The sequence below is a fragment of the Streptomyces sp. NPDC007157 genome (assembly GCF_040634235.1).
Taxonomy (GTDB): Bacteria; Actinomycetota; Actinomycetes; order Streptomycetales; family Streptomycetaceae; genus Streptomyces.
Window position 1 is genome coordinate 224,352 of the sequence record NZ_JBEYFE010000003.1, and the last position, 57,671, is coordinate 282,022.

Annotated in this window: 45 protein-coding genes (1 of these 45 only partly in view); 24 read left to right on the top strand and 21 right to left on the bottom strand. The window is 72.0% G+C overall.

Features of this window, described 5'->3' with window-relative positions; genetic code table 11:
- Positions 1–128: 128 nt before the first annotated feature.
- The 3 genes from ABZ642_RS06560 to ABZ642_RS06570 all read right to left on the bottom strand — a co-directional run bounded on the left by ABZ642_RS06560 (position 129) and on the right by ABZ642_RS06570 (position 2,412).
- Positions 129–449 (bottom strand): DUF6479 family protein, encoded by a 321-nt coding sequence (locus ABZ642_RS06560; protein WP_360478121.1) that lies wholly within the window; start codon positions 447–449, stop codon positions 129–131.
- Between the two features lie 157 nt (positions 450–606).
- Positions 607–1,359 (bottom strand): YoaK family protein, encoded by a 753-nt coding sequence (locus tag ABZ642_RS06565; RefSeq protein ID WP_360478124.1) that lies wholly within the window; start codon positions 1,357–1,359, stop codon positions 607–609.
- A gap of 111 nt (positions 1,360–1,470) precedes the next feature.
- The gene (locus ABZ642_RS06570) at positions 1,471–2,412 is read right to left on the bottom strand and encodes a LysR family transcriptional regulator (protein ID WP_360478127.1); all 942 of its coding nucleotides are present in this window, start codon (positions 2,410–2,412) and stop codon (positions 1,471–1,473) included.
- A gap of 223 nt (positions 2,413–2,635) precedes the next feature.
- On the opposite strand from ABZ642_RS06570, the gene ABZ642_RS06575 reads away from it, so the two are divergent.
- The 3 genes from ABZ642_RS06575 (at position 2,636) to ABZ642_RS06585 (ending at position 6,260) form a co-directional block, all read left to right on the top strand.
- Positions 2,636–4,276 (top strand): MFS transporter, encoded by a 1,641-nt coding sequence (locus ABZ642_RS06575; RefSeq protein ID WP_360478130.1) that lies wholly within the window; start codon positions 2,636–2,638, stop codon positions 4,274–4,276.
- 62 nt (positions 4,277–4,338) lie between these two features.
- The gene (locus ABZ642_RS06580) at positions 4,339–5,292 is read left to right on the top strand and encodes an alpha/beta hydrolase (protein WP_360478133.1); all 954 of its coding nucleotides are present in this window, start codon (positions 4,339–4,341) and stop codon (positions 5,290–5,292) included.
- Positions 5,293–5,345: 53 nt separating this feature from the next.
- Positions 5,346–6,260 carry a squalene/phytoene synthase family protein gene (locus ABZ642_RS06585; RefSeq protein WP_360478136.1) on the top strand — a complete coding sequence of 305 codons (915 nt, stop codon included), beginning with the start codon at positions 5,346–5,348 and terminating at the stop codon, positions 6,258–6,260.
- Positions 6,261–6,283: 23 nt separating this feature from the next.
- Here the strand turns inward: ABZ642_RS06585 and ABZ642_RS06590 are convergent, their stop codons facing one another.
- Positions 6,284–7,132, bottom strand: coding sequence for an RICIN domain-containing protein (locus tag ABZ642_RS06590; protein ID WP_360478139.1), 849 nt, complete (start codon positions 7,130–7,132; stop codon positions 6,284–6,286).
- 324 nt (positions 7,133–7,456) lie between these two features.
- Between ABZ642_RS06590 and ABZ642_RS06595 the strand changes: the two genes are divergently transcribed.
- Genes ABZ642_RS06595 through ABZ642_RS06605 form a run of 3 tightly spaced genes read left to right on the top strand, consistent with a single transcriptional unit; the run spans position 7,457 to position 13,857 of the window.
- Positions 7,457–8,092 (top strand): sigma-70 family RNA polymerase sigma factor, encoded by a 636-nt coding sequence (locus ABZ642_RS06595; protein ID WP_360478142.1) that lies wholly within the window; start codon positions 7,457–7,459, stop codon positions 8,090–8,092.
- The gene (locus tag ABZ642_RS06600; RefSeq protein ID WP_360478145.1) at positions 8,089–9,267 is read left to right on the top strand and encodes a hypothetical protein; all 1,179 of its coding nucleotides are present in this window, start codon (positions 8,089–8,091) and stop codon (positions 9,265–9,267) included. Before ABZ642_RS06595 ends, ABZ642_RS06600 begins: the two co-directional genes overlap by 4 nt.
- 51 nt (positions 9,268–9,318) lie before the next feature.
- Entirely contained in the window at positions 9,319–13,857 is a 4,539-nt protein-coding gene (locus ABZ642_RS06605; RefSeq protein WP_360478148.1) for an FtsK/SpoIIIE domain-containing protein, read from the top strand.
- 67 nt (positions 13,858–13,924) lie between these two features.
- On the opposite strand, the gene ABZ642_RS06610 is transcribed toward ABZ642_RS06605, so the two are convergent.
- Together ABZ642_RS06610 and ABZ642_RS06615 are read right to left on the bottom strand one after the other, a co-directional pair.
- The gene (locus ABZ642_RS06610) at positions 13,925–14,236 is read right to left on the bottom strand and encodes a hypothetical protein (protein ID WP_046730425.1); all 312 of its coding nucleotides are present in this window, start codon (positions 14,234–14,236) and stop codon (positions 13,925–13,927) included.
- 54 nt (positions 14,237–14,290) lie between these two features.
- Entirely contained in the window at positions 14,291–15,139 is an 849-nt protein-coding gene (locus tag ABZ642_RS06615) for a hypothetical protein (RefSeq protein WP_360478151.1), read from the bottom strand.
- A gap of 171 nt (positions 15,140–15,310) precedes the next feature.
- Here ABZ642_RS06615 and ABZ642_RS06620 point away from each other — a divergent pair, with 171 nt between their 5' ends.
- Both ABZ642_RS06620 and ABZ642_RS06625 read left to right on the top strand, forming a co-directional pair.
- Positions 15,311–28,690 (top strand): hypothetical protein, encoded by a 13,380-nt coding sequence (locus tag ABZ642_RS06620; RefSeq protein ID WP_360478154.1) that lies wholly within the window; start codon positions 15,311–15,313, stop codon positions 28,688–28,690.
- Positions 28,691–28,728: 38 nt separating this feature from the next.
- Complete coding sequence (locus ABZ642_RS06625) at positions 28,729–31,251, top strand: right-handed parallel beta-helix repeat-containing protein (RefSeq protein ID WP_360478157.1); 2,523 nt, start codon at positions 28,729–28,731, stop codon at positions 31,249–31,251.
- A 27-nt stretch (positions 31,252–31,278) separates the two neighbouring features.
- On the opposite strand, the gene ABZ642_RS06630 is transcribed toward ABZ642_RS06625, so the two are convergent.
- Complete coding sequence (locus ABZ642_RS06630; protein WP_360478160.1) at positions 31,279–31,833, bottom strand: isochorismatase family cysteine hydrolase; 555 nt, start codon at positions 31,831–31,833, stop codon at positions 31,279–31,281.
- A gap of 142 nt (positions 31,834–31,975) precedes the next feature.
- Between ABZ642_RS06630 and ABZ642_RS06635 the strand changes: the two genes are divergently transcribed.
- Positions 31,976–32,614: a helix-turn-helix domain-containing protein gene (locus tag ABZ642_RS06635; RefSeq protein WP_360478163.1), complete on the top strand. Its 639-nt coding sequence runs from the start codon at positions 31,976–31,978 to the stop codon at positions 32,612–32,614.
- 41 nt (positions 32,615–32,655) lie between these two features.
- On the opposite strand, the gene ABZ642_RS06640 is transcribed toward ABZ642_RS06635, so the two are convergent.
- Positions 32,656–33,294 carry an HD domain-containing protein gene (locus ABZ642_RS06640; RefSeq protein WP_360478166.1) on the bottom strand — a complete coding sequence of 213 codons (639 nt, stop codon included), beginning with the start codon at positions 33,292–33,294 and terminating at the stop codon, positions 32,656–32,658.
- A gap of 102 nt (positions 33,295–33,396) precedes the next feature.
- Between ABZ642_RS06640 and ABZ642_RS06645 the strand changes: the two genes are divergently transcribed.
- Positions 33,397–34,383 carry a helix-turn-helix domain-containing protein gene (locus ABZ642_RS06645; protein ID WP_360478169.1) on the top strand — a complete coding sequence of 329 codons (987 nt, stop codon included), beginning with the start codon at positions 33,397–33,399 and terminating at the stop codon, positions 34,381–34,383.
- Here ABZ642_RS06645 and ABZ642_RS06650 read toward each other — a convergent pair whose 3' ends face one another.
- From ABZ642_RS06650 to ABZ642_RS06660, 3 genes are read right to left on the bottom strand one after another with little or no spacing between them, the layout of a single operon-like run.
- Positions 34,384–35,571, bottom strand: a complete 1,188-nt coding sequence (locus tag ABZ642_RS06650) for a cytochrome P450 (protein ID WP_360478172.1) — start codon at positions 35,569–35,571, stop codon at positions 34,384–34,386. It abuts the gene before it with no gap.
- A 38-nt stretch (positions 35,572–35,609) separates the two neighbouring features.
- The gene (locus ABZ642_RS06655) at positions 35,610–36,983 is read right to left on the bottom strand and encodes an FAD-dependent oxidoreductase (protein WP_360478175.1); all 1,374 of its coding nucleotides are present in this window, start codon (positions 36,981–36,983) and stop codon (positions 35,610–35,612) included.
- Positions 36,973–37,182, bottom strand: coding sequence for a ferredoxin (locus tag ABZ642_RS06660; protein ID WP_360478178.1), 210 nt, complete (start codon positions 37,180–37,182; stop codon positions 36,973–36,975). The genes ABZ642_RS06655 and ABZ642_RS06660 overlap by 11 nt, the downstream gene beginning before the upstream one ends.
- A gap of 302 nt (positions 37,183–37,484) precedes the next feature.
- On the opposite strand from ABZ642_RS06660, the gene ABZ642_RS06665 reads away from it, so the two are divergent.
- On the top strand, positions 37,485–37,658 hold the full coding sequence (locus ABZ642_RS06665; protein ID WP_360478181.1) for a CsbD family protein: 174 nt from the start codon (positions 37,485–37,487) through the stop codon (positions 37,656–37,658).
- Positions 37,659–37,857: 199 nt separating this feature from the next.
- Here the strand turns inward: ABZ642_RS06665 and ABZ642_RS06670 are convergent, their stop codons facing one another.
- Positions 37,858–38,190, bottom strand: coding sequence for a helix-turn-helix domain-containing protein (locus ABZ642_RS06670; protein ID WP_360478184.1), 333 nt, complete (start codon positions 38,188–38,190; stop codon positions 37,858–37,860).
- A 126-nt stretch (positions 38,191–38,316) separates the two neighbouring features.
- Between ABZ642_RS06670 and ABZ642_RS06675 the strand changes: the two genes are divergently transcribed.
- Positions 38,317–39,060: an ANTAR domain-containing protein gene (locus ABZ642_RS06675; protein WP_360478187.1), complete on the top strand. Its 744-nt coding sequence runs from the start codon at positions 38,317–38,319 to the stop codon at positions 39,058–39,060.
- Positions 39,061–39,144: 84 nt separating this feature from the next.
- Here the strand turns inward: ABZ642_RS06675 and ABZ642_RS06680 are convergent, their stop codons facing one another.
- From ABZ642_RS06680 to ABZ642_RS06690, 3 genes are all read right to left on the bottom strand, one after another.
- Positions 39,145–39,303, bottom strand: a complete 159-nt coding sequence (locus tag ABZ642_RS06680) for a hypothetical protein (protein WP_360478190.1) — start codon at positions 39,301–39,303, stop codon at positions 39,145–39,147.
- Between the two features lie 92 nt (positions 39,304–39,395).
- Complete coding sequence (locus tag ABZ642_RS06685; RefSeq protein WP_360478193.1) at positions 39,396–39,545, bottom strand: hypothetical protein; 150 nt, start codon at positions 39,543–39,545, stop codon at positions 39,396–39,398.
- A 96-nt stretch (positions 39,546–39,641) separates the two neighbouring features.
- Positions 39,642–40,256 (bottom strand): TetR/AcrR family transcriptional regulator, encoded by a 615-nt coding sequence (locus ABZ642_RS06690; RefSeq protein ID WP_360478196.1) that lies wholly within the window; start codon positions 40,254–40,256, stop codon positions 39,642–39,644.
- 106 nt (positions 40,257–40,362) lie between these two features.
- Between ABZ642_RS06690 and ABZ642_RS06695 the strand changes: the two genes are divergently transcribed.
- The 4 genes from ABZ642_RS06695 to ABZ642_RS06710 all read left to right on the top strand — a co-directional run bounded on the left by ABZ642_RS06695 (position 40,363) and on the right by ABZ642_RS06710 (position 44,183).
- Complete coding sequence (locus ABZ642_RS06695) at positions 40,363–41,160, top strand: acetoacetate decarboxylase family protein (protein WP_360478199.1); 798 nt, start codon at positions 40,363–40,365, stop codon at positions 41,158–41,160.
- A 56-nt stretch (positions 41,161–41,216) separates the two neighbouring features.
- On the top strand, positions 41,217–41,618 hold the full coding sequence (locus ABZ642_RS06700; RefSeq protein ID WP_360478202.1) for a tautomerase family protein: 402 nt from the start codon (positions 41,217–41,219) through the stop codon (positions 41,616–41,618).
- 394 nt (positions 41,619–42,012) lie between these two features.
- Positions 42,013–43,443, top strand: coding sequence for a carboxypeptidase regulatory-like domain-containing protein (locus ABZ642_RS06705; RefSeq protein WP_360478205.1), 1,431 nt, complete (start codon positions 42,013–42,015; stop codon positions 43,441–43,443).
- A 74-nt stretch (positions 43,444–43,517) separates the two neighbouring features.
- On the top strand, positions 43,518–44,183 hold the full coding sequence (locus ABZ642_RS06710; protein WP_360478896.1) for a nitroreductase: 666 nt from the start codon (positions 43,518–43,520) through the stop codon (positions 44,181–44,183).
- 70 nt (positions 44,184–44,253) lie between these two features.
- Here ABZ642_RS06710 and ABZ642_RS06715 read toward each other — a convergent pair whose 3' ends face one another.
- A complete protein-coding gene (locus tag ABZ642_RS06715) occupies positions 44,254–45,555 on the bottom strand; it encodes a multidrug effflux MFS transporter (protein WP_360478208.1) in 1,302 nt (433 codons plus the stop codon).
- Positions 45,556–45,617: 62 nt separating this feature from the next.
- Here ABZ642_RS06715 and ABZ642_RS06720 point away from each other — a divergent pair, with 62 nt between their 5' ends.
- Positions 45,618–46,154, top strand: coding sequence for a MarR family transcriptional regulator (locus ABZ642_RS06720; protein ID WP_360478211.1), 537 nt, complete (start codon positions 45,618–45,620; stop codon positions 46,152–46,154).
- 107 nt (positions 46,155–46,261) lie between these two features.
- Here the strand turns inward: ABZ642_RS06720 and ABZ642_RS06725 are convergent, their stop codons facing one another.
- Together ABZ642_RS06725 and ABZ642_RS06730 are read right to left on the bottom strand one after the other, a co-directional pair.
- Entirely contained in the window at positions 46,262–46,612 is a 351-nt protein-coding gene (locus ABZ642_RS06725; RefSeq protein ID WP_360478214.1) for a helix-turn-helix domain-containing protein, read from the bottom strand.
- Between the two features lie 75 nt (positions 46,613–46,687).
- The gene (locus ABZ642_RS06730) at positions 46,688–47,827 is read right to left on the bottom strand and encodes a DNA alkylation repair protein (protein ID WP_360478217.1); all 1,140 of its coding nucleotides are present in this window, start codon (positions 47,825–47,827) and stop codon (positions 46,688–46,690) included.
- Positions 47,828–48,219: 392 nt separating this feature from the next.
- On the opposite strand from ABZ642_RS06730, the gene ABZ642_RS06735 reads away from it, so the two are divergent.
- Positions 48,220–48,591, top strand: a complete 372-nt coding sequence (locus ABZ642_RS06735) for a VOC family protein (protein WP_360478899.1) — start codon at positions 48,220–48,222, stop codon at positions 48,589–48,591.
- An 80-nt stretch (positions 48,592–48,671) separates the two neighbouring features.
- On the opposite strand, the gene lpdA is transcribed toward ABZ642_RS06735, so the two are convergent.
- The gene (gene lpdA / locus ABZ642_RS06740) at positions 48,672–50,069 is read right to left on the bottom strand and encodes a dihydrolipoyl dehydrogenase (protein ID WP_360478220.1); all 1,398 of its coding nucleotides are present in this window, start codon (positions 50,067–50,069) and stop codon (positions 48,672–48,674) included.
- A 53-nt stretch (positions 50,070–50,122) separates the two neighbouring features.
- Positions 50,123–50,824: an SDR family oxidoreductase gene (locus tag ABZ642_RS06745; protein ID WP_360478223.1), complete on the bottom strand. Its 702-nt coding sequence runs from the start codon at positions 50,822–50,824 to the stop codon at positions 50,123–50,125.
- 168 nt (positions 50,825–50,992) lie between these two features.
- Here ABZ642_RS06745 and ABZ642_RS06750 point away from each other — a divergent pair, with 168 nt between their 5' ends.
- The 4 genes from ABZ642_RS06750 (at position 50,993) to ABZ642_RS06765 (ending at position 55,214) form a co-directional block, all read left to right on the top strand.
- A complete protein-coding gene (locus tag ABZ642_RS06750) occupies positions 50,993–51,493 on the top strand; it encodes a helix-turn-helix domain-containing protein (protein ID WP_360478226.1) in 501 nt (166 codons plus the stop codon).
- Between the two features lie 82 nt (positions 51,494–51,575).
- Positions 51,576–52,082 carry an SRPBCC family protein gene (locus ABZ642_RS06755; protein WP_360478229.1) on the top strand — a complete coding sequence of 169 codons (507 nt, stop codon included), beginning with the start codon at positions 51,576–51,578 and terminating at the stop codon, positions 52,080–52,082.
- Entirely contained in the window at positions 52,082–53,140 is a 1,059-nt protein-coding gene (locus tag ABZ642_RS06760; RefSeq protein WP_360478232.1) for an LLM class flavin-dependent oxidoreductase, read from the top strand. Before ABZ642_RS06755 ends, ABZ642_RS06760 begins: the two co-directional genes overlap by 1 nt.
- A 700-nt stretch (positions 53,141–53,840) precedes the next feature.
- A complete protein-coding gene (locus tag ABZ642_RS06765) occupies positions 53,841–55,214 on the top strand; it encodes an alpha/beta hydrolase-fold protein (protein WP_360478235.1) in 1,374 nt (457 codons plus the stop codon).
- A gap of 97 nt (positions 55,215–55,311) precedes the next feature.
- On the opposite strand, the gene ABZ642_RS06770 is transcribed toward ABZ642_RS06765, so the two are convergent.
- Positions 55,312–56,007: a TetR family transcriptional regulator gene (locus ABZ642_RS06770; RefSeq protein ID WP_360478902.1), complete on the bottom strand. Its 696-nt coding sequence runs from the start codon at positions 56,005–56,007 to the stop codon at positions 55,312–55,314.
- A 206-nt stretch (positions 56,008–56,213) separates the two neighbouring features.
- Here ABZ642_RS06770 and ABZ642_RS06775 point away from each other — a divergent pair, with 206 nt between their 5' ends.
- Together ABZ642_RS06775 and ABZ642_RS06780 are read left to right on the top strand one after the other, a co-directional pair.
- The gene (locus tag ABZ642_RS06775) at positions 56,214–56,996 is read left to right on the top strand and encodes a polysaccharide deacetylase family protein (protein WP_360478238.1); all 783 of its coding nucleotides are present in this window, start codon (positions 56,214–56,216) and stop codon (positions 56,994–56,996) included.
- A 250-nt stretch (positions 56,997–57,246) separates the two neighbouring features.
- Positions 57,247–57,671, top strand: partial view of an FUSC family protein gene (locus tag ABZ642_RS06780; protein ID WP_360478241.1) — the start only. The gene runs 1,873 nt beyond the window's last position; 425 of the gene's 2,298 nt are visible here — the first part of the coding sequence; the start codon lies at positions 57,247–57,249; its stop codon lies off the right edge, out of view.

Consider the following 57,671-nt stretch of genomic DNA (forward strand, 5'->3'; position numbering starts at 1 on the left):
CGGGGCCCCCCCCCCGCCCCCCCGGCGGGTGGGGTGCCCCCCCGGGGGCCCGGGGCCCGCACGGGCCCGGGACCCGGGTCGTCACTGCACGCCGCTGCCGCACTGCGGAAGAAGCCGCCGGAGCCGGGCTACCAGCGGGGGCGGGTCTGGTTCTCGCCGGACCTGCTGGGGGCGTTGCCGAGCTGGTGCGGGGTGAGTCGGTCACCATCGCTCCCGGCCCGCGGCACCTCATTCGGCTCGCGCATCTCGCGCTCTTCGCGCACGGGTCCGGTGCGGGGCAGGGTGGGTTGTTCCGAGCGCCGGGGCGGTGCGGATTCCCGTCGCCGTACCCCGATACCGAGCCGGACGGCCCCCACCAGCGCGGCCACCACGAGCAGACCGCAGACGACGACCACGATCATCCCCACCGCCGAACCGGCGGCGGCCAGTTGTTCATGAGTCCTGTACATCGGCCCCGGGTACCCACCTCGGGGTGGCGGACACCCGGGAGTGGCCCGGCGCCGGAGCCTCGGCAAGGTGACGGCGCGCTGCTTCTTCCTCTTCGCCGGGCTGCTCGCGGCCGGGTATGCGCAGGTGGCGCTGCGCGGACCACGCCCGGGGCTCAAGTCACACCGGGGCGCTCCAGCGAGCGTCCGAGCGGGTCAGGGCGAACGCGTCGAGCGTGCTGCCCGCGAGGAGCACGGTGGCGAGCAGCAGCGGCAGGGCGGGGGTGCCGTGGCGGACGGCGAAGGCGCCGATCAGGGCCCCGGCGAACATCGCCAGCACCGACAGGGCGCGCCGGCCGGTCTTGCCTCCGCCGCCTCCGGCGGCCCTGCTGTCGGAGGCCATGCCGGTGATGGTCAGGGTCAGGACGGTCGTGGTGAGGTCGGGCACGGCGAGCGCGCGGGCGGTCGCGTTCTGGATGCCCATCGCGAGGCCGAGGAGCGCGATCAGCGAATACCGGGTCCCGGCGGTGTCGAGGGGGGCGCCGTACCGGGCGACGGCGTAGGCCCCCAGGAACAGGACCGTCTCCACGACGAGCGCCAGGCGCAGGACGCGGCCGCGGTGCGCGCGGGCCCGGTGCGCGATCCGGCCACCCACCAGGGCGCCCGCGCCGAAGGCGGCCAGCGCGGCCAGCGACGCCGCCAAGGAGAACCCCGCGGCGCCCGCGAGCGCGAAGCCAGAGAAGACCACGTTGCCGGTCATGTTGGCGACGAAGACATGGCCGAGCACCAGGTAGCTGAAGGCGTCCACGAGGCCGGTCACCACGGTGAGGGCGAGCATCAGCGGGGGCAGGGGGCCATGGCGGTCCGCCGGGTCGGGCAGCACGGTCGCCCGTGCCTCACGGAGTACGGGCTGGACGGCATCCTTGATCGACATGGCGGTCCCCTCGGGACTGGAGCGAAGCCGCGGCTCGCGCGGTGCGTCCTCTCCAGCCTCCGGGCACCCCGGTCCCCCTGTCCAACATATGGATCCGGGGGCAGCGATCGGTCATACCGATCGATCGCCGCCGTGGTGTTCGAGGACTTCGAGAAACGCCTCGGCGGCCGGAGCCAGCCGGCTGCCGTCGTACGCCACGCAGATGTGGTGCACGGCCTCGTCGTCCGTCAGACGCAGCATCCGCGCGCCCCGGGGCAGTTCGTCGGCGGCGTCGAGGCCCAGTACGGAGCCGGGGCCGACGACGGTGGACCGGGGTACGACGGTGACGCCCACCCCGCGTGCGGCCAGCCGGATCATGTCGTGGATCTGGCCCACCTCGAAGTGCTGCCCCGCCTCCGCTCCCGCGCGGGCGAAGGCCGCCTCGACCTGGCGGCGCAGGCCGCTGCCCCGCGTGAACTGGATCAGCGGATGGCTGTCCGGCAGTTCGGCCAGGTCGATGGCCTCCCGGTCCGCGAGAGCGTGCTCGCGCGGTACGACGGCGACCAGCGGAGCGCTGCCCAGCGGCCGGTGGTCCAACCCCTCCGGCACCTGCCGGGCGGCGAGTCCGACCACCCCGACATCGAGGGTGCCGGCGAGGACCGCGGCGGCCATCCGGGAGCTGGGATCGTTGGAGACGCGCAGGTCGACGCCGGGATAGCGGGCGCGGTAGTCGGCCAGCACCTCCACCATGTCGAAGGGCACGGCCATCGTCTGCACCAGGCCCAGCCGGAGCCTGCCCCGGCGCAGACCCGCCAGTGCGTCGAGGGCGGCCTGGGCGTTGTCGACGTCGGCGAGGATGCGCCGGGCCCGCGGCTCCAGCAGCTCACCGGCGGCGGTCAGCCGTACCGAGCGGCTCGTGCGGCTGAACAGCGGGGCGCCGACGCCCTTCTCCAGCCGGGCGATCTGCTGACTCAGCGCCGACTGCGCCACATAACAACGCGCGGCGGCCTGGGTGAAGTTGTGGGTCTCGGCGACCGCCAGGAAGTACCTCAGATGCCGCAGCTCCATGGACATCAATCTCTCCCACCGATCGGTCGGGGTCAATTCATGCGCCAGGCCGATGCCGGGCGGCGCCCGCACGGCACCACCACGGCTCGGCTCCCGCGCGGCACGGCGAGATCGTCGGCGTTCGGCGGATGATCTCCGGGTCTGCTTCTGACAGGCTTACGGCGTTCCGGTCCGGTGGCGGTGTGGGCGGGCCGGGGCGCCCGGGACCCAAGCCTCGCGGAGCGGTGACATGGCAGTGCGCACGAAATCCGACCCGGGCCGCGGTTCACCGGGGTCGGAGTCGGCCTGGGCACCCCTGGCCCTCCCGGTGTTCCGGGCCCTGTGGATCGCGCAGTTCGTGTCGAACGTCGGCACCTGGATGCAGACCGTCGGCGCCCAGTGGCTGCTCCTCGGCCACGGGGCCACTCTGGTCACCCTCGTCCAGACCGCCTCCAGCCTGCCGGTCGTCCTGCTGGCCCTGCCCTCCGGGGTGCTCGCGGACCGCTTCGACCGGCGCCGGCTGCTGGTGGTCGCCCAGCTGGCCATGTGCGCGGTGGCCACCGTCCTCACCGTCCTGGCCTTCGCCGGCACGCTGTCCCCCGGACCGCTGCTCGCCCTGACGTTCCTGCTCGGCTGCGGCACCGCCCTGATGGGCCCGGCCTGGCAGGCGATCCAGCCGGAACTGGTCGCGCGCAGCCAGCTGGGCGAGGCGTCCGCGCTGGGCGCGGTGAACATGAACCTGGCCCGGGCCATCGGACCGGCGATCGGTGGTGTGCTGGTCGCGGCGGCGGGCGCGGGCTGGACCTTCGCCTTCAACGCGGTCTCGTTCCTGGGCATCGTGATCGTCCTGCTGCTGTGGAAACGGCCGCCGGCCCCGCCCGTCCCGGCCGCCGAACGCGAACGGTTCCTCACCGCCCTGTACGCGGCCCGTCGTTATGTACGCAACGCTCCGGGCGTCCGGCGCGTCCTGCTGCGCACCGCCCTGTTCATCCCCGGCGCGGCCGCCGTGTGGTCCCTGCTGCCGCTGGTCGCCGGCGACTCGCTCGGCCTGGGCTCCGGCGGCTACGGCCTGCTCCTGACCGCCGTCGGCGTCGGCGCGGTCAGCGGCGCCTTCCTGCTGCCCCGGATGCGCAAGGTGCTCGGCGCCAACGGCACGCTGGCCGCCGGAGCCGCCGTCTTCGCCGTGGTGCTGGCCGTCCTGGCCACCGTCCACGTCACCTGGGTCGTCGCGCTCGCCCTGCTGCCCGCCGGGCTGGCCTGGATCGGGGTCCTGTCCACCCTCAGCGCCGCGACCCAGACCCGGCTCCCCGGCTGGGTGCGGGCCCGGGGCCTGGCCGTCTATCTCCTGGTCTTCCAGGGCGGGCAGGCGCTGGCCGCACCGCTGTGGGGCGCGCTCGCCCAGTGGCTCGGGCTGGCCACCGCACTGCTGATCGCCGCGGCACTGCTGCTGCTCGCCGCGGCCAGCGTCCCGTTGTGGCCGCTGTACGACGCCACCCGCATCGACCCGACCCCGTCCGACCACTGGCCGGCCCCTCCCCTGGTCTACGAGCCCGGCCCGGCCGACGGCCCGGTCCTCGTCTCCGTCGTCTACCACGTCGCCCCCGCCGACGGCGCCGCCTTCACCGCCGCCATGCGGCAGGTGGCCCACTCCCGGCGCCGCACCGGGGCGCTCACCTGGGGTCTGTACGAGGACGGCAACGCGCCCGGCCGCTTCATCGAGAACTACCTCATCGGCTCCTGGGCGGAGCATCTCGCCCAGCACCACACCCGGCTGACCGAGACCGACCACCGCTTCGAGGCGACCTCCCGGGCCCTGCTGCTGCCCGGCACCGAGCCGGAGGTCACGCACGCCTTCGACGCCACCGCCACGGTGCGAGACAGCATGACCTGAACGCGCGTCGACGGCAGTACCGGACACGGTGACCGAAGATCGTTGCGCGTACGCTCGGGCACATGGTTCAGCATCGATTGATCGACGTGAACGGAATCCGGCTGCACATCGCCGAAGAGGGTTCCGGCCCGCTGGTCGTGCTGCTGCACGGCTTCCCCGAGTCATGGCACTCCTGGCAGCACCAGTTCGGCCCGCTGGCCGCGGCCGGCTTCCATGTGGTCGCCCCCGACCAGCGGGGCTACGGCAGCAGCGACCACCCCGAGGACGTGGACGCGTACAGCATCTTCCACCTGGTCGGCGATGTCGTCGGGCTGATCCGGGAGTTGGGCGAGGAGAAGGCGTTCGTCGTCGGGCACGACTGGGGTGCGCCGGTGGCCTGGCACACCGCGCTGTTCCGCCCGGACCTGGTGCGCGGGGTGGCCGGACTGAGCGTGCCGCCGCCGTTCCGGGGGACGAAGCCGCCGCTGCAGGCCATGGACGAGATGTTCGGTGGCCGCTTCTACTGGAACTACTTCGACCGGCCGGGTGTCGCCGACGCGGAGTTCGCCCGCGACACTCGCACCACGCTGCGGAAGTTCTTCTTCTCGGCCTCCGGTGACAGCGGTTCGGTCGGGCAGCCCCTGGTGAATCCCGAGCGCGGCTGGCTCGCCGACATGCCGGATCCCGAGCGGCTGCCTTCGTGGTTCACCGAGGAGGACCTGGACGCCCTCACCGAGAGCTTCTCGCAGGGCTTCACCGGGGCGCTGAACTGGTACCGCAACCTCGATCGCAACTGGGAACTGACCGCTCCCTGGCAGGGTGCCCGCGTCACCCCGCCTGCGCTGTACGTCTACGGCGACCGTGACTTGGTCCCGGCGTTCCCCGGTACGCCCGAACTCATCGAGCGGCTGCCCGTCCTGATGCCCAACCTGGTGCGCGAACCCCTCAAGCTGCCTGGCTGCGGCCACTGGACCCAGCAGGAACGCCCGGACGAGGTGAACGCGGCGCTCGTCGACTTCCTCAAGTCCCTTTCCTGAACGCTCTTCCGCGGTCGGGCTCCGCGGTCCGCGCCTGCCTCTACGATCTTCTCGTGAGCGCGTGGAATCAGAGCCTGACCGCGGCCGGGATCCGGGATCCGGAGCTGCGGCGGGACTACAGCACCCAACGGCGCATGGTCCGGCGGTATCGCCGGAGCGCCTACCTGGCCTGCCGGATGCTGCTGCCGCCCGCGGTGCAGCCCCATGTGGTGGCCGCGACGGCCGTGATGCACCACGGGGACGGCCTGCTGGACAGCGGTCCCGAGGCGGGGCGTGCGCAGGCGTGGGCCGACTGGGAGCGACGGGTGCGTGCGGGGCTGGAGACGGGGACCAGTGACGATCCCCTGGTCCGTACCCTCCTGCACACGGTCGCCGCGCACCCCCGGCACCGGGAGGTCGTGGAGACCTGTCTGGCCACCGCCTCCGCCGAGTTGGAGTTCACCGGCTTCCAGACCGAGGCCGACTACCAGGACTACCTCGACGCCTACTCGATGCCGGCCTTCCTGCTGATAGGCGCGCTGCTGGGCCCCGAGACCGACCCCGGCGGACGGTTCCTGGCCGGCTGCCGCAGGCTCATCGACGGCAGCCAGCGGCTGGACTTCGTCAACGACCTCGCCGAGGACCTGCGGGAGGGCCGGCCGGGTATCCCCGCGGAGACCCTGAAGCGTTTCTCCGTCACGGTGGAGGACCTCGCGGCGGGCCGGGCCTCGGCCGGTCTGCGCTCGCTCGTGGCACACGAGGTCGAGACCGCGCGGGCCGACCTGCGGTCGGCCCGGGAACTGCTCGAAGTGATGCCGGCCGCCCACCGCCCGCTGGTGGGCACGCTGATCGAGATCGAACTGCTCACCGCCGACGCCGTGCTCGCGCCCGGCCACGACGTATTGCGCGGTTCGGCGTCACCGTCCACGGCGGGCACCCTCAAGCTGGTGTTCGGTGCCCGCCGCCGGGCGGTGCGTGCTCAGCGGTAGCAGCTGGTGACGCCCCGGGCAGGTCAGCCCTTGTGCCACTTCTGGTTGGGGGTGCCGGCGCAGGTCCACAGCTGGAGCTTGGTGCCGTTGCCGGTGCCGTTGTCGGTGACGTCGACACACTTGTCGGCCAGGGAGCTGACCAGGTCGCCGGCCGAGCTGAGGTAGAACAGCTGGGCGCGGTTGCCGCTGCACTTGGCGACCTGGATCGCAGTGCCGTTGGCGGTGTTGCCCCAGGCCAGGTCCATGCACAGGCCGAGCGAGCGGATGGTGCCGTCGGACTTGAAGACCCACTTCTGCTTGGCCGCGCCCGAGCAGTCCAGGATCTCCAGCCGGGTGCCGTCCCCGCCCGCGTTGGTGACGTCGACGCAGCGGCCGGACGGGTTCCCGATCAGTGCCACGCCGGGGACGGGGGTGGTCTTGGTGCCCCCGCTCGACGAGGAACCCCCGGAGGAGGACTTCCCACCCGAGGACGACGACTTTGAGCCGCCCGACTTCGAACCGGACGAGGTGGAGCCCGAGTGCGTGCCGGAGTCCGAGTGCGAACCGGAGCTGACGGATCCGCCGCCGGACTGCTGCCCGGTCGAGCCGCCGCCCGTGCCGCCGCCGGACCCGGAGCCGCCGGAACCGGCCTTGGCGGGCTTGTGCGAGGGGGTGTGGGACGGCGTCGACGACGGGGACGGCGACTCCGACGTGCTGGACAGCGTTGTCGGCTCCCCCGGCGCCACCGCCGCGGCCGGTGTGGTGTCCGGGTCCGGGAAGAGATCGACGTGGCTCAGCACCGGTACGGCCAGGGCGACGACGACGGTCAGTCCGGCCGCCGCGGCCACGGTCGCCCACACCCGTACGCCCGGCACCAACCCGCGGCGGGGCATCGTGGGACGGCTGGCGAAGGTGTCGCTGAATCGTCCCGCCGGACTGCCGGGCCGTTCCGCCGGGGGCCGGGGTTTACGAAGGGGCGGCACGTCGTCTCCTGAAGGTCTCGTGAAGTTCTCGGAACGCCCGGAACGAGCGGGACACAGGAACAGTAACCAAGGAGGGGCGCAGCTCCGGACGCCTGTCCACGAAGATCCCGCCGAACGTCACCTTCCGTCCACCTATGCGGAGTTGCCTGTGACGAACTTGTTGAAGTCCACAGCAATGGTGACTTCGGGAAGTTCCGTTTTTCGCGCTAGCGTTCGTGCCTGAAGCGTTTCACAGTGACACAGAGCGACATCGCAAGACAGCACAACAGCACCACCCGACACCGGAAGGCGGAGGCATTGGGCCTCATCGACCATGACCGCGCCGACGGCGCGGACCGGACGCTCGGCCTCCTGCTCGCGGAGCGCGACAGCCTGCGCCGCTTCGTGACCGGCATGATGGGGCGTGACCCCCACGGCGCGGAGGACGTCGTCCAGGAAACCCTGTTGCGGGCCTGGCAGGCGGCCGGCCGGCTGGACTGGCGCGACCGGCCCATCCGCATGTGGCTGTTCCGGGTCGCCCGCAACCTCGTGGTCGACACCCGGCGCCGGGACCGGACCGTGCCGGTGGGGATCACCGCGGCGGACTTCGGCGGTGCCGCGCCGGCACCCGTGCCCGACCACGCCGAACAGGTCGGTGACCGCCGGATGCTGGTCTCCGCGCTGCGCACGCTGGCTCCCGCCCACCGCGAGGCCGTCGCCCGGGTCCATCTGCTGGGCCAGGCCGGCGACGACGTGGCCCGCCAGCTCGGGTTGCCCCCGGGCACCGTCAAGTCCCGTACCCATCACGGCATCCGCGCGCTGCGCACCACCCTCGAATCCCACGGCTGCCACCCGGCCGGAGCAGAGAGACTCCGGGGAGAGACGCGATGACCTCCGACACCATCACCACCCTGCTCGGCCTGGTCGGCCTGCTGGTTCTCGTCCTCGCCGTCACCAGCTGGCTGGTCCGGCGCGGCGGCGGCTGGAAGGCCCTGTGGCGCCGCCTCCGGCGTGAGATCACTCTCACCGTGCGGGCGTTCACCGGTCCGGTCCGCACCGAACTGCGCTACCGGCGCGGACTGCGGCTGCTGGTCCGGCTGCTGCGCGACCCCGCCGTGTGGGCCGACGCCGAGCGGGCCACGGCCCTGGCCGCGTCCGTCCGCCCGGGGGTCCGTCCCTACGGTGTGCTGGCCGGGCCCGAGTGGATGGCCGTGCTGGTCGCGGCGGACGGCGACGCGCTGCGCGAGCCGCCGGAGCCCTGGGCGGCCGACGAGACCGATCCGCGGCTGTGGTGGATCGACCGCACCGATCTCACGGACGACGCCGAACACCCCGCCGCGCCGCTGCTGGTGTGCGTGGGGCACGACATGGGACACGCCGTGCTGCTCGACCTGCGCTCCGGGCCGCCCGCGCTGTCCGTGTACGGCCCGCCGCGCGCCGCCCGTACGGCTCGCGCCGTGCTCCAGGCGCTCGCCGCGCAGGTGGACGCCCGGCTGCCCGAGGGGCGGGTCGCCATCGCCGCCGGGGTGCACCCCCGGCATGCGGGGGCGACGGCCACCGCCACCGTCGGGCAGCCCGGCATCGAGGTCGCCGTGTGCGCCGACCCGCTGGAGCGGCCGCTGCCGTCGGGGGTGCGGCTGCTGAGCCTCGGGGTGGCCCGGGGCCGCACCCGGCTGCTGGAGATCGCGCCGGACTCGACGCTCACGGCGCACGGCGCTCCCGCCGCCGCCCGGGTCGACGTGCTGCCGCTGTCGCGGGCGGTGGCCCGGACCCTGTCCGCGCTGCCGCCGTGCCCCGACCGCCCGGACCACGAGGTCACGCGTCCGCAGGACGTCACCTCCGCCGCCGACCCGGACCTGCTGCCGGACGAGCCGGACCTCGACGCCGGCGCGGCGCCGACCGCCGGGCCGACCGGCGTCTCGGCCACCCGGCCGGCCCCCGAGCCCGAGCCGGCCGCCGTGCCGGTACCCGCTCCGGCTCCGGCGGCCGAGAGCGACGACGACTTCGCGGAACCGAGCACCTCCGGTGCGGCCGGTGTCTCCGCGAGCTCGCCGCCGGCGCCGTAACCGCCGTACCCGTCCCCTGATTCCGCACGAACGACCGCCCGGCTGGGAGCCGTGAACCTCACCATCACCACCGTGGACGCCACGGACGGACAGCGCCGCGACCACCAGGTCCGGCTGCCCTCGAACGCGACCGTCGGCGATCTCGCCGCCGCCCTGACCCAGGACGAGGCCGCCGCCGGCGGCGCCGACTGGGCCACGGCCGGCGCCCCGCAGGCGCGCAACCTCTACGCCGACGGCCACCGGCTCGACCCCGAGACCCGGGTTTCGGGCAGCGGCATCCGCGACGGCGGCCTGCTCGGGCTCGGCGGCCCGGCCCGCCCGGCCGACCTGGTCCGGGTCCATGACGACAGCGACCAGGACGGTGTCCTCGCCGAGGTGCACATCGTCTCCGGGCCCGGCGCCGGGCGCACCTGGCGCCTCGGCCCCGGCAGCCACGAGATCGGCACCGACCCGCTGTGCGCCCTGCGGCTCGACGCCGGCGCCGGGGTGCCCGAGTCCGGGCTGTGGGTGACGGTCGGCGCGGACGGCTCCGCGGCCTGGCACCGCACCGACGACGAACCCGAGGCGGCCGTCCGGGCCCGGCTCGCGTCGCCGCCGCCCGACGACGCCATCACCCAGTTGCGCAGGCCCCGCCCCCAGCCGCCGCGGGAACGCCCGGCGGGGCCGGGCCCGGTGCCCTGGCCGGCCGGTGAGGATCTGACCGTGGGTCCGGTGCTGCTGCGGATGAGCGCGCCGGTCGAGGCGGACGCGGCCGTGACCCCGTCCGCCGACGGTTACGGCGTGGACTACAACCGGCCGCCGCGGATCGCCCCGCACCTGGACGCCGAGCGGGTCCGGCTGCCGCAGCCGCCGTCGCCGCCGCAGAAACGGCCGTTCCCGACCGTGATGATGATCTCCCCGATCGTCCTCGGCCTGTTCATGGTCAGCATCTTCAAGTCGTACTACTTCCTGGTCTTCCTGTTCCTCAGCCCGATGATGATGCTGTCGAACTGGGCGACCGGCCGGCGTGCCGCCCGCAAACAGTTCCTGGAGTCCGAGCGGGCCTACGAACAGCGCCTCGACGTCCTTGAGAAGCAGGTCCGGGACGCGGTCGTCGGCGAGCGGCGGGTCCGCGACAAGACCGGCCCGGACCCGGCGGCCGTCGCCCTGATCGCCACCGGTCCCGGCGGCCGGCTGTGGGAGCGGCGCCGACGGGACCCGGATCACCTGGTGCTGCGCCTCGGCACGGTGGACCAGCCGTCGGTACGGGAGCTGGAGGACCCGGCCCGGGACGAGAACCACCGCTCGATCCGCTGGAACATCCCCGACACGCCGATCGGCGTCGACATCACCGCGCACGGTGTCGTCGGCATCGCCGGTCCGGCGACCGAGGTGCAGCCGCTGGCGCGCTGGCTGGTGGCGCAGGCGGGCGTGCTGCACAGCCCGCGGGACCTCAGGGTCGTCATCCTGACCGAGCCGGACCGGGTGACGGACTGGGCGTGGACCCGCTGGCTGCCGCATCTCAAGCCCGGCACGGCCGGCGGACCGATGGTGCTGATCGGCAACGACCCCGAGTCCACGGCCGCCCGGATGAGCGAACTGGTCTCCCAGGTGCAGGCGCGCCGCCGGCAGGCCGGCAACGACCGTGACGTGGTCTTCACCGAACCCGACGTGCTGGTGATCGCGGACGGCGCCCGGCGGCTGCGTGACGTGCCCGGCATGGTCCAGGTGCTCACCGAGGGCCCGCGGGTGCGGATCTTCAGCGTCTGTCTGGACGAGCAGGAGCGGCTGCTGCCCGAGGAGAGCACCGGTGTGGTCCTCGCGGCCGACGGCCGGCTGACCGTGCGGCGCCCCGGCGCGCCCGACCTGCCCGCCGTCCGTGCCGACCGGGTCTCTCCCGAGTGGTGCGAGCAGTTGGCCCGGGCGCTGGCCCCGATCCGGGACGTCAGCCCCGAGCACGACGCCGGACTCCCCCAGCGGGTCCGCCTCCTGGACCTGCTGGAGCAGGAACCGCCAAACGCGCAGGGTCTGTTGGAGCGCTGGCAGCGCGACCCCGCCAGCACCTCCTTCCTCATCGGCACCGGCTTCGACGGGCCGCTCTCCCTGGACCTGGTGCAGGACGGCCCGCACGGCCTGGTCGCCGGTACCACGGGTTCCGGCAAGTCGGAGCTGCTGCAGACGTTCGTGGCCTCGCTGGCCGCCGCCAACCGGCCCGACGAACTCACCTTCGTGCTGGTCGACTACAAGGGCGGCAGCGCCTTCAAGGAGTGCGCCCACCTGCCGCACACCCTCGGCATGGTCACCGACCTCGACGCCCACCTCGTGGAGCGGGCCCTGGAGTCGCTGGCCGCCGAACTCCGGCGCCGGGAGCAGGTGCTGGCCGCCGCCGACGCCAAGGACCATCCGGAGTACCGGGCCAAGCGGGCCGCAGATCCCTCGCTGGCGCCGCTGCCCCGGCTGCTGCTGGTCATCGACGAGTTCGCCACCCTGGTCCGCGAGGTCCCCGACTTCGTCCCCGGGCTGATCAGCATCGCCCAGCGGGGCCGCTCGCTCGGCATCCACCTGATCCTGGCCACGCAGCGGCCGGCCGGTGTGGTCACCGGTGACATCCGCGCCAACACCAACCTGCGGATCGCGCTGCGGGTCACCGACCAGACCGAGAGCCAGGACATCATCGACGTCAAGGACGCCGTCGACATCTCCACCGCCACGCCCGGCCGGGCCCTGGTGCGGCGCGGACCGCGGCAGGCGGATCCGTTCCAGACCGCCTGGGTGGGTGCCGAACGCCCCCGGGAGAACCCGGCCGCCACGGCCGAGCCGGAGGCCGGTCCCCGCAAGCCCGTGCGTTCGGTGGACGTGGGCTGGGACGCGCTGGGCCGCCCCGCCGGACTTCCCGCGGAGACCCGGACGGTGACGACGTCGGCCCCGCAGGGCCCGGCGCCGACCGACCTCCAGGTCCTCGTCGAGGAGATCCGCTCCGCCGCCGACCTGCTGGACGACTTCACCCAGCAGCCCAGCCCCTGGCTGCCTCCGCTCCAGCGCCAACTGGTCCTGGACGACCTGGACGAGCTCGGCGCCACCCGCGACGGCCGCCTGGTCGTCCCCTACGCCCTGGAGGACGTCCCGCAGCTCCAGCAGCGCCGGGTCGCCGTCGCCGACCTCACCACCTTCGGGCACCTGTACATCATCGGCGCGCCGCGCTCCGGGCGTACCCAGGTGCTGCGGACCGTCGCCGGTTCGGCGGCCCGGGTGGCGAGCACCGCCGACGTGCACCTGTACGGCATCGACGCGGGCGGCGGCGGCCTCACCGCCGTCGGTGCGCTTCCGCACTGCGGCGGTGTGGTCTCCCGGCACGACCTGGAGCGGCTCGGGCGGATGCTGCGCCGGCTGAACCGGGAACTGACCGAACGGCAGGACCTGGCCCAGACGCACAGCGCGACCGGTATCGCGGAGCTGCGCCGGCTGCTGCCGAAGGCCGAACGGCCGGCGCACATCATACTGCTGATCGACGGCTGGGACTCGTTGCAGGTCATCCTCGACGAACACGACCACGGCCAGCTGCTCCAGGAGGTCATCCGGCTGATGCGCGAGGGTGCCGCCGCCGGCATCCATGTCGTCGCCACCTCGGAACGCTCACTGCTGGGCGGGCGGATGGCCGCGCACAACGACCACAAGCTGCTGCTCCGCCAGGGCGACCGCAGCGACTACCAGGCCGTCGGCATGATGCCGAACAAGATCCCGGCCGACATCCCGCCCGGCCGCGGCTGGCATGTGCTCAGCGGCACCGAGACCCAGGTGGCGCTGCTCGCCGCCGGCGGCGGTACCGAGCAGGCGGAGGCGCTGCGCTCGATCGGCGAGAGCGCCCGCAAGCGGGACGCCCAGGTGCCCGAGGCCCGGCGGCCGTTCCAGGTGGCGGTGCTGCCGCGCTCGGTGGAGTTCGCCGAGGCCTACGAGAAGGTCCAGGCGGCCCAGCGGCGGCCGTTGTGGGGTCTGCTCGGTGTCGGTGGCGACGAGGGCGGTCCCGTCGGCACGGACCTGGCCGGCACCGCCTCGGCGTTCGGGGTGTTCGGCCCGGCCGGGTCGGGGCGCAGCAACACCCTGGCCTCGATCGCCGTGTCGCTGCTGGCCGGGGGCACCTCGCTGGTGGTGCTCACCCCGCGTGAGTCGCCGCTGCGCGCCCTGGACCGGCATGCCACCGCCACCGTGCTCACCGAGAGCGACCCCTCGGCCGACACCGTGCGGGCGGCGCTGGACGCGCTGCCCGGACCGCGGGTGGTGATGATCGACGACGCCGATCTGCTCACCAACTCGGCGGCCGACAAGGTCCTCAAGGAGCTCGCCGTCTCCGGTCGCGACCAGGGTCTCGGCCTTGTCTACGCGGCCTCCGCGGAGGGTTTCCAGAGCGGTATGAGCGGCTGGACCCTCGCCGCCCGGCGGGCCCGGAGCGGTCTGCTGCTCGCGCCGAAGAACCTGTCCGAGGGCGATCTGGTGGGCCTGCGCCTGCTGCCCAGTGTGGTGCGGGCGGCGACGCACCCGGGCCGGGCCTGGACGGCCGGCCCCGGCGGCACCCTGCTCGCCGTCCAGGTGCCGCTCACACCACTGCGCGCCTGACCGGCACCGCGGACAGCGAGAGGGCCTCCCCGGAAACTCCGGGGAGGCCCTCGTCGTACTGCGGGAGCTACGAGTTGTTCTGCAGGCTGCTGCTGATGCCCTGGTCGAACTGGATCGCGTTCTCCTTGATGCCGTTGAACATCTCCGAGAAGTCGTTGATGCCCTTCACGGCGGCGAGCAGGCTGGTGTCGAAGTTGTTGTAGGTGGTGCGGATGACCTCACTGGACTGCTGGAAGACCATGCCGTCGTCGACGAGGGTGTTGACCCGGTTGCGCAGGTTGCTGAGCACCGGCAACAGGTTCTCGTGGGCGTCGTGCAGCAGGCTCACGACCTCCTCGATCTTGTGGTAGTCGAGGTTGATGCCGTTGTAGCTGGCCATGGGGTTCCTGTCCGTTCCTGTCGGTGTCGATGTGGTGGAGAGGTTGCTGGTCGGCTATTCGACGACCGGCGGGTTGTCGGACGGGTCGCCGTCCCCGCTGCCGTCGTCGCCGCCCACCTGCTGCCAGTCCGGCTGGTCGCCGTTGGCGTCCTTGGGACCGCGGGTGTACTCGGTGCGGTCACCGTCACTGCCGGTGGTGACCATCGTGCCGCTGCCGTCGGAGTTGAGGTTGGTCTCCGAGTGGACGGTGCTGCCGTCCGGGTAGGAGGTGTCCGTGGTGTAGTGATTGCCGTCGCTGGAGTAGTTGGTGACCGAGGTGTACGTCTTGCCGTCGTAGGTGACGGTGGACTCCTCCTTGATCACATGACGCTGGTCGTCGAGCGTGAGGTGCGTGTGGACGCTGCCCCGCTCGGTGTTGATCGTCTGGTCCAGCGGCGGGTTGCCCGGGTCGGTGGCGGAGCAGAAGTCCGGCATCGTGCCGTCCGGGCCGGGCACGCACTGGTCGAGGTGGGACTGCTTGTAGTCCCAGAGGTCCTTGTCCCGGAAGTAGTTCTGCAGGCCCAGGTTGCTGCCCGTGATGCCCATGCCCTGGGCCAGTTCCGAGTCGAAGGACAGGAACGCCTCGCCCACCGAACCGAACGCGCCGGCCAGCTCCTTGAGCCCCTTGTCCGCGTGGCTCATGGTGCTGCTGGCGTTGTCGTAGAAGCCCGCGACGGCGTCGGCGAGGGTCTGGTCACCGAGGATGGTGAAGGCGTCGCCGGAGGTGTACCCGTCGTAGTCCCGCTGCCCCACCTGGGAGAAGAGACTGTTGTCGAGCAGCGGGCCGATGTCTCCGGCCAGGCTCTCCAGGTCCCGTTTGGCGTCGTTGAGAACGTTGTATTCGATTTTCAGGCTGTCGGCCATGAGTGGGCCTCCCAGTCGAGACTCCGGTCAGTTGGACCACGCCGCAGGCGTCCCGCCGGTTCACCGGGAACGACGGGTGTAACCCACATCACGTGAACCGCGGCGGGTGCTGTGGCGTGGTCAGTTGGGGAGGAACCGCCCCGAGCCCCGCAGCTTCCGGGAGGAACCCGTATGCCACGCCCGACCGACTGGAACGCGATCGGGCTCGACAGCGATCCCACGCCGGGCGACCCCGACCAGATCCGGACCCTGTCCACCGAGCTGAACCACCTGGGCTCCGAGGCCCGGCGCATCAGCACGGCCATCGACGCGGTCATGAACACCGCCGGGGACAGCGTCTTCGTCGGCGAGGCGGCCAACGCCCTGCGCGACAAGGTCAACGGCCGGCTGCGCGGGCACGTCGAGGACGTGGCGCAGTCCTTCGAGACCGCGGCGACCGCGCTGAACACCTGGGCGGACAAGCTCGTCGACCTCCAGTCACGGGCCGACGGCGCGCTCAACTCGGGGCGCGGGCTCTCCGAGGACGACTCGAACCGGGAGACCTACGCCTCGACGGCCCGGCAGGCGGGCACCGAGCACGGGGAGGGCGCCGCCACGGCGGCGGGCAGCATCTCGGGTGTCTCCAACATCCAGCTGCCGATCTCCAAGTGCCAGCTGTTCTGGGAGGCGTTCCAGTGGCTGGCGATCATCCTGATCGTGCCCGCGCTGATCTTCGGCGGCCCGATCGCTCTGCTCGCCCTCGGCGTCAACCTGACCCTGTTCATCAAGACGATCGTCGACTTCGCCAACGGTGACGCCAGCTTCCTGGACCTCTTCCTCGCCGGGCTCGGCATCCTGGCGCCCACCACCAAGGCGCTGCCGATCTTCCAGATCATCAAGGGCGTCACCACGACGGCCTTCGCCAAGGGCTTCGCCAACATCGCCCGGGGCACGTTCCAGGCCCTGCGCAACCTGTTCACCAACGGCTTCCGCCCCACCACCCTGCTGCTCGGCCTGAAGGACCTGGTCAAGCTGGGCAGCACCTGGGTCTACAAGGGCGGCCTGTGGGTGCTGGACGGCATCCACAACCTGCCCGGCATCATCGGCCGCGGCGTCAACTCGGCCGGCCTGACGATCGTGCAGGGCATCAAGGGGATCCCCGGGTTCGTGCGCGGGCTGCCCGAGACGTTCTCCCGGGGCTGGCAGGCGACCAAGACCTGGGTGGGCCAGGAGTTCGGCGGCACCAAGTGGCTGCGGATCTTCCTGCCGGTGGACGCGGCCGAGATCGGCGAGTACGGCTTCGCGCGCGCCCTGCGGATCAGCCTCTTCGACCGCGGTGTGCTCGGGCAGCACGTCTTCGGCGCCCCGATCACGGGTGCCGTCGGCCGGACGATCAGCTCGGTTCCGGTCGACCCGCGCACCGTCGACGCCCTGGTCGACATGCCGCGCATCCAGCTGAACGAGGTGCGGTTCGGGCCGGGCGCCGGGCAGAACGGCATCCGCAACCTCGACCTCAACCTGCCCAGCACGCATCTGGACGTCACCTCGACCCTGCGTCCGCCGTCCCTGAACCTGGGTGACGTGGGCGCCATCGCCCACCGCGGCAACTTCGGCGTGCACGCGGCGCGCACGGTGGACGCGCTGGTCGACATGCCCCATGTGCAGCTCGGCAACGTCCACGTGGAGAACTTCGGCGCGCTGGGCGGGCGTTCGGACGTCGGGGTGAGCGTGGGCGCCACGCCGACCGTCACCACCGCCTCCGGCCTCCACCTGCCCGCGTCGGCCGGTGTCCCCGGCGCCACGCACGGCCTCACCAACACGCCGGTCACCGGCGTCTCCGGCGGTGCCCACACCACGCTCACCGGGCTGCACCCGACGCCGACGAACCTGACGTCCACCGCGGACGTGCTGCTGCCGGGCGGGGCGCACAACGGCACGCATGTGCCGGGGACGACCGTCCTCACCGGCACCCACGCCACCCCGCCGCCGGTCGCCGGCACGGTCGGTGACCTCTCCACCGGCAACCCGGCCGCGGTCACGCTGCACTCCGCGCTCACCGGCAACCCGGGCGTCGGCGCCGTCCACGCGCCCGGCACGCCCGGCCTCGGGACCGTCCACACCACCCTGACCGGCACCCCCGGCACGAACGTGGCGCACACCGCGCTCGACTCGACCCCGACCCACGGGGCCCCGCACGACGTGACCGCGCCGAACAGCCTGCTCACCGGCCCCACCACGGTGACCCACCCGTCCCCGACCGGCATCGGCCACGGCGGGCAGGGCGGCGTCGACGCCGGGAACTCGGCCTTCGACCTGCTCGCAGGCACCCGCCACAGCACGCCCCACGCCCCCGTGGCCCCCGGCACCGGCAACGCCCTGGCCGACCGCACCACCAGCGCCCTGTCGGCCAACCAGACCCGGCTGCACCTCGACGAACTGGTCCAGAGCCCCGGCACCCCGCACCCCGGCACACCGCAGCAGCTGCCGGCCAATGCGCCCACGCCGCCCCCGGTCGGCCCGGAACGTCTCACCACGAGCCCAGCGTCCGTCACGACCCCGGACCGGCTCACGACGAACCCGGCGAACGCCGGATCCCCCGACCGGTTCACCGGCAACGGCGCCCCGCACGACCCGGCGCCCGTCTCCCCCGGCGGCTCCGGGCACCCGGGCACGCACAGCAACAGCGCCGCCCTCGACCTCGTCGACACCGGCCGCAGCGCCCGCACCACCGACAGTCCCGCCTTCGCCGGCACGCCCACGCACACGGACGCCGACAAGGGCCTGGCCGGCTCGGCCAACGGCACCTCCGCGCACGTCCCCGAGGACCTGCCGGCCCACGCCGCCCCCACCCCGCCCGGGACCCACACCCCGCTGCCGGGGCACTCCTCTCCCGCGCCGGCCGCCCACACCGCCGACACCTCCGGCGCCTTCGACGCCCTCCTCAAGGACCCCAACGTCGTCAAGGTCCCGGGCAACCACCAGCTCGCGGTCAAGGCACCGCGCGGCGGCACGCCCGAACTCCACGGCGGCGCGGTCGAGTCGGGCCTGTACACCGTGGAGAAGCAGGGCATGGGCTTCGTCGTACGGCAGCTGGACGCCGTCGGCGGGACCGTGGTGCACAGCTGGACCTTCAAGCGGCTGGGCGGCATCCGGCTCGCCGAGGAGACCGTGCGGTTCGGCGACGGTCCGTTCAGCGGGGTGAGCGTCAAGGTCGCGGGCAAGTCCGTGGACTCCCTGACCGACGCCACCGGCACCTGGCCGGCGAAGCTGAGCGGCGAGCACGAGATCGTCGTCGCCTCCACCTCCGGGAGCCACGTCTACAGCCGGTCCACCGGCGAACTGCTGCGGTCGTCCACCCCGGACGTCACGCTGCCCCCGCGCCCGGCCGAGCTGACCGGCACGTCCGCGGACAGCTGGGACGCCGCCGCCCACGCGGCCCGCGGCCACATGGCCAAGGCCGCCACCGACAACGAGACCAAGCTGTTCATGCAGGGTGTCATCGGCGGCGCCTTCACCTCGAAGAAGGGGTACGGCGGCTTCGTCAACCCCAGCGCCCTGGAAGCCAATCCCGGGCTGGTCGGCAGGGTCAAGCAGTTCAACAAGGTCGCCGGTGACCTGATGTTCGAGGGCCCCAACCAGCGCATGACCGTCTGGCGGGGCGTGTCCATGGACCCACGGGCCGCCCAGGCCGACGTGTTCGTGGAGCGGCTGCCCGCCTCGACCTCCAACAACCGCGCATTCCAGGCGGAGTGGGCGAGGAACGGCGTCAACAGCAACCGCGTCGTCTTCGAGATCGACGTACCGGCCGACCACGGCAGACTCGCCATGGCCTACCCGCCGGGATACAACAAGGCCGCCGACGACGCCCTCGCGCTCAACCAGGATCAGTGGGAGATCACCCTCTCACCGACCCGGCTGGTGCGGACCGGGCCGGCCCGGGTGGAGGACGGCATCACGGTCGTCCCGGTGCGCGCCGAGCAGATCCCGGAGGGCCGGCTCGAGAACCTCATCAACGAGAAGTGGTCCGGGCTGCAGTCGGGCGAGGCCTTCGAGGACTTCGGGCGCGCCTTCGGACAGGACGCGATGCGTCGCTGGGAGGGGCTCGGCGACGCGATCGTACGGGAGGGCGGTGACGGCCCGAACGTGAAGACGTTCACGGTGGGCCGGCCCGGCTTCGCCGACGAGATGACCGTCACCGTCACCCACAAGGTGGACGACAACGCCGTCTCCGTCACAATCTCCGGCGGCGAGCGCACCTTCACCAAGGAGTGGAGCGGCACCGGCTTCAACGACCTCGCCGCCGACCTGCGCGGCCACGTCCTCCACAACAACGAGTTGCTCAGCTCCCTGCCGACACCCACGTCATGGGGCAAGGAACTGCCGAGCCCGGTCCACACCGGCTCCCCCACGGACACGACGCCCGCACCGCGGCCGGACACCCCGCGCGCCGGTGGCGGCCAGGAGTTGCCGGGTCGGGGAGCCCGGCTCACCCCGGCCGAGATCGAGCAGGCGTGGTTCCGGGACGGCGAACGGGTCGACGCGCTCTTCGGCCACCTCGACGACCCGCTCCGCGGGGCCCGCCGCGAGGCCTGGCGAGACCATGTGCAGGCACGGTACGACCTGGGCCGGGCCGAGGATCTGCTGCCGGACCACGGGCACGCGGGCAGCTCCCGCGGCCCCACGCCCGACGAGATCCGCGCCCGCGAGAACGTCGACATCGCCCAGCAGCGGTACGACGCCACCCACCACCGCCTGACCGAACTCGGCGTCGACCCGGTGCGGATGGAGGCCGACCTCGGCGCCCTGCGCCGGCTCAGCCTGCAGGAACGGCCCCGGCTGCTCGGCGGCACGGTCACCACGGCGAACGACGCGACTCCCCCGCCCGCGGTCGCCGCCCCCACAGCCCACGGCGAGACGGGCGCGGCCTCCGTGACACCGCCCAGGCGGCTGAACGACATCCTGGCCGACCAGACCAAGGCCCACAAGGACCTGCAGCAGGCAGAGATCGCGCAGACACAGCCGGGCAAGGACGCCGACAAGATCGCGAAGGCCGACGCGGACCTGACCGAGGCGGACACGAAGTTCAAGGACGCCACCCGCGAACTCGACGAGGCGCTCCAGCACGAACTCGACAACCGCCTGCTCTCGCAGCGTGAACTGAACCAGCTCGTCGACCAGTTCGCGGGAGCCGGCGACATCGACCGGGCCCGGGCACTGCAGAACCACGCACGGGATCTGGACGTCAGGTCCCGCGGCGCGGGCGAGGGCCCCGTCCGCTCGGACCAGTTCATCCGGACCGGCGAGGAGATCCAGTCCCAGTCGGTCACCGTCCAGCGGCTCGCCAACGAGCTCGAGAGCCTGGTGAAGGCCGGTACGACTCCCCCCAGTGAGCTCAAGGGCCTGGCCAAGGGGCTCGACAACGCCGCCAAGGACCTGGACGCGGCCCTCCAGGGCCATGTCACGGACGCCGCCCGCTTCGGGGGCACCTACACGCTGCGCAACCAGCACACGCCCGTCGCCGCCGTGGCCCACCATCTCGCCCAGCTGGTCGACGACGCCGTCCGGACGGTGAAGCCGGGCGACAACCTCGTACTCAAGGGCTTCCTCGGCACCGACGCCTCGGTGGAACAGGTCCGGCGCGGCATCCCGGACCTCCTGCGGCGCTACCGCGAGAACCAGGCGTTCGGCGAGGTGCACAGCGGAGAGCAGTGGAAGGCGGTACTGCCCGGGACCGAGGCCCAGTGGCAGCAGGTGTTCGAGGACTTCGACGGCTTCGACAAGCTGTCCAGGTCCCAGCAGCACGACTTCGTGCGCAAGCTGTCCGAGAAGAACATCGCGGACCTGCGTGCCGACGTCGACGGCCTGCTGAAGGACCTGCCGGAGGCGGACCGCCTGAAGTTCCAGCAGCTGCGGGACAAGCTCCAGGACCTGCCGTACCGGATCAAGCACGCCACTCCCGCCTACCACGCCATCGCCAACAGCGGTGTGATGTCCTCCCAGGGCGACCTGACCCGCCGGGGCGTCAAGTTCCTCGCGTCCGGCAAGAGTTCGGCGAAGAACACCTCCAACCTGGGCAACGACGACTTCGTGTTCTTCCGTATGGAGGTCGGCGACAAGCCGATGGCGACCCGGTACGGGCCGACCACGCTCGTCTTCGACGCCAAGGTCCTGGAGGAGAAGGGCGGCTGGGTCTCGCTCCACGACCAGCTGCATCCGCTGGACCGCGACACCATGAACCAGCTGAAGGTCGGCGACGACGTCGTGCGCAGCGCGAAGTACGACGACGGCTTCGACGAGATGGGCAAGCGGGGCCGCTGGACGTACGAGTACCCCGACCACAGCACTCGGCAGGTCTCCTTCGAACAGGAGGTCTTCCACGGCGGGCATGTGCAGGAGGCGCTCGCCCTGTCGGTGGTGCGCGAGGTCCATCTCATCGGCGGCGCCTTCAAGGACGACGTCTTCAAGCTGCTCGCCGACACCGCGAGTCCGGAGGAACTGGGCTCGGTCATCTCCAAGCTGTACCGGCCCGAGGCGAAGTTCGGCTCGGGGCTGCCCATCAACCCGTTCGGGAGCCATGCCACCAGCGAGTGGCCGTCGCCGCTCGCGGTCCATGACGCGGACGGCGACGGTCGCTATCTCGCCGACGGCACGGTCGACCCGGCCGCACGGGCCGCCGGCAAGGCCTTCGACGACGCGTCCGACCGGGTGCGGCAGGCGGACAACGCCGTCAAGAGCGGCAACACCAAGGCGCTGCGCTACAACCTCAACAAGGCGCAGCCGCACGCCGAGCAGTCGGTCAAGCTGACCCAGGAGTTCCACGCGGCCGCCGTCGGCGAACGCAAGGACATGGCGAAGACCCTGCTCGACCAGCGCGAGCAGCTCCTCAAGGACATCAACACCCGCCTCGACGCCCTGAAGCCACAGGCCAAGCCCGAGGGCGCGAAGACGCAGCCCAGGCCGGGCAAGAACCAGGGCGCCGGGACCTCCTCGTCGGCCGCCGGGGCGAACGGCCCCAACCTGAGCGAACTTCCGCAGTCGGCCGAGGACGCGCTCAAGGGTGTCGCGGGCATCACCGACCAGATGAAGAAGATGGTCCGGGCACTCGCCAACTCGGACGGCTTCCGGTCCCTGCCGGACTCCAAGGTCGGCACGCAGACCACGGCCGCCGTCGACCTGGGCAGGACCGCCTTCGACAAGGCGTTCAAGCACCTGTCCAGGGCGGGACTTGTCCACGGTGACTCCGCCGGCCTCCACTTCACGGACGAGGGCCGCCGGCTGTTCCTGCCGCCGGGCGCCGACACCAGGACGGCGGCGCCGTCCGTGTCGGGCGCGACCGACGTCCACCCGACACCGGCCCAGGCCCAACCCCAGCTCCCTCACACCCAGTTGGGACCCGACACCAAGGCCCCCGCGCTCACCGGCGACGGCCTCCCGTCCCACAGCCCGGACACCGACCCACCGGCACCGCACCACACCGACACGGACACCACGTCCCCGGCGCCGAACGACCTCCACACCAAGTCCCCGGCGCCCCACGACCTCCACACCAAGTCCCCGGCACCGCACCTCGCCGACACCGAGACGCGCACACCGCACCTCGCCGACACCGAGACGCGCACACCGCACCTCGCGGACACCGACATCACCCCGCCCCGCCCCACCGAGACCGACGCCACCCCGCCCCGCCCCACCGAATCCGACACGGCCGCAACGCACCTCGACGACAGCCACTCGGCCGTGCCCCACCGTGGCGACAACGGCGACTTCGCCTCGATGCCCCCGAGGGACGACACCCGGCTCGGGGACGGCCGGTCCGGGCGGCCGCTCGGTGACGCCGTCCTGGACGACATGCTCAGGCCGCCCCGGCGGACCGGCGACACCACCGGAACGACGGCGCCCGGTACCGCTCACCCGGCCACGCCCGACCTCCTCGACCGGGCCGCCTTCCGCCGTAACACGTACCGGGAGAACGGCATCCGCGCCCGCTCACAGATCCGGTACGTCGACCGTGCCCTGGAAGCCTTCCACCATGTCCCCGCCGACCAGTTGGCGCGACGGGCCCAGGCCCTCGACGACCTGGCCGACGCCGCCGGACGCTTCCTGCGGGACCGCCCGGACTCGGTCCGCCGGGCCGGAGTGGAACAGCTGCTGAACCAGGTGCGGGCCGAGGCGAACGCCTACCGGCTGCTCGACGACTTCCGGCGGCTCGGCGACGGCGCGGACGGGCTGGCCGGCCGCACCCGTACCGCCCTCGCCGCCGGCGGCACGACCCCGCACATGCGGACCAGGCTCCAGACGATGCTCGACGGCATGGACAGGTCCGCGCAGGCCCAGCGGCAGAACGACGCCCTGAGCCTGCTCGACGGCATCCCGCCGCTCCGGAACACCGGTGACACCACCCTCACCGCACCGGCCCGCCTGGACGGCGGCACGACCCCGGCGGCACCCGCCAGGCTCGACGGCGACACCACCCCCGCGGCGCCGGCCCACCTGGACGGCGACACCACCCCCGCCGCACCCGCCCGGCCGAACCGCGGCAAGGGTCCGGCAACGCCGTCCCGGCAGCCCGGGGAGACGCCGTGGGCGGAGGATTCGGCGCGGTTCGACGAGCTCCTGGGCGGCGATGGCCGGCCGTTCCGCGAGGCCTGGGTCGAGCTGTCGTCCGCCCGGATCGAACTGAACCGGGTCGAGGATCTGCGCGGCGGGCCGGGCGGAGCCAGCACATCACAGGGTGTCAGCGAGTTCGACGTGCAGCTCAACCACGAACTGATCTCCGCTCAGGACCGGTTCCGCACCGCCTACACGAACCTGCAGGACCTCGGTGTCCATCCGACCGAGATCGAGGCCCGGATCCACGAGATCCAGCTGGGGGCCACCCGCCGCGGTGCCACGCTCGGCGCGGGCAAGCTCGACACGCTGCCCGACACCGCCCCGCCCGCGGTCAACCACGTCACTCTGAACAACTCGGGCGTGAGCGGGCCGAACGGCCTGACCATCGAGCGGACCGTGGGCCAGGACAACGCGGTGACGCTACGGGTGGTCGACCAGCACTTGCACCCGGATCCCACGCGCACGGTCGTCGTCCGGCAGGACGGCGGTTTCGACGTCCGGCACACTCCGTCGGACACCGTCGACACCTACACCGCGAACGGCGACCGGATCGCCTACGACATGCCGCTGCACGGGGCCGACGGCCGGCCGACGGGGCTGCGTCTGCACACGGACATCAACGCCCACGGTGTGCGCCAGGCCCTGACGGTGGGCGGCCCCGGCGCGGACCGGCTGACCGCCTTCCCGCTGCCCGGCGACGCGGCGCGGATCACCCGTCTCGACACCGGCGTCACCCATCGCGTGGACGCCCTGGGTCTCCGCCTCGACGAGGGCATCCAGCTCACCGGCCGGGACGGCGTCCCCGCCGGGACCGACCGGGTGTGGGTCACCGACGGCACCGACGTCCATGTCACCGATCTCGCGGGCGACCGTCTGGACCTGCGGGTGCAGGACCTGGGTGACGGGAACGGCGTCAGGGTCACCGACGGGACGACCGGGGTGTCCGTACGCCACGACGGCCAGGGCCGCCTCCAGGAGACCGGTGTCTCGCTGACCGACCCGCAGGGCACGCGCGGGCAGCGGTTCCTGGCCGACGACGGCACGGGCCGCCTCACCCTGACCGACACGTCCGGCGCCCGGCAGACCGGGACGGTCACCGCGCTGCCCGGCTCCACCGGCTTCCGGGTGACCGACGAGACGAGCGGCGCGACCAGCAGGTTCACGGCCGACGGCCGCTACCAGGACACCGGCCTCGCGCTGTTCGACCCCGCGGCGAACGCGCGCGGCGGGCGGATCGCCGTACCGGACGGTGCGGGCGGTCACCGTCTCACCGACACGCTGGGGCAGCCGCTGCCCCAGCGGGTGGTCGCGGTCGGCGGCAACCGGCCGCGCACGATCGACGACATCACCGGCGAGTCCGTGCTGTACGACGCCCAGGGCCGCCCGGTGAGCACCTCGACCGCGTTGGCCGACCCGGCCGGCGGGCCGCGCGGCGACCGGTTCGCGGAGCCCGACGGAGCCGGTGGCCACCGTCTCACCGATGCCGACGGCAACCAGTTGCCCGACACCGTCACCGCGCTCCCGAACGACGGCGGTTTCCGTACCGTCCACGACACCGGGCACCGCACCTTCGGCGCCAATGGCGACTTCGCGGGCGACGGGCTGCGGCTGACGGGACGAGACGGCCTGCCGGCCGGACGTCTGGACCGGCCGCTCGGCGCGGCCCCGCGCTGGCTGGACGACGCCTTCGCCCCGGACCCGGCGCGGGCCGTCACCCTCGATCCGGCCGGCCGGATCGAGATCGCCCGTCCCGGCGGCGGTCACCAGGTCTTCGACCAGGCCACCGGCCGGTTCGTCCAGGAGACCGTCCCGCTGCCCGGCGGCGGCCACCAGACGACCCTGGCCGACACGTCGTTCACGCGGTACGACGGTCAGGGCGCCGTCACCGCCGACGGCACGCCGCTGCCCGCGGGTCACGGTGGGCGTCTCCTCGTCGTGGAGCCGCCGACCGCCGCCCACCCCGGGGCCTGGCTGGAGGACGGGGCGGGCGGCAGGCTCGCGCACTGGGACGCCGTCCGGCGGCCCGACGGCACGACCCGGATCGCGTTCGACGACCGGACCAGCCCGCGGCACGGCGAGTTCCTGCATCTGGCCGCTGACGGGACTCCGGTCCGGCAGGGCTTCAACGTGCTCGACAACGGGCGGCGCACGGACTTCCGGTACGTCGTCGACCACACCGACGGCACCTGGGAGCGGACCACCCGGAGCGGGGCCCCGATCGCGGCGGGCTCCTTCCATCACGGCACCGCCGACCTCTCCGGCGCGGCGAGCGGCCACATCCGGCTGCTCGGCTCGACCAGGACCCGGGTGCCGGTCTTCGAACGGCGGGTGCTGCCCGGTGCCGCCGGCGACGTGGTGGACGCCTTCCGCCGTACCGACACGATCTCCTTCGCCCGTACCAACCCCCGTACCCACTGGGTGCGTTGGGACGAGACCGGCACCCCGGCCGGTACCGGCAGCCGGCGCTACGACACGGCGGGCACCGGCTGGCGCGACACCGACGGCTGGGGCCGTACGGTGCGCGAGTACCGGGACGGGCTGCAGAAGTTCGACGGGCGGGCCGGGCACACCCTGGGTGTCGACCACGGCGACGGCGGCTGGACCTGGCACCGTTACGACGGCGCGGGCAGGGAGATCGCCTCCGGCCCGCGGACCCGTGAGCACCTCGGCGGCGGCTGGACCGACCGCACCGCGGACGGCCGGATCGCCCAGCAGCAGTGGGGCAGGGCCGAGTGGCCCGAGCGGGCCGGCCAGTACCAGGAGCACGCGATGACCACGGACGGCACCCTGCGCGGCACCTGGGAGCGGCACTCCCCGCACGGCAAGGAGGTCGGCAGGCACGAGGCGTTCGGCGACGGCTTCCTGACCACCGACCGCTGGCGCGAGCAGCGCCCGCCGACCTGGGTGCGCACCCGCTGGCTGGCCGGCGCCGAGCACACCCGGCCGCCGTACGCCCATGTCCGGGGCGACAACACCTACCAGCTGTTCACCTGGAGCAAGGAGGCGGGCGACGGCAACGTGACCGCCGGGGTGCGGTACGTCGGCATGGACGGCAGCGCCCTCGACCTGGCGGCCGACGGGACGTTCGCGCGCTTCAGCGGCAAGCTGCACGACGGCACCACCCTGAAGGTCGGCGACCACGCCCAGGCTCCGGCCCACCGGCCGCCGCCCGGTGCCACCGCCCACGCCTGGTCGGAGTCCGGCGGCCGTCGCGGCTACCGCGTCCAGGTGCGCGACGATCCGGACGGTGTGCTCTGGCGGGACACCTACCGGGGCGCCGACGACGCCCCGCGGGTGGCCCGTGAGGGCCGCCCGGACGGGGTCGTCCGGGAGTTCACCGGTGATCGCGCCTGGGTGGACCGGGACCCGCACGGCAACCTCGTCGGGCAGAGCCACGCCAACCCCGACGGCACCGCCGGCTCCGTGATCCAGGGCTCCGGCCGCGCCGACTCCGGCCGCTGGACCTGGCGTGAACTGAACGCCCAGAACGCCGAAGTCGGCAGCGGCCGACGGGAGTTCTTCCGCGGCTCGCACGACTCCCGGCTGCCCTGGGACGACTCCTACCGGGACTACGACGCGGGCGGCGACCTGATCCGCGAGCGCCGGATGCTCGACTCCGGCCGCTACGTCGACGCCTGGCGCACCGGCAACGGGGACTGGCGGGTGAGCGTCCACGAACGCAACGGCACGCCCATCGACCAGGGCGCGGGACAGCAGGTCCGCCGCTGGTGGGACGCCTCCACCCGGACCTGGCAGGACAACTGGACGGGCGGTGCCCGGCACTTCCGCGACGAACTGCGCGCCGGCGCGAACGGCCCGCACACCGTGCTGCGCGAGACCCCGCTGCACAACGGCGGTCCGCTGCGGGTGCGGACGTACAGCACCACCGTCACCCAGAACACCCCGGCCGGTTCGGTCTGGAAGGAGTTCGACCACGGCGGCGTGGTCCGGGAGCGCAAGGCGGAGAACGGCGGGTTCCTGGAGACCGACGCCTGGCGCGGCCAGTGGAACCGTTACGACCGGAACGGTGATCTGGTCGCCCAGCGCACCGACAACGGCCTGGTGTTCGAGCGGGACACCTTCAATCGCTGGCGGCTGACCGGCAACGAGTACGACTTCCGGGGTGCGCTCACCGAGATCCGTGGCTGGGGACGGACGACCCGTGAGGCCCAGCGCATGCCCTGGTCCGGCACCCAGGTGCCGGCGGGCGGCGACGCGGCGCTGCGCGAGGCGCGTTACGAGCCGTACTGGCGGAGCGTGGCCAAGAAGGCGGCGCTGGAGTTCGGCCAGGAGTTCGTCCTGGAGTTCGGTGCGAACCTCGCCGTCAACGGGATCGTGGCCGCCGTCCAGAACAAGCCGTTCACGGGCAAGGACGCGCTCAAGTCGTTCGCCAACGCGGCGGTCGGCGCGACCATCAAGACTGGTCTGAGCACCGCGGTGCACGAGAACCGGGCCCTCGGGTTCAGCAAGCTCGGCGACCTCAAGACCGGTCTCGCCAACATCGACGGCGGCAAGCCCTGGACCCGGCGCCCCCTCAACCACGACAAGACCTGGGCCAACGAGTGGGCGGGCAACGAGACGCCGACCCGCTGGCGGGGCGGTGCCTACGACTTCTCGTTCGGCGTTCTCAGCAGCGCGCTGTCCGGCTGGGTCAACGGCAGTATGAACGCGGCCGTGTGGGGCGTGACCGACGCCGACGGGCAGACCGTGAAGCTGCACGGCGGGGACGCGGTCTGGGAGGGCGGGATCAACGCCGCCGCCTCGGTCACCACGGCCGCCACCACCGGACTGGTCAAGAACGTGTTCGTGATGAGCGCGGGCAGTCGGCTCTTCCACCGCCAGGGCTTCGCCGACTTCTGGATCCAGCTACCCTTCAAGATCTTTGAGAAGTCGATCCAGTCGCTGTACCTGACCAGTGCCTATCGTGCGAGCATCAATCCCACCTACTACCAGGCACCGTGATCGGGACAGCGGCGATCACCGAGACTTGAGGAACGTAGATGACCACCCGTCACACCGTGGCGCCCAAGGGTCAGGGCGGCCGGGGCGCGTACCGGACCATCGGCGAGGCGATTCGTGCCGCCTCGCCCGGCGATCTGGTGGTGATCGCCCCCGGCACGTGGACCGAGAACCTGGTGCTGGACCGCGCGGTGGTGCTCACGGCGGAGCACGGCCGGGGCAGCGTCGTGATCGCGGCGCCGCCCGGGGACGCGCCCGCGGTGACCGTGGACGGCCCGGACTGCGCCCTGCACAACATCACCGTGTGGGGCTCCGACGCGGGCCGGCCCGCCGTGAGCGTGTCGCCCGGGGCCGGGCTGGTCCTGGAGGAGTGCTCGGTGGAGGGCGGCCGGGTGCAGGCGAAGGGCCCCGACGACGAAGAGGGCGGTACGACGGCGATCGTGCTGCGCCGCTGCCGTCTGGAAGGTGCCCGGCTGGCCGGCCTGCATCTGGCGGGGGGTGTCCGGGCACGGGTGGAGGACACGGCGGTCACCGGCGTCGACGGCACCGGTGTGGTGCTGTCCGGCACCGCGAGCCTGGACGCCGTACGGCTGCGCCTGGAGCGCACGACCGGGTCCGGGGTGCGGCTGCGCGGCCGGTCCCGGCTGCGGCTGACCGACTCGGTTCTGGCCGGAAGTGGCCGGGCGGGCCTGCTCCTTGAGGACGCCACCGAGGCCACCGCCGGGGAGTCGCGCATCGAGACGCCCGGGGCGGCGGGGGTGCATCTGACCGGGTCGGCGCGTGCCGAGCTGACCGACTGCAGGATCCGCGGCGCGGCCGCCAGCGGGCTGGTGGTGCAGGAGACCGCGCGGCTCAGCGCGTCCGGCTGCTCGGTCGCCGACGCGGGCGCCAACGGACTGCTGGTGACGGGAGCGGGCGAGGCGGACCTGGCGGACTGCCGGATCGACCGCAGTGCCTTCAGCGCGGTCCACCTGGCCGGTACGGCCGTGGGGCGGCTCGCCGACTGCCGGGTGCGCGGCGGCTCCGAGCACGGTGTGCACGCCACGGGTGAGGCCCGCATCGAGCTGACCGACTGCGGGATCATCGACGTCGCGATGACCGGGGTGAGCGTCCTGGAGCGGGCGGTGGCCACGCTCACCGGCTGCCGGGTCGCCGGGGCCGCCGCCGGCATCGGCATCGGCTCGCCCACCGGCAGCACGGTCGCCGACTCCACGGTGACCGGCACCAAGGAGATCGGCGTCCAGGTCGCCAAGGGCGCCGCCGCCTCCCTCGCCGGGATCCGGATCAGCGGCGCCGGGGCGGCCGGGCTGGTGGTGGACGAGGGCGCCGAAGCGACGGTGAACGGTGGCTGGGTCGAGAACTGCGCGGGTTCCGGTGCCGTCATCTGGACCGGCGCCAGACCGGAGATGACCGGGCTGCACATCGACCGTCCGGGCAAGAACGGGGTGTTCCTGGCGGAGGGCGCGGGCGGCACGTTCACCGGGCTGGACGTCACTCGCGCCGGCTTTCCCGCGCTGCATGTCGCCGCGGGGGCCGACCCGGTGTTCCGGCACTGCCGGGTCCGTGACTGCGCCGAGGCGTTGGGCACCGACGAGGGCGCCAAGCCGGTCCTGGAGGACTGCACGGCCGACGGCACCCCGCTGACCTTCGGCACCCCGGCCGCGGCCCCGGCGAACGGCACCCCCGGGACGGTGCCTTCCCCCAGGACGGCGAAGTCCGCCGCCGACGACACGGAGGAGCCGGAGGAGGAGAACCTGGAGGACCTGCTCGGCGAACTCCACGAACTGGTCGGCCTGGACCGCGTCAAGCAGGACGTCGGCTCCCTGGTCAAGCTCATGCAGACGGTCCGCCGTCGCGAGGAGGCCGGGCTGCCGGCCCCGCCGCTCAGCCGCCACCTGGTGTTCGCCGGCAACCCCGGCACCGGCAAGACCACCGTCGCCCGCCTCTACGGCCGTCTCCTCAAGGCGCTCGGGCTGCTGCGCCGGGGCCACCTGATCGAGGTCGACCGTACGGCGCTGGTGGGCGAGTACGTCGGCCACACCGGCCCGAAGACCACCGCCGCCTTCAACCGGGCGCTGGGTGGTGTGCTCTTCATCGACGAGGCCTACTCGCTGGCCCCGGCGCTGGCCGGCAACGACTTCGGCACCGAGGCCGTGGCGACTCTGGTGAAGCTGATGGAGGACCACCGCGACGACGTCGTGGTCATCGCCGCCGGCTATCCCGGTGACATGCACCGGTTCATCGGCTCCAACCCGGGCCTGGCTTCCCGCTTCGGCCGCACCCTGTTCTTCGAGGACTACGAATCGGCCGAACTGGTCTCGATCGTCGAGTTCCAGGCCGGACAGCACCGCTACGAGCTGACGCCCACGGCCCGCACCGAACTCCACGCCCTCTTCGAGGCCATGCCCCGGGGCGAGGGCTTCGGCAACGGCCGCTCGGCCCGGCAGATCTTCCAGGAGATGACCGAACGCCAGGCCCAGCGGGTGGCCGAGCTGACCGCTCCGACCTCGGAGGAGCTGATCAGCCTGGAAGCCCACGACCTGCCCCACCCGGCCGCACGCTGAGGGCACCGGACCCGGATTCGGCTGCCGTCAGAGCGTCGCCGCCCACCCGGCCACGGTGGTGACCTCCGCCTGCTTGGGGAACACCTTCTCGGTGAGCACCCGGTGCACCTCCGGATCGGAGTCGAGGCAGCCGTCGGACAGAACGGTGAGCTCGAAGTCGAGGTCGGCGGCCTGGCGCAGGGTGGACAGCACGACACCGCTGGTGGCGATGCCGGTGAGGACGAGGTGATCGATCTCGCCGGCCCGCAGCACCAGGTCGAGGTCGCTGCCGGCGAAGGCGCTGACGCGTCGCTTGGTGACGACGGTCTCGCCGGGTGCGGGCGCCACGTCGGGGTGCACCTGCGTGGCCGGGCCGTCACCGGCCAGGCCGGCCGCGCGGCTCGCCAGCGCGCCGAACGTCTTGTTGCGGGAGCTGATCTCCGGGTATCCGGGGCGGAACCCGACGACCACGTAGATCACCGGGACCCCGCCGGCGCGGGCGGCGTCGATCGCCGTGGCGAGACGCGGCAGGTAGTCGTCGGCGTCGAACCGGTCGGTGACGACCTGCTGGACGTCCATGACGAGCAGAGCTTGCTTAGGCACCGTCGATGTTCCTTTCCCACGGCCCCGTTAGTCATCAAGCGATTACTTGGTAACGTAGCCCCACCCCAGGATCAAGTCAACGCACGATTACTTGTTGGCGAGCCCCGCCCGGGCCACGGGAACGCCCATGAGAGGAGCCGACGTGTCAGCGGACGAGGCACCCTCGCAGCCCGATCCGGCCGATCGCGCCGATCCGGCCGACGGACCACGGCGCCGGAACGCGGCGGCGACGCGCCGGGCGCTCCTGCTGGCCGCCCGCACCCGGTTCACCCGGCTCGGGTACGACCGCACGACGCTGCGGGACGTCGCGGCGGACGCGGGGGTCAACCTGGCACTCGTCAAGCGGTACTTCGGCTCCAAGGAGGGCCTTTTCAAGGCGGCGCTGGCATCGACGCCCCGGTTCCTGGGCGGCGAGGACGAGTTCCCGCACGGCCGGGCCGCCCTGGCCGAGGCGCTCAGCCGTCAGCTGGCGGCCGGAGCGTGGGCGGAGTTCGGCGAACATCCGGTGCTGATGCTGTTGCGGGACTCCGGTGACGAGCAGGTGGCCGAGCTGCGCCGACGGGCGCTGGAGGAGTTCGGCCGGCAGGTGCTCGAAGCGTCCGGTGCCGCATCGGCACCCGACGCCCTGCTGCGGGCGGAGCTGCTGGTCGCACTGGGGGTCGGCGTCGCCGTCGTCCGCTCGGCCGTCGGCCTGCGCCCGCTCGCCGACGCGACACCCGACGACCTCGTGGACCCGCTCCGCGACATCGTGGAAGCCCTGCTCGGGCCCCCGCCGGAGTGACCTCCGGTTTCGGCTCGTCGGCCTGAGGCCGCGCGGCCCGGTCACTCGGGCCAGGCGGAGCCCTTGATGACCTCGACGAAGTCACCGCGCCGGAAGCCGGGGACGTAGTGGGCCAGTACGTCGGCCTTGACGTTGCCGAAGGTGGTGTCGGGGCGGTCCTGGATGCCCTCGGTGAAGGCGGCGAGGATCTGGTTCTTGAAGTCCGGGCGCGGGTGCGCCGCGACGACCGCCGCCCGCTGCTCGTCGCTGACCTCGTGATAGCCGATGCCCAGGACGTCCAGCTCGACCCCGCGGGTGACCAGGGCGATCTCGGGTGCCATGTGCAGCGGGATCTCCGGGGTGGTGTGCAGGGCGATGCTCGTCCAGACCCGGTCGGCGGGCTCGCCGGTGATGCCGTGGGCGTGCAGGAAGTCGCGGGCCTCGTCGGCGCCGTCGATCTCGAAGCGCTGGTCGGTGCGGCGCAGGCTCTTGGTCAGCCCCAGGTCGTGGAACATCGCCCCCACGTACAGCAGTTCGGGGTCGAAGGCCAGCCCCAGGGCCCGCCCGCGCAGCGAGCCCCACAGGAAGACCCGACGGGAGTGGTCGAACACCAGCGGTGTGGCGACGCCGCGCACCATCTCGGTGGCCTCCCGCACCAGGGCGGTGTCCGGGATCCGTACGCCTGCGATCTCTTCGCTCATCGTTCTCAGCCTCCATGTCGGACGGGTGGTGTGCCTCCAGGGTTCTCCGGGCGGCGTACGCTGGGCCATGTCTCTGCTGCCAGGAAAACCACGGATTCGGACATGACGCACCGGGTGGGCTTTGTGGTCTTCGACGGGGTGACCATGCTCGACGTCAGCGGTCCGTCGGAGGTGCTGCACCAGGCGGGCCGCCTCGCCGACCCCTATGAGCTGGTGCTGGTCTCACCGGCGGGCGGGACGGTCACCACCTCCGCCGGGCCGGCGCTCACCGGCACGGTCCCGGCGGCCGACGCCGGCCCCCTCGACACCCTTCTGATCGCGGGCGGCGACCGGCTGGCCGAGCGGCCCATCGAGGAGGAACTGCTGGCCACGGCCCGCGAACTCACCGGGCGTTCACGCCGGATCGCCTCGGTGTGCACCGGCGCGTTCGTGCTGGGCGAGCTGGGCCTGCTCGACGGCCGCCGTGCGACGACCCACTGGCGGCACGCGGCCACGTTCGCCCGCCGATACCCCCGGGTGCGGGTCGAGCCGGACGCCATCCACATCCGCGACGGACGGTACGTCACCTCGGCGGGCATCAGCGCGGGCATCGACCTCGCCCTCGCCCTGGTGGAGGACGACCACGGCGCCGGCGTGGCCCGGGACATCGCCCGCGAACTGGTCGTCTTCATGCAACGCCCGGGCGGACAGTCCCAGTTCTCCACGGCCATCACCACCCCACCGGCCCGCGGCGACCTCCTGCGCACCCTGGTCGCGTCCGTACTCGCCGACCCGACCGCGGACCACAGCCTGCCCTCCCTGGCCGCGTCAGCCGCCGTCAGCGCCCGCCATCTCACCCGGCTGTTCCGCGCCGAACTGGGCACCACCCCCGCGCGCTGGGTCGAGCGGGTCCGTCTGGACCGTGCCCAGCAACTGCTTCTGGAGGGGCACAGCGTCACCTCGGCCGCGCTCCACAGCGGCCTGGGCACCGACGAGACCCTCCGCCGCGCCTTCGCCCGCCACCTGGGCACCACCCCCACCCACTACCGAAGCCGCTTCGCCACCACCGGCGGCGGCCAGGAGGCGGACCGGCGGACCACGAGCGGGTAGTCACAGTTGGATGGGCAGGTGGCGGGGGCCGCGCAGCATGGCGTTCTGGCGGTAGGGAGGTGGGTCCTCGACCAGGCTCGCCGTGCCGAGCAGGGGGAGCAGCGCGCCGAGCGCGGTCTGGGCTTCTATGCGGGCGAGCGGTGCGCCGTAGCACAGGTGGATGCCGTTGCCGAAGCCGAGGTGCTCGTTGTCCGGGCGGGTGGGGTCGAACCGGTCGGGATCGTCGAACCGTCGGGGGTCGCGGTTGCCCGAGGCCAGCGCCAGGATGACGGAGGCGCCCTGGGTGAGCGTGGCGTCGCCGACGGCGATGTCGGTGAGCGGGACGCGCTCGCGCATGTGGACCGGGGGTTCGTAGCGCAGGAGTTCCTCCACCGCTCGCGGCAGCAGGCCGGGGTCGCGGCGAAGGTGGTCCAGGTGCTCGGGCCGGCGCAGGAACGTGAGCACCCCGTTGGCGACGAGGTTGACCGTCGTCTCGTGTCCCGCGATGAACAACACCACGGTGTTTGCGGCGAGTTCCTCCTGGGTGAGCCGCAAGGCCGGGTCGGGCTCGTTGACGAAGGCGGAGAGCAGGTCGTCACCCGGGTGGGCGCGGCGCTGTTCGGCGAGATCCACGAGATACCCGCCCATCTCGATCCGTGCCTTGTCGCCCGCCTCGTGCTTTCCGGCGGAGTCGTCCTCCTCGGGCTTGAGGTCGGCTGCCGCGACCAGTGCGTCGGACCAGGTCCTGAAGAGCGGCTCGTCCTCGGGCGGCACGCCGAGCAGGCGGCAGATCACCGTGACGGGCAGCGGGTAGGCGAAGTCGTCGACGATGTCGATCCGTCGGCCCGCCTCGAAGGGTTCCAGCAGATCCCTGATGATCCGGTCGATCTCGCCGCGCATGGCATCGACGCGGCCCGGGCTGTGGGGTGGTCCGAAGGGCCGCATGGCCAGCGTGCGCAGCCTGTGGTGTTCCGGGTCGTCGAGCCGCAGGAACGGCGGCTTGTGCGTCAGTTGGCCGCGCGTGCGGGGATCGGCGCTCATCCGTGGGTCGTGGAGCAGGGCGGCGATGTCGTGGTAGCCGCCGACCAGGAAGCTGCCGTCCGCCTGCCGCACCGCGGGACCGGCCTCCCGGAGTTCCGCGTACAGCGGGTAGGGGTCGGGGCGGCTGGCGTAGTCGGTGATCCGTGCCAGCAGGGTCTCGGAGTCCATGGTGGCTCCTCGTGGTGGGAGTCGCGGACGGACACGGGTCAGCGCGTCGGCTGCACCACGGCCAGTCGGCGGTCGGGCAGATATCCGGTGAGCGCCACGGTGGGGCCGTGGGAGAGCACGGAAGGATCCGGCACGTCGGACGGGACCGGGACGTCGGCCGCGAGCGCCCGGTCCGCCGCGCCGGGCGGGGGCGGGAACGGAGCGGCCGTCTCGATCAGGTGCCGGTAGTAGTCGAGCGACTTGGCCATGTCGACGGTGACCGCGGCGGTGACCCGCCCCTTGTAGCCGTAGACCATGGCCAGGCGGCGCGCCTCCAGCGAACCCTGGGCGATGACCACGTGGTCGGAGTAGGTCGGCACGCCCACCGACTTGATGTTGAGCCCGAACTGGGTCGACCAGAACGTCGGGATGGCCAGGTGGGGGCGTTGCAGCGGCCCCGGGTTGACCATGTTGTGGGCCGCCACCGCGGCCTGTTCGACCGCGTTGCCCCAGTGTTCCAGGGAGAGCATCTGATAGCCGAACAGCGGGTGCGGGAAGCGGGAGACGTCACCGGCCACGAAGACGTCGTCGGTGACGATCCCGTACATGGTGAAGGCGCGGCAGCCAGCGTCGCAGGCGATCCCGCGCGGGCCCGCCGCCAGTCCGGACTCGGCCAGCCACTCGACGTTGCGGACCGCGCCCAGCGCCACGACGCAGACGTCGGCGTCGACGCGGCTGCCGTCGGACAACTGCGCGCCGGTGAAGGCGCCGTTCCCGTCGCCGAGCAGGGCGGTGACCGTCACCCCGGTACGCAGGTCGACGCCGTGGTTGCGTTGCATGACGGCCGCGAGCTTCGACAGGGTGCCGCCGAGGGCGCCCACCAGTGGCGCGGGGCCGCGTTCGGCGACGGTGACGGCCAGTCCGCGCTCCCGGCAGGCGGAGGCGATCTCCGAGCCGGTGAAGCCGCCGCCGATGACCAGCACCCGTTCCGGCCCGGCGGCCAGCCGCTCGGCCAGTCCCTCGCCGTCCTCGCGGGTGCGCAGGGTGAACACCCCGTCCAGGGCGCCTTCCTCGGCGTTGGGCCACGGCCGTGCGCGGGTGCCGGTGGCGATCAGCAGCCGGTCGTACGGGAGTGACTCGCCGTCCTCCAGCAGCACCTGTCTCGCGAGCAGGTCGACGCCGGACGCGCGTACCCCGAGCCGCCAGTCGGCGTCCGGATCGCGGCGCATCGGCAGGCCGGTGGTGGCCGCCGTCGCCTGCCCGAGCAGTACCTGTTTGGACAGTGGCGGCCGGTCGTAGGGCGGGTGGGGTTCGTCCCCGACCACGGTCACCGAGCCGGTGAAGCCCTCGTCGCGCAGCCTCTCCGCGGCCCTCAGCCCCGCCAGTGAAGCGCCGACGATGACGACACGGCCGTCCTTGAGGTCATCGGGCACCGCCGCTCACCTCTTCCCCGAGGAGGATTGCCTGCACCGGGCACGCGGCCGCGGCCTGGTGCACCCGCTCCAGCTGGTCGTCGGGGACGGCCGTGGCATACAGCAGCCCCTCTTCCCCGTGCAGCTCGAACACCCGCGGTGCGAGAAAGACGCACTGTGCATAGCCCTGGCAGCGTGTGAGGTCCACAACGGCCTGCATCCCCACCACTCCCTCCGTTGCCGCACCCCCCTCGTGCCCACCCCTCGTCTCCAGCATGGAGCCAGACCGGAGCTCCCGCACGCCACACCGCCGGCAGCACCGGACCCACCACCTCCGGCGTCCGGAAGGACGGCGGTCAGTGGGGGCGGTCGAGGAGTTGGCCGAAGACGGGCAGGGTCGCGAGCAGCGCTCGCGCCGCGTCCCACGACTGCCCCCGGTGGATGCCATTCCGTTTCACCGCCCGACAGGGGGTACTCGGGATGGTGCACGGTTTCCCGATGGGGACTAGGACGGTGACGACGATGTCCGGAGAGCAAAAGGCCAAGGGAAAGATGGAAGAGGCCACCGGAAAGGCCAAGGAGACGATCGGCCAGGCCGTGGGCAACGAGCGGATGACGGCCGAAGGCCAGGCCAAGAAATCGAAGGGTGCGGCGCGTCAGGCCAAGGAGAAGACGAAGGACGTCTTCAAGCACTGACCAGGCCGACGCGGAGCGGGATCCCATTTAGGGGATCCCGCTCCTTCGCGCGCGCTGGGGCACCCGGTGGCCGGCCCCTCTGTGTCCCGGGAGCCGAGGAGGTCATGGCGTCGGGCCGAGCGCGTTGTCCACGCCGTAACCGGCTTGGTGGTGCTGCCGGAACGGCGGAGGCGCTAGACGAGAGCGCCGCCGGGTGGGTTCATGCTCGACGCTCGTCGCGCTCGTGGTCGTGCTGGAGGAGGAAGGCGAGCAGTTCGGCGACGGGGAGTCCGCCTTCCGCCGGGTGACGAAGACTGGTGTCCGGCTGGATGCGGTAGCTGTTGCTCCGCCCGTCGCGGGTGTGGGTCAGGTACCCGTCGGACTCCAGGTCGTTGATGATCTTCTGGACCGCCCGCTCGGTGAGCCGGCAGCGCGCCGCGATGTCGCGGATGCGGGTGGAATGGTTCTCCGCGATGGCGACCAGCACGCGGGCGTGATTGGTGAGAAACGTCCAACCGGAGTGCGGCTCTGGTGCCTCAGCTACTTGCCCCATGACTCCCAGGCTAGACGTGTTGTTCACGCATTCAAAAGACTGAAATTCTTTTCCGGTATCTCTTGACGTGTAATCGGCCGGCGGGTGAGTCTTGTGGAGAGCTTGTGCCGTCGTGTGGAGGCAGCCATGCAGCAGCGGCGAATCCCGCACCCTGCCGGCGCCACGGGTGTGAAGGCAGCCGGAACCCTGGCGGTCGCCATGCCGCACGAACCCGAGGTGCGCACGTGGTCGAACGACGGCACCGTGACCGTCGTGATCCGCGGCGAGCTGGATATCGCCGGCGAGCAGGTGCTGAAGTGCGCGCTGGAGGACGCCGTGAGGCGGTGCCGCGACCACGTGGAACTGGACCTGGGAGGAGTCGAGTTCTGTGACTGCTCCGGGCTGAACGTGCTGCTGGCCGCGCGGCGGCACGCCGCCGGGCTCGGCAGGACACTCAGCGTGGGGGTGGCCGGCCCGGTTGTGACGAATCTCTTGATCAAGACAGGAACGTGGCCGTTGTTGACGGGTACCCGGGCGCCGAAGAACGCCCGGAGCGGGGAGACGGAGGACGCCCTGAGCGACGACGAGATCAAGGACGCCCTGGGTGGGGACGACCTTCTGGCCGAAGTCGCTCAGCTGCGACGGGCCATGCGTACGCGTCCGGCCATCGACCAGGCCACGGGCGTGCTGATGGCGACGTTCTCCCTCGACGCGGAGGACGCGTGGGCCGTGCTGGTCGCGGTCTCCCAGAACACGAACACCAAGCTGCACCACATCGCCGAGGAGGTCCTCGCAGCCCTTCGGGGCGACTCACTGCCGGACAGCCTGCAGAACCACCTGGCCGCCGCGGTGAGCGCGCTCCGCGCCGGGGAGGGCAGCCCGTCCGGATGACAGGGCCGCGCGGGGCGGGTGACGGGACGCCACGGATCCAATCCGCGCGCATCCCTTCCCGCACGGCGGTGACGGCGTCTCGGCTCAGTCCTCACCCCGTACGACGTTCCAGTCGTCCCCGCGCCGCGGCCGACCCGCGTCGCCGTCGATCGTGGCACGCACCCAGGTGCGTATGCCCTTCCCGCGCAGGCGACGCGCCTTCGCCCAACCCGTCTCGGATCCGCGGACGCTGCCCGTCTTCATGACTTCCATGGTCACGGCTTCTCGTCTTCTCTCTGCCCCGGCCCGTTCCGGTCCGGGGCGTAGCCACTCTCCGTCGTCTCCCCCCGTGGTCTTCACTCCGACCGAGTCCCCACCCGGCACGGCCGGAAACGCTGGTCCAGACCGCGGGGGCCGGGCGGCCACGCCCAGGGCGTCACCGGCAGGTACGGCCCGACGATGTAGCCGTCCAGCGAGACACCCATCGAACAGGTCACCCTGCGCATCACACGCCCTCCTCGGCAACGGCATCGGCAGTAGGACCGCCGGACGCTCCAGGACTCATCGCGGCTCGCGGGAAAGGACTCCGCCCGGCGGATTCCTCAGTCGGACGAGGTGGCCGGACGGCGACACAGGGCCTTTGTCGGGGAGTGTGTCACCAGTTCGACCAGGCGTTCGGCGAGGTCGTCGTCGAGCGACGACCCGATCATGAGTCGGCGGTAGAGGATGGCGCCGGCCCACAGGTCCTGCACCAGTTCGGTGTCGAGGCCGGACGGAAGGTCCCCCCGCTCCATCCCCCGGCGCAGCACGACGTCGATGTTCTGCCGCTTGCGGCGCAGGAAGGTCTCCCGGAAGCGGGCCATGAGCTCAGGGTGCGGCAGCAGGCCGGCGGCGAGCGCGGGCAGGGACGCCGCCAGGTCCTCGTTGGCGTAGTTGCGGATCGTCATGTCGACGGCCTGGCGTACTTCCGCGCGGGTGTCGCCCTGGTCGGGAATCTCCTCGGCCCGGAACACCTCCGCGAGCGCGTCGGCGACGAGTGCTTCCTTGTTCGGCCACCACCGGTAGATGGTCGACTTGCCGACACCCGCGGCCGCCGCGACCCCCTCGATGGTGAGGGTGGAGTAGCCCTGCTCGGTCAGCAGCGCCCTGGTGGCGTCGAGGATCTTGGGGGCCGAGCGCGGAGTGGCCGCCGGGTCCGAGGTGAATGCGAGTCCCATGGTCGCAACGATACGTACCGTTTCGTTTTCGGGTCAAGACGTGTTAGCGTCCAGGAGTCCGATTGAAACGGTACGTATCGTATCGATCCTGGAAGGGAAATCTGCCATGAAGGGTTACACCCTGCCTCTGTCCCCCCGCGGCACCGCCAATCTGGCGCCGACCCCGCCGTGGCACTACGCCGGAACCGTCGTCGGCGTCGAGTTCTTCACCGACCCCGCCGCGGCCGAGGCGGCTCTCCCCGAGGGCCTCGTGCTCGACCCGGACACCCCCGGACGTGGCGTGGCCATGTTCATCGACTGGCAGTACTCGTCCACCGGCCAGGAGTACCTGGACCCCGCCCGCTCCCAGTACCGGGAGTTCCTCACCACCCTCGACGCGCGCTTCGACGACATGCCCGTCGCCTGGTGCCCGTACATCTACGTCGACAACGACGCGGCCATGGCCCGTGGCTGGGTCCAGGGCTTCCCCAAGAAGCTCGGTGTCGTCCACCAGACCCGCGCCTACCCCGTCGGCAACCCTGCCACCCCGCCGGTCGGAAGGGGCGGTCAGTTCGGCGCGACCGCCTCCACCGCCGGCCAGCGCATCGCCGAGGCCCGCGTCACCCTCGAACAGCCCCTCGACGATCCCGCCGCCCTCATGAACCGCCCCGTGGTCAACCTCCGGCACTTCCCCCGCCTCGCCGCCGGACAGCACGACAAGCCCGCCGTTCACGAGCTGGTCCTCGCGCTCCTCGACGACGTGAGCGTCACCGAGGCCTGGATCGGCACCGGCGAACTGGACTTCCTCCCGGCCCGCGGGGAAGAACTCGCCGACCTCCCCGTCCGGCGGACCGGCAAGGGCTTCCGCTTCCACCTCGCCTACTCCGTCAACGACCTCAGGACCCTCTCCGACCACGGCAACTGACCGGTTGCCGCGCCCCCATCTCCGACAACCCCCGACTCACCCCCACCGGAGACGCCATGCCCCTCTACACCTGCACCACCGCGCAAGGCACGCTGACCACGGAGACCAAGGCCGCGCTGGCCACGGAGATCACCCGGATCCACGCGGCGATCAACCATGTCCCGCCGGCCTACGTCAACATCGTGTTCCCGGAGCTTCCGCCGGACAACGTGTTCGTCGGCGGGACCCCCGCGACGCCACTCCTGCTCAACGGCTGGGCGCGACGCGGTCACCCGCATGAGAGCACCAGCCGGCTCGCCCTGGAACTCGCGGCGGCCGTCGCACGGATCGCCCGGGTGGATCCGGAATCGGTGCTGGTGGTCATCCAGGACAGCCCCGCCCGCTCGGCCGTGGAGGGTGGCCGTCTGCTCCCTGAGCCGGGCCACGAGTCCGAGTGGACAGGGACGCTCGGCCGGTGACGGAGAGGGGAGATCCGCGGCCCGCTCGCACCGGGCTGCCGGTCGCCCGTCTCACCGTTCCCGAGCCGCGCCGCCACTCGGCGGGGTCGGGGAGACCCCGGGAGAGGAGTGCGGCCGGTGAGCGCGGGATGCGGGCACGGCACCAGGCGAATCTCCGATCGGTACGTACGGGTCCCGGCCACGGCGATGGCCGGCGCGAAGACGGAAAGGGCGCCATGAAGGCGGAGACAGCACAGCGGACCGGCAAGAAGCAGGGCCCGCGGGCAGGGAGCGGCGAAGTCGGGTCCGCGGCAAAGCCGTTCGCGGCACGGCGGTCCGCGGCAAAGCCGGCCGCCACGGCCGGCGGTGCCATACGCGGGTCGAGCCGGTGAGGGCCCGTAACGGAGAACAGGGCATGTCGTCGGCGAGAGTCCTCGCCGAGACACTGTGGTTCCCGGTCACGCTGTTCCTGGGTTTCCTGTTCTGCTTCGCCCCCGCCCTGCACGCGCCTCAACCGCACCATGCCCACGTGGTGGTCGCCGGCCACGCACCGGAGGCGAAGGCCGGGGCCGCGCTGCACCGTCATTTCCCCGGAGCGTTCGACGTCACCTCCGTGGCGGACAAGCGGGCCGCCCGCGAGGCGGTGCTGGACCGAAGCGCCGTGGCGGGATACGTCGCCGGCAGTCGTCCGGTGCTCTACGTGGCCAAGGCCAACGGGATGTCCCTCCTCCAGGCGCTGAGCAAGGACTTCGCAGGACTCACCTCCGCGAAGAGCGAGCCACTCACCGTGAAGGACGTGGCGCCCACCGCCACCAGGGACCTGACGGGAACCACCCTGGTCTACTTCGGCACCGCCTGGAACATCCCCGGCTACCTGCTCGCCACGACCCTGCTGCGTGCGGTGACCTTCAACCGCCGCGGAAAGCTGTTGACGATCTTCGGTGTCGCCACTGTCTTCGCCGTGGTCGGTGATCTCGTGGGCGTCGGTCTCGGCTACCTGCCGAACGATCCGGCCGCCCTCGGGATGGCGTTCCTCCTCACGACGGCGGTGGCCACGTTCTGCACCGGCATGGCGCCGTTCACGAAGCAGTTCTTCCCCGGGGTGGGGATGGGTCTGTTCATCGTGCTGAGCACTCCCACCAGCGGAGTGGCCCCGGTGCCGATGCTGCCGGCGTTCTTCCAGCACGTGCACGCCGTGATGCCGCTCGGCAACGCGGTCGACGCGCTCAGAGGAGTCCTGTACTTCCACGGCGCGGGGGTGCTCAGGCCCGTCCTGGTCCTGTGCGCCTGGATCGCCGGAGGTGTCGGGCTCATGGGCTTCGACGCCTGGCGGCACCGCGGTACGGCCGCCGCCCGGCACAGCGGCAGGGCCCGGCGGGACAAGGACGTGGAGCCACCGGTGGACGACCCGTCCGTGGAGATACTGACCCCCACGGCGATGCCGGCCCACCACCACTTCGGCGAGCCGCTGCCGACGCTGACGGGTACCGTCCGCGACAGCGCGCGGCAACCGCTGCCGCACGCGGCGCTGACCGTCATGGACGGCAGGGGCCGGCAGTTGGTGCGCACCGCGACCGACGACCGGGGCACCTATGCCGTGGCAGGGCTGCCCGAGGGCCACCTCACCATCGTGGCCTCGTCCCGCAGCCGAAAGCCACAGGTCCAACGGCGGCTGCTGGAACCGGGTACCGTCCTGCGCGCCGACTTCACCCTGGGCGACCGTACGGACGAGGCACCTTCGCCGACGCTCTGTCAGTACGACGGACGGACCCCGAACCGGACTGCCCCGGATCCGGCCCTCCCGGCCGGCACCGACGGCTGGTCGCCGAGGGGGCTGCGCAGGTAGGCAGTGCAACGGCGGACATCAGGGGGTGGTGACCGCGACATGAGAGTGGTCGTCGGATGAGAGGACGCGAGGACGTGGACGTGTACGAGGCCGTGAACAGCCGCCGGGCCGTGCGGGCGTTCAGCGCTGAGCCGGTACCCAAAGAGGTTCTCGAACGGGTTCTGACCGCGGCGTCCCGGGCTCCGTCGAGCGGCAACCTGCAGCCGTGGCACGTATACGTCGTGACCGGCGAGCCCTTGGCCGAACTGAAGAGACGTGCGACGTCCAGGGCGCTGGCGGGAGACCCGGGTGACGAGCGGGAGTACCCGATGTACCCGGCCGAACTGGTCCCGCCGTATCTGGACCGTTTCTCCGCCGCGGCCGCCCAACGGTACGAGGCACTGGGAATCGAGCGCGGCGACCCCGGCAGGCCCATGAAGATCGCCGCCCTGAACTCGGAGGCGTTCGGGGCTCCGGTCGTCCTGTTCTGCTACCTCGACCGGAGGATGGGGCCCGGTCAGTGGGGGGACGCGGGGATGTACCTGCAGACGGTCATGCTCCTGCTGAGGGCGGAGGGGCTGCACAGCTGCCCTCAGGTGATGTGGACGATGTATCGCAGGACCGTCGCCGAGGCAGTCGGAGCCGATGACGGACTCGTACTGTTCTGCGGTGTCTCGGTGGGCTTCGAGGAGGAAGGCGCACCACAACCGCGCACCGGACGGGCGGACATGACAGAAACAGTGAACTTCATCGGAGTGTGACCACGCGACGGTCAAGAGGACCTTCAGCAAGCCCGGGAGCGGCGGGTCGGGAGCGGTTCCCGCTTTCCGATCAGTTCCTGGACACTGACGGTTCCTGATCCACCCGTACCGGCTCCCCGCGCCCCTCCCAAGGCCTGGCCAGGCCCAGCAGTGCCAGCGCTGCCGCCGTCAGTGAGGTCAGCATGATGAGGGCCATCGGTCGGGAGCCGTCCTCCCCGAAGATCCCCACCAGCGGCGCGGCCAGGGCGCCGAAGAGGAACTGGAGGCCGCCGAGGAGTGCGGATGCGGCACCGGGTGCCGTACGGCCGACCGCCTGGCCGATGCTCATGCCGCTCGGGAAGACCAGGCCGATGCCGCCCGCGGTCACGAAGAGGGTGATCCAGGTGCCCGCGAGGGTCTCGCCCGCGGTCACCAGGAGCAGGACCTGGGCGAGTGCGCCCAGCAGGGCGATGCCGACTCCCGCCGAGAGCATGGTGTTCAGGCGCATGCCACGCCCGGCCAGGCGCGCGAAGGCCGCCCCGCCGGCCAGCATGGCGACGGCGTTGGTGGCGAAGATGAGGGAGTACGTCGTCGAGGAGACCCCGTGCAGGTTCTCGAAGACGAAGCTTGAGCCGCTGATGTAGGTGAACAGTGCTGCCGAGACGAGGGCGACGACCAGGACGTAGCCCATGAACGTCCGGCCGGCGAGCAGCGCGCCCATGGCCCGGAAGGTGCCGGCGAGTCCGCCGTTGTGGCGCCGTTCGGGCGGCAGCGACTCGGGCACCGCCCGCACCACGGCGAGCAGGAGCAGCACCCCGAGCACGGCCAGCACGGCGAAGACGGTCCGCCAGGTGGAGACGGCCAGGACCGCCCCGCCGAGTACCGGCGCGGCGACCGGTGCCACTCCGATCACCTGCGACAACACCGCGAAGTGGCGCGGCAGTTCGGGTCCGTGGAAGCGATCGGTGAGGACGGCCCTGGCCAGCACCATGCCCGCCGCACCGGCCACGCCCTGCAGAAAGCGGGCGCCGGTCAGGAGGGCGATGTCGGGTGCGACGGCGCAGGCGACGGAGAACAGGACGAACCCGGCCGTCCCGGCCGTCAGCAGCCGGCGTCGGCCGACCCCGTCGCTGAGCGGGCCGATGACCAGCTGGCCGACGACGAGTCCGGCGAGGAACGCGGTCATCGTGAGCTGCACGGCGGAGCTGCTCGCTCCGAGCGCCTCCCCCAGCGCGGGAAAGCCGGGGACGTACATGTCGGTCGCCAGCGGGGCGACGGCGGTCAGCGCGCCCAGCACGGCGATCAGGGCGGTGGTCGTACGACCCGAAGGCGCAGGTCCGGTGGTGTCGGGGACGGTGTCGGAGCCGTTGAGCGAGGATGACGGAGCTACCATGGAAATAAAGGTAACCGATAGTTCACCAGCTAACAAATGTTCGAAGTGAGATGACGAGCCGCATGCCCGATACCGCCTCCCCCTCCCCCTCGACCGCTCCCTCGCCCAGCCCTTCCGCCGCCGACGTCGGCGCCCAGTGGTCCGCCCACAACCCCGACCTGGACACCTCCCCCATGGAGCTGGTCGGCCTGCTCAAACACGCCACCGGCGTGCTCAACCGCGCCGTGGAACCCCTCTACGCGGGCGCCGCCCTCACCGCGCCCGAGGTCGACATGCTGATCCCCCTCCGGCACGCGACCTCGCCGTTCATCGCCCGCAGCCTGGCCGAGCGGCTGGGGCTGTCCCGGGCGGGCGTCAGCAAGACCCTCGGCAAACTGGAGACACGCGGCTTCATCGCCCGTACCCCCAACCCCGCCGACCGGCGTGCCGCCCTGGTCACCATCACCGAGGCCGGCGCCGAGGCCGTGGACGACCTCTTTCCCCGACAACTCGCCATCGAGATCGGCCTGTTGGCCGGCCTGGGAGCGGACCGCGAACAGGTGACCAAGGCACTGCGCCGGCTGGTGGAGGCCATGGAGTCGCATGTGGGGCACCCCTGATCCCCGGTTGGCGCGACGGATGTCCCAACCGCCATCGCCACCGTGAGCGCCAAGTCCGATGGTCGTCACATTTCGAGAGCCATCGAGATATGCGCCCACCGCCCGCCTCAGACCGCGCCCGCCCCGTCCTCCGCGGCAGCGGCGGCCAGCACGGCCGTCAGCAGGCCGGGAAAGCGCCGCTCCATCTCATCGGCGCGGAGCGTGTTCATCTTGGCCGTCCCGACGTAGTACTGCCGGATCACACCGGCCTCGCGCAACACGTTGAAGTGGTGGGTCAGCGTCGAGAGCGACACCGGCGCCTCGAACGTCCCGCAGCTCAGGTCCTCGCCGGCGCGGGCGAGCTGCGCCACCACCAGGCGCCGTACCGGATCCACCAGCGCCTCCAGCACCTGCTGGAGCGAGACCTCCGACAGCTCGGGGTGCTCCACTGTGCGTGCGGTGGTACGGGGGCGGGCCACGATGGCTCCTCGGGGTGGCTTCGGGACGGTCACGTCATAGTACGACCGCCATCGAAAGCACCGGCGGACCCGAGATCATTCCTCAGGGCGCCGCGACACCGGACCGTCGGCCGTCAGGAGCCGGAATTCCGCCAGGTCGAAGCGGTGCCCGTTGACCTGGAGCTGCACCGCGTGCGCGCCCGGATAGTAGACGCGCGTGGTGATGGGGCGGAACGAGTGGCTTCGCGTCACGTCGACCGACTCCCCGGGGGCCAGCTGCCGCTTGGCGAGCTTGAACACCTTCGGCGCCAGCTTCCCGTTCGACTTCAGGTGGTGGACGACGTAGTCGACGGCGAGGGACACCGGATTGCCCGAGACGTTGGTGATGCGCGCGGTGAAGACGAGGTTTCCGCCCATGGGGACATCGGTCTCGTCCAGCAGCGGACCCACCACTTTCAGGTCCTCGCCGCCGCCGTGGAACCCGACCAGCTCCAGGGCGGCCGGCTCGCCCTTCTTGACGAGGGTGCGCATCGCGTGCCGGACCAGAGCGGAGGTGGTCGGCTCCGGCTTCCGCAGCCAGCGGGCGGCGGCCTCGGCGGCCAGTCCGGCGTCGAGTCGCGAGATGTCGTTGAGGTGGTTAGCCACCGAACGGCGCACGTCCTGCGAGGCATCGGCGTACAGCCTGTCCAGCAGAGGCACCGTGACTCCGGGGTCGCGGTTGAGGGCGGGCACCTGCCGGGCCCAGGGAAGTTTGGGGCGGCTGCCCTCGCTCGCCAGCCTGCGTACGGCCGGGTCCGGGGAGTCGGTCCAGGTCAGGGCCGTGGCGAGAGTACGGTCCAGGTCCGCGTCGAGGAAGGTGCGGAGCGCGAACTCGCTGGTCAGGCGGGGCGTGAGCCGCGCCAGCAGGTCCAGGCCGTCGTCGAAGTGGCGACCGGTGCCGGAGGTGGTGGCCGCGGCGGCGACGGCTTCGGTGACCGGCCAGATCATCCAGCCCGTCAGGTCATCCCGGGTGAGGGCCCGCCGTACCGCCCGGGCCAGCTCCTCGTAGTCACGGCCGCAGTCGGCCAGGAGCGCGTCGCCCACCGTCCGGGCCCGCTCACTGAGGCCGAGCGGGCCGAGCAGTGCCGGGCTGTCCGCGACGGCCTGCCAGCGTGACGCACCGGGAACGGCCTCCCGGAGGATGACTGCCAGACGACGGATGCTGTCGGGACTGATCAGCTCGTCCGCGGTGGGCATGCTTCCTCCAAAAAGGCATCTCGCCAGAGCGGCAGACAGTTACTTCTAATTTAGCAGTAAGCGGGGTGGACGTGATGCGCGGACCGAGACCGTCCGGCACCGTGCGCAACTCCCTTGCCCCGGCCTGTGACGGTCGTTAGGGTCGGCCGGGTGACTGCCGGGTCGGCCATGGGCCATGCACGAGTGAGGTTCCCGGCCTCGGCGTGAGTCCGAGGCGGGCCAGGGGCCCGCCCGTCTTCTCCGCGTCTTCGCTCCCGGCGCCTGTACGCCCGTACTACGGCGCCCAGCCCGAGCAGATCCCGAGACCGGAGAGTTCCTTGACCTTTGAGCAGCAGCGCCCGCACGACCGGACGCACCCTCGCGCGTCCGAGCCGTCGCCGGGCGCCGTCCAGCTGAACCACACCGCCGTCTACGCCAGCGACCGCCGCCGGTCCGCCGAGTTCCTCGCCGCCGTCCTGGGCCTGCGGGTCGGCGCCCCGCTGGGGCCGTTCCTGCCCGTAGACCTCGGCAACGGCGTGACGCTCGACTACTACGAGAAGCGGGACGAGCCGATCCAGTCCCAGCACTACGCCTTCCTGGTGCCCGAGGAGCGGTTCGACGGCATGATCGCCCGGCTGGAGACGGACGGCGTCACCTATTACGCCGACCCCCACCACACCCGACCCGGCGGCACAAACGACCTGTTCGGCGGCCGAGGCGCCTACTTCGAGGACCCGGACGGCCACAACATGGAGATCATGACCCGGCCGTACGTCCGGCCCTAGCGGACCCGTGCGGGTGTCCGCGCCGTCGTCGTCCCGTGCGACGACACGGACACCCGCACACTCAGGCACCGGGCCCGCCGTCAGAGGTTGATCATGTGCCCGGCGAGTCCGTGCAGGGCGTCCTGGACCGCCTCGCTCAGGGTGGGGTGGGCGTGCACGTTCCTGGCGAGTTCGGTCACCGTGAGGTCCCACTTCTGAGCCAGCGTCAGCTCGGGCAGCAGCTCGGTCACGTCCGGGCCGATCAGGTGGCCGCCGAGGAGTTCGCCGTAGCGGGCGTCGCTCACCAGTTTCACGAACCCGACCGTGTCGCCGAAGCCGTGGGCCTTGGCGTTGGCCATGAAGGGGAACTTCGCCACCCGCACGTCGAAGCCCTCGGCGCGGGCCTCCGCCTCGGTCCAGCCGAAGCTGGCGATCTGCGGCTGGCAGAACGTGGCCCGCGGGATCATGCGGTAGTCCAGCTCCATGGTCTCCGCACCGGCGATGCTCTCGGCGGCGACGATGCCCATCGCCTCGGCGGTGTGCGCCAGCATCAGCTTCGCGGTGACATCGCCGATGGCGTAGATGTGCGGCCGGCTGGTCCGGCAGTACCCGTCGACGTCGATGGCCCCGCGCTCGGTGAGCCGCACCCCGGTGGCGGCCAGTCCGTAGCCGGCCGTGCGCGGCTGGAAGCCGGTGGCCTGCAGGACCTTCTCCGCCTCCAGGACCTGTTCCGTGTCGCCCTGCCGGACGGTCACGCGGACGTTCTCCTCGGTCTCCTCGATGGCCTGCACGGCCGTCGAGGTCAGCACGCGGATGCCCTGCCGTTTGAAGCGCCGGGTGAGTTCGGCGGAGACCTCCTCGTCCTCCAGCGGTGCGATCCGGTCCAGGAACTCCACCAGCGTGACCTCGACGCCGTACGACCGCAGCAGATAGGCGAACTCAACGCCGATGGCGCCGGCACCCGCGATGACCAGGCTGGCGGGGAGGCTGTCGGAGAGGATCTGCTCCTCGTAGGTGACGACGCGCCGGCCCAGGGTCGTGCCAGGCAGCAGTTTCACGGTCGAGCCGGTCGCGATGATGCAGGAGCGGAAGGCGAGTGTCGTCTCGCCGTCCCGCATCCGCACCTGGAGGGTGTGGGGATCGAGGAAGGTGCCCTGCCCCTCGAACTGCTCGATCTTGTTCTTGCGCATGAGAAAGCCGACGCCCTTGACACGTCCGTCGGCCACCACCCGGCTGCGTTCGTAGGCGGCGCGGTAGTCCAGGCCCACCTCGCCGCTGATCTTCACGCCGAACTTCTCCGCGTCGTGCAGGATCAGCTGGGCCACCTCGGCGTTGCGCAGCAGGGCCTTCGCCGGGATGCAGCCGATGTTCAGGCAGACACCACCCCAGAACCGGCCCTCCACGATGGCGGTGCGCAGGCCCAGCTGGGCGGCACGGATGGCAGCCACGTACCCACCCGGCCCGGCTCCCAGGACGACGACATCGAAGTCGGTTTGCATGGCTCCACCTCACCCTTGGGTTGAGTCGGTCCGCTGACTCCACCGTCGCACGATCAGGCGGTGCCGTAGATGAGATCGAGCGGACCGGACAGGGCGGCGCGGACCTTCCGGGTCGTCTCGTCGACCAGTACTTCGGGCTCGTCACGGGCGATGGCGTCCATGGTCTGCGCCGCCACTTCGGCCGGGTCGATCTTCGGGCCGGCGATCTCCGTGGTGGCATCGGTTTCCACATAGCCGACGTGCACACCGACGACCAGGGTCCCCTGGTCCCGCAGGGCCAGGCGCAGCGCGTTGGTCAGCGACCACTGAGCGGACTTCGACGCCGCGTAGCTGGGGAACCGGCTGTTCGCCCGCCAGGAGGCCACGGACAGCATGTTCACCAGGGCGCCGCCGCCGTTGGCCGCGAGGACCGGCGCGAAGGCCCGGGAGACGGCCCAGGTGCCGAGATAGTTCACCTCCAGCTCCCGCCGGGCCCCGTCCAGGGAGCCGACCGCCAGCAGGGGCGGCCCACCCTGGATGCCCGCGTTGTTGATCACGATGGTGGCGTCGGACGCCGTCCGCGCGGCGGCCTCGACCTGGTCGCCGTCGGTGACGTCGAGGCGCAGCGGTTCCAGTCCCGGCTCGGTGAAGTCCTCCGGCCGGCGGACGCCCGCGTACACCTTGGACGCGCCCCGGGCCAGCAGCGCACGCGAGAACGCGAGCCCGATCCCCCGGTTCGCTCCGGTCACCAACGCGACCGATCCCTCGATCTTCATGGTCGGACACCTCGTTCCGCCGCAGGAAAACCGTCATGACCAGTCAAAGCGCACGGGGCATCGCTGTCCACGCGGCCCGGACGCGGTCGGCCGTCGGCAAGCCGATCCCGCCCGACATCAACATCATCGTCAGCTGAGTTTTTTCATGAGACTCGCTATCGTAAGGACATGAAACGGACGTCGTTCGCCAAGTGGCCGTGCTCCATCGCACGGACCGTCGATCTGCTGGGTGACCACTGGACGCCCCTGGTGGTGCGGGAAGCGTTCTACGGGATCCGTCGCTTCGACGAGTTCCAGCAGGAACTGGGCATCGCCCGCAACACGTTGACCGACCGGCTGGGTCATCTGGTCGACGCGCGGATCCTGGAGAAGCGGCTGTACGAGACCGAGCCGCCGCGCTACGACTACGTCCTGACGGAGAAGGGGCGGGACCTGTTCGCGGTGCTCGCCGCGATGTCCGCGTGGGGCGACCGCTGGCTGGCCGGGGAGCGAGGGGTCCCCGTGGTGTTCCATCACGACGCCTGCGACCACGACACCACGGCCGAGGTGGTCTGCGCCCAGTGCCGGGCGCCGCTGCGGGCGGAGGAGACCTCGATGCGGATGGGGCCCGGCTATCCCGAGCGGCTCAAGGAGCGGCCGGACGTACGACGGCGGTTCGGCACCGACTGAGCACGGTGCTCCCTCTTGACATGGAGAGTCTCATAAAGCAACTCTGAAGGTCAGACCCTTGACGGCGAGGAGGCCGACGACCTTGGAGTGGACGGGCGCACGCTATGCGGACAAACCGACGGTCGAGGTGCGGACCTGGATCGACGCCCCACCGGAGAAGGTGTGGGCCCTGGTCAGCGACATCGAACTGATGCCGGACATGAGCGAGGAACTCCGGTCCGTCGCCTGGCTGGACGGTGCGGCCGGGCCGGCGGTGGGCGCCCGGTTCGTCGGCCGCAGCGAGCACGAGGCGCTCGGCAAGTGGGAGACCACGTCGCAGGTGATCGAGTGCGAACCGGAGTCGGTGCTCGCCTGGGCCGTGCAGGACCCCGCCGAACCCTCCGCGGTCTGGCGGTTCCGGCTGCGCTCCGAGAACGGGGGGACCGAACTGTCGCAGTGGATGCAGCTGGGGCCGGGTCGTTCGGGGCTGTCCGTGGCGATCGACCGGATGCCCGACAAGGAGCAGAAGATCGTGTTCGTAAGGTTGCGGGAGTTCGAGCGCAGCATCACCGCCACCCTCACGCAGATCAAGCAGCGGGCGGAGGCGTGATGCGGACGGCCACCACGATCGAGGCCTCGGGCGGCGAACACTGGTCCCAGCTGGGCGACTTCGTCGTCGAGGCGGAGAAGCTGGGCCTGGACATCTGCTGGGTCGCCGAGGCCTGGGGCTCCGACGCGCCCTCCGCGCTCGGCTACTACGCGGCGCTCACCGAGCGAATGCTCCTCGGGTCCGGTGTCATGCAACTGGGCACCCGGACCCCGACAGCCGTGGCCCAGACGGCCATCACCCTCTCCAACCTGTCCGGCGGGCGCTTCCTGCTCGGCCTCGGCGCCTCCGGCCCGCAGGTGATCGAGGGACTGCACGGCGTGCCCTTCGCCCGGCCGCTGCGGCGCATGCGCGAGACGGTGGAGATCGTACGGCGGGTGCTCGACGGCGGCCGACTCGCGTACTCCGGCGCCGAGTTCAGCGTTCCGCTGCCCGGCGGCGAGGCCGTACCGATGCGGCTGTCGATGCGCGCCGAGCACGAGATCCCGATCTATCTCGCCGCCCTGTCCCCGGCCATGCTGCGGCTGACCGGTGAGGTCGCCGACGGCTGGCTGGGCACCAGCTTCGTGCCCGAGGGCGCGGCCGACGCGTACTTCGCCCACCTCGACGAGGGCCTGGCCCGCAGCGGCCGTACCCGGGCGGACCTGGACGTCTGCCAGGGCGCCGAGGTCGCCTTCGCGCCCGACGAGGAGGCGCTCGGCGCGATGGTCGCCGGCCGCAAGAAGGAACTCGCCTTCAGCCTCGGCGGCATGGGGTCCGCGTCCACCAACTTCTACAACGGCGCCTACAGCCGCCAGGGCTGGGCCGAGGTCGCCGCGGAGGTGCACGAGCGCTGGCAGGCGGGTGACCGGGACGGCGCGGCCGCCCTGGTGACCGACGAGATGGTGCTGGGCACGACACTGATCGGCACGGAGGCCATGGTGCGCGAGCGGCTGGCCGTCTGGCGTGACGCCGGCGTGGACACGGTCCGCCTCTATCCGGCCGGGGAGACCCTGGAGGACCGGCTCACCACCCTGGGCAGGGCGATCGAGCTGGTCCACGAGGTCGGCGGGGCCGCCTGAGCCGACGGTGTGACGCGGCGTCGGCCCGGGGCCCGTCGGTGTACCGGCCGCTGTCCGGTCGCCGGGCCGCTGTCGGGCACCCGAGGCCCGCCACCCCACCCGGATCGACCACAACTTCACCGTCGCCGCGGGCAAGGACGCCCCGCACGGCAGTTGACCCACCCTCGCCCCACCGTCGGAGGTCCTCACACCGAGGGCCTCCGACTTGTTGTGTCCCGGGTTCTGAGCGCATTCCCCGAGCGCCTCGACCGATATTCCGCGCGCATTCCGGGATTCTAAGGAAAACGACAGGAAATTCGCGCTCCGCCGCCGAGCTGGGCCGATGAGACGATCTCGCCGCGCGCAATCTTAGATCTCGCGCCACCTCCGTTGACGGTCTCTCACCTCGATGCAACGCTCACGGCGCACCCGCCCGGCAATGAGTTCTTATTTCCGGTCCCGCGCCAACGCCCACTCGACCCGCATTTTCCCGCCATATACCACCGGGTCGAATTCGTGCGGTCAATTGATTGCAGCCGGAGGAGAGAGATCTGACGCGGACCAATGAAAACCGGACAGAAGGCCGGGCAGAGGACCGCAGGGCAGGGCAGGGCACGGCAGAGACCGACGCGGCCAAGATCGCCGATCTGCCCCGCTCGCTGCGCGGCTGACCCGCCGCCGTATCCCCACCGTCGTACCCCCACCGATGAAGGAGTTCGTCTTGGTAACCAGGCGCACGCTCATCGCCGGCTCCGCCGGCATCGGCACCGTGGCCGCACTCGGCGGCACCGCCGTCGCGGCCGCCTCTCCCGACCCGACGGATCCGGTGTCCGGGGCCGGACACATCGTCGGCGCCACCGCGATCACCCAGGTCTACGGCGTCGGCCAGAAGCTCGTGGCGGTGGCGGTCGAGTACGACCGTCCCATCGCGGGCTCCTCCCTCTCGGCCTCGGCGTTCGCGGTCACCGACCGCACGGTCACGAGGGTCTACGCCAACACCTCCGCCGCGCTCGCCGAGCGGGGCAGGAACGGCCGCCACGTCATCGTGGAGCTCTCCCCCGACGACCGGGCGGCCCTGCTGTGGGGCAAGGACGCGGTCGGCGCGTCGAGCAGCCCGGCGCCGGCGCCCAGCGGATCGGGCGGCCCCGGCGCCGGCGGTCCGACGGCCGGCGACACCACCCCCGGCGGCCCCATCGTCCCGGCCAAGGCCACCGTCACCCAGACCGGCACGATCACCACGACCCACGGCAGGTCCTACCCGCCGAGCGGCACGGCGGTGGCCACGAGTGCGGTGGTGAACCCGATCGTCGACGACTTCGAGCAGTTCACCTTCGACGACCCGGAGACCGGAAGGTCGCTGAAGTACAACCTCTTCACGCCCAAGGGCTACGACCCGCGCAGGAAGTACCCGTTGGTGCTGTTCATGCACGACGCCAGTGTCGTCAACGTCGACACCGTCGGCCCCCTGGTCCAGGGACTCGGCGCGGTGTGCTGGGCGAGCCCCGAGGACCAGGCCCGGCACGAGTCGTTCGTGCTCGCGCCCGAGTACGGCGAGATCGTCATCGACGACACCTACCAGCCGACCTCGCTCTTCGAGACCACCGTGCATCTCGTCGAGGCGGTGTCGGAGCAGTACGGCATCGACACGAAGCGGCGGTACACCACCGGTCAGTCGATGGGCGCGATGCTGTCGCTCGGGCTGAACATCCGGTACCCGGACCTGTTCGCGGCCGCGTACATCGTCGCCGGGCAGTGGCCGGAGACCCAGGCCGCGCCACTGGCGGGGAAGAAGCTGTGGATCGTCGTCTCACAGGACGACGACAAGGCCTTCCCCGGCGAGAACGCCATCACCTCGGTCATCCGGGCGCAGGGGACCGAGGTCGGCACGGCGGTGTGGGACGCGGGGGCAGACGCCGCGCAGTTCGCGGCGGACGTACGCCATCTGGAGAAGCAGCGGACGCCGGTGAACTACGCCACCTTCCAGACCGGCACGGTCACCGGCACCACCGGCGCCACGAGCGCGCACATGGGCACCTGGCAGATCGCCTACTCCATCCCCGGAATCCGCGACTGGATCATGAAGCAGTCCCTGTGACCCGACGAACCGGGTGTCCGTCGGCATACGGCCGACGGGCACCTCGGTGTTTCCCGCTGCCTCCGGCGGCGCGGGGCGTCCCGCCGGGACCGGCGCCTCAGGCCTCCGGGGCCGTCGTGCGTACGCCGTTCAGCAGGGCGGTCAGGATGCGGGTCAGCCGGGGTTCGACGTCGACCACCGCGTGCGCCAACTCGGGGTGGCTTTCGTAGAGTTCGCGAAGACCGGTGCCGGGTGCGGCCATCTGCCACAGCGCCCCGGCCATGCCCGTGGCCGTGGCGATCACGTCCACGGCCGCGCCCTCTCCGATCCCGAGCAGGCCGCGCAGCACGGTGGCGATCGACGCGACCTCGGCGAGCGCGACCGTCTTGAACTCGTAGGCGGAGTCGAGCGACACGTTGCGCTCCAGGTTCAGCGGCGCCTGGGCGAGCAGGTCGCAGAAGAACGGCCGAGCCACCAGCGACCGGGCGACGGCCGCCGCGATCTCGTCATGACCGGCGCCGGTGAGCTCGCCCAAGTGTGCACGCAGCGCCGCCGACCACTCCTGCCAGCCTTCGCCGGTGAGCGTCAGGAAGATCTGCTCGCGTGTCTCGAAGTACCGCAGCATCGCGGATTTGTGCATGCCGACGGCGGCGGCGATGTCGGTCAGCGTGACCTCGCGCACGCTGCGCTCGGTGCCGAGCGATCGGGCGGCGTCGAGGATCTCCCGCTCACGCTGCTGCTTGGCCGCCGCACTCCGGGCGCGCTGAGGGCGAGTCGAACTCACGAGCGGAACCTTAGCACAACCAAGTTGCATTAATAACGCGACCATGTCCCCGCCCACGGTTGTGGTCCGAACCGCCAACACCGATCGCCCCGCCCGCCGTTAAAGGACACGCAGGAAGCCTGTCGCAGATCTCTCGCGGAATTGTCCGTGATCGGTAACGGATGGATCCGGTGCCCGCCGCCTTCCGTCTGGACGGGTGCACGAGTTCAACGGAACGACAGGAATCGGGGCGGACGATGGCACGGCGCGGCGGACGAGGGTGGTACGGCCAGGTGGCCGCGGCGGCGACGGGGGTCACGGCGGTGGCCGTGGCCGCCACGCTGTGGACCTCGCCGTCCGGTCCCGTCGGCGGGAGTGCGGGAGCCGGGACTTCGGCCCACCCCGGGGCGCCCGGCGCCGACCGGAAGGCGGCCGCGGTGTCGGCGGAGATCGCGCACGCCTCGGACCGGGGTGCCCGGGGCGTGAACATCACCATCGACGACGGTCCGGACCCGGTCTGGACACCTCGGGTGCTCCAGGTGCTCAAGGAGTACGGCGTGAAGGCCACGTTCTGCATGATCGGCCCGCAGGCGCAGGCGCATCCGGACCTGGTCAGGGCGGTGGTGGCGGCCGGGCACCGACTGTGCGACCACACGGTGTCGCACGACGTCACCATGGACAAAAAGTCCGACGCCTACCAGTCCCGGCAGATCCTCGACGCGGAACGCATGATCACCCAGGCGTCGGGGGGTGTCCGCCCGCTCTACTACCGCGCCCCGGGCGGCGCCTTCACCCCGTACAGCAGGAAGCTCGCCGCTTCGCACGGCATGCGGCCGCTCGGCTGGAACGTCGACTCGAAGGACTTCGAACGCCCCGGCACGGCGGCGATCGTCGGCACCGTCAAGGACGAGATGCCGAACGGGCCGACCATCCTCTTCCACGACGCCGGCGGCGACCGCTCCGAGACCGTGGCCGCCCTGCGCGAAGTGCTGCCCTGGCTCAAGGAACAGGGGTACGCGTTCGGCTTCCCGGTGCGGTGAGCCGGACCGCGTCGGTCTGGTGCGCCGAGCCCCCGGTCGCGTTCGGCTTCCCGGTGCGGTGAGCCGGACCGCGTACGCCTGGTGCGCCGAGCCCCCGGTCGGGCGATGATCCGCTCGACCGGAGTGCCGGCCCGCTCAGGGCGTCGTACCGTCCCGGTAAATGTTGCGGACCGCCCGAGGGTGGCCGCATATGGGTGGTGTGCGCGGTGCGGCGGCGGGGCCGGCTGCCCTGGGCCGGCGGGAGGTGTACATGTCGGGGCGCACACCGCGCTGGGTGACGTGGCTGCGCGACCGGGACCCGGACCTCGCGGCGACCCGGCGGGCCGCGCGTACCGCGCTGGTGATGCCGGCCCTGTTCGCCCTGTGCGGCGAGGTGTTCCACAACCCGACGATGGCGAGCTTCGCCGCGTTCGGGACGTTCTCGATGCTGCTGCTGGTCGACTACTCCGGTCCGATGGTGGAGCGGCTGCGGGCGCAGGCGGCTCTCGCGGTGGCGTGGCTGCTGCTGATCTGTGTCGGCACGCTGGCGGCGGCCGACATCCGGCTCGCCGTGGCGGCCACGGTCGTGGTCGGGTTCGCGGTCCTGTTCGCGGGTGTGGTCAGCTCGGTCCTGGCCGGCAGCTCGACGGCACTCCTGCTGGCGTTCGTGCTGCCGGTCAGCGCACCGGTACACCT

Excerpts from the sequence above, each read along its gene's own strand:
- ABZ642_RS06560 (WP_360478121.1), bottom strand. The coding sequence starts at position 449 with ATGTACAGGACTCATGAACAACTGGCCGCCGCCGGTTCGGCGGTGGGG.
- ABZ642_RS06565 (WP_360478124.1), bottom strand. The coding sequence starts at position 1,359 with ATGTCGATCAAGGATGCCGTCCAGCCCGTACTCCGTGAGGCACGGGCG.
- ABZ642_RS06570 (WP_360478127.1), bottom strand. The coding sequence starts at position 2,412 with ATGTCCATGGAGCTGCGGCATCTGAGGTACTTCCTGGCGGTCGCCGAG.
- ABZ642_RS06575 (WP_360478130.1), top strand. The coding sequence starts at position 2,636 with ATGGCAGTGCGCACGAAATCCGACCCGGGCCGCGGTTCACCGGGGTCG.
- ABZ642_RS06580 (WP_360478133.1), top strand. The coding sequence starts at position 4,339 with ATGGTTCAGCATCGATTGATCGACGTGAACGGAATCCGGCTGCACATC.
- ABZ642_RS06590 (WP_360478139.1), bottom strand. The coding sequence starts at position 7,132 with ATGCCCCGCCGCGGGTTGGTGCCGGGCGTACGGGTGTGGGCGACCGTG.
- ABZ642_RS06600 (WP_360478145.1), top strand. The coding sequence starts at position 8,089 with ATGACCTCCGACACCATCACCACCCTGCTCGGCCTGGTCGGCCTGCTG.
- ABZ642_RS06610 (WP_046730425.1), bottom strand. The coding sequence starts at position 14,236 with ATGGCCAGCTACAACGGCATCAACCTCGACTACCACAAGATCGAGGAG.
- ABZ642_RS06615 (WP_360478151.1), bottom strand. The coding sequence starts at position 15,139 with ATGGCCGACAGCCTGAAAATCGAATACAACGTTCTCAACGACGCCAAA.
- ABZ642_RS06620 (WP_360478154.1), top strand. The coding sequence starts at position 15,311 with ATGCCACGCCCGACCGACTGGAACGCGATCGGGCTCGACAGCGATCCC.
- ABZ642_RS06625 (WP_360478157.1), top strand. The coding sequence starts at position 28,729 with ATGACCACCCGTCACACCGTGGCGCCCAAGGGTCAGGGCGGCCGGGGC.
- ABZ642_RS06640 (WP_360478166.1), bottom strand. The coding sequence starts at position 33,294 with ATGAGCGAAGAGATCGCAGGCGTACGGATCCCGGACACCGCCCTGGTG.
- ABZ642_RS06645 (WP_360478169.1), top strand. The coding sequence starts at position 33,397 with ATGACGCACCGGGTGGGCTTTGTGGTCTTCGACGGGGTGACCATGCTC.
- ABZ642_RS06650 (WP_360478172.1), bottom strand. The coding sequence starts at position 35,571 with ATGGACTCCGAGACCCTGCTGGCACGGATCACCGACTACGCCAGCCGC.
- ABZ642_RS06660 (WP_360478178.1), bottom strand. The coding sequence starts at position 37,182 with ATGCAGGCCGTTGTGGACCTCACACGCTGCCAGGGCTATGCACAGTGC.
- ABZ642_RS06665 (WP_360478181.1), top strand. The coding sequence starts at position 37,485 with ATGTCCGGAGAGCAAAAGGCCAAGGGAAAGATGGAAGAGGCCACCGGA.
- ABZ642_RS06670 (WP_360478184.1), bottom strand. The coding sequence starts at position 38,190 with ATGGGGCAAGTAGCTGAGGCACCAGAGCCGCACTCCGGTTGGACGTTT.
- ABZ642_RS06675 (WP_360478187.1), top strand. The coding sequence starts at position 38,317 with ATGCAGCAGCGGCGAATCCCGCACCCTGCCGGCGCCACGGGTGTGAAG.
- ABZ642_RS06680 (WP_360478190.1), bottom strand. The coding sequence starts at position 39,303 with ATGAAGACGGGCAGCGTCCGCGGATCCGAGACGGGTTGGGCGAAGGCG.
- ABZ642_RS06685 (WP_360478193.1), bottom strand. The coding sequence starts at position 39,545 with ATGCGCAGGGTGACCTGTTCGATGGGTGTCTCGCTGGACGGCTACATC.
- ABZ642_RS06690 (WP_360478196.1), bottom strand. The coding sequence starts at position 40,256 with ATGGGACTCGCATTCACCTCGGACCCGGCGGCCACTCCGCGCTCGGCC.
- ABZ642_RS06695 (WP_360478199.1), top strand. The coding sequence starts at position 40,363 with ATGAAGGGTTACACCCTGCCTCTGTCCCCCCGCGGCACCGCCAATCTG.
- ABZ642_RS06700 (WP_360478202.1), top strand. The coding sequence starts at position 41,217 with ATGCCCCTCTACACCTGCACCACCGCGCAAGGCACGCTGACCACGGAG.
- ABZ642_RS06705 (WP_360478205.1), top strand. The coding sequence starts at position 42,013 with ATGTCGTCGGCGAGAGTCCTCGCCGAGACACTGTGGTTCCCGGTCACG.
- ABZ642_RS06715 (WP_360478208.1), bottom strand. The coding sequence starts at position 45,555 with ATGGTAGCTCCGTCATCCTCGCTCAACGGCTCCGACACCGTCCCCGAC.
- ABZ642_RS06720 (WP_360478211.1), top strand. The coding sequence starts at position 45,618 with ATGCCCGATACCGCCTCCCCCTCCCCCTCGACCGCTCCCTCGCCCAGC.
- ABZ642_RS06730 (WP_360478217.1), bottom strand. The coding sequence starts at position 47,827 with ATGCCCACCGCGGACGAGCTGATCAGTCCCGACAGCATCCGTCGTCTG.
- lpdA (WP_360478220.1), bottom strand. The coding sequence starts at position 50,069 with ATGCAAACCGACTTCGATGTCGTCGTCCTGGGAGCCGGGCCGGGTGGG.
- ABZ642_RS06745 (WP_360478223.1), bottom strand. The coding sequence starts at position 50,824 with ATGAAGATCGAGGGATCGGTCGCGTTGGTGACCGGAGCGAACCGGGGG.
- ABZ642_RS06750 (WP_360478226.1), top strand. The coding sequence starts at position 50,993 with ATGAAACGGACGTCGTTCGCCAAGTGGCCGTGCTCCATCGCACGGACC.
- ABZ642_RS06760 (WP_360478232.1), top strand. The coding sequence starts at position 52,082 with ATGCGGACGGCCACCACGATCGAGGCCTCGGGCGGCGAACACTGGTCC.
- ABZ642_RS06770 (WP_360478902.1), bottom strand. The coding sequence starts at position 56,007 with ATGCAACTTGGTTGTGCTAAGGTTCCGCTCGTGAGTTCGACTCGCCCT.
- ABZ642_RS06775 (WP_360478238.1), top strand. The coding sequence starts at position 56,214 with ATGGCACGGCGCGGCGGACGAGGGTGGTACGGCCAGGTGGCCGCGGCG.